The 57,671-nt window shown below is 42.9% G+C and carries 54 protein-coding genes, 10 tRNA genes, 3 rRNA genes and 1 riboswitch (2 of these 68 only partly in view); of the genes, 60 read left to right on the top strand and 7 right to left on the bottom strand.

Translation table 11 applies throughout. From position 1 onward, the window contains the following. The 19 genes from infA to QUF73_16820 all read left to right on the top strand — a co-directional run. A protein-coding gene (infA, locus tag QUF73_16910) for a translation initiation factor IF-1 (GenBank protein ID MDM5227832.1) crosses the window boundary here: on the top strand, positions 1–10 show its end. 209 nt of this gene lie to the left of the window's left edge; only the last 10 of its 219 coding nucleotides appear in the window; its start codon lies off the left edge, out of view; its stop codon occupies positions 8–10. A 35-nt stretch (positions 11–45) separates the two neighbouring features. Beyond that, positions 46–159 carry a 50S ribosomal protein L36 gene (gene rpmJ / locus QUF73_16905; GenBank protein MDM5227831.1) on the top strand — a complete coding sequence of 38 codons (114 nt, stop codon included), beginning with the start codon at positions 46–48 and terminating at the stop codon, positions 157–159. 23 nt (positions 160–182) lie between these two features. Beyond that, positions 183–548 (top strand): 30S ribosomal protein S13, encoded by a 366-nt coding sequence (gene rpsM / locus QUF73_16900; GenBank protein MDM5227830.1) that lies wholly within the window; start codon positions 183–185, stop codon positions 546–548. Between the two features lie 21 nt (positions 549–569). After that, the gene (gene rpsK, locus QUF73_16895) at positions 570–959 is read left to right on the top strand and encodes a 30S ribosomal protein S11 (GenBank protein MDM5227829.1); all 390 of its coding nucleotides are present in this window, start codon (positions 570–572) and stop codon (positions 957–959) included. 173 nt (positions 960–1,132) lie between these two features. Further along, a complete protein-coding gene (locus tag QUF73_16890; GenBank protein ID MDM5227828.1) occupies positions 1,133–2,077 on the top strand; it encodes a DNA-directed RNA polymerase subunit alpha in 945 nt (314 codons plus the stop codon). Between the two features lie 74 nt (positions 2,078–2,151). Beyond that, on the top strand, positions 2,152–2,514 hold the full coding sequence (rplQ, locus tag QUF73_16885; GenBank protein ID MDM5227827.1) for a 50S ribosomal protein L17: 363 nt from the start codon (positions 2,152–2,154) through the stop codon (positions 2,512–2,514). 593 nt (positions 2,515–3,107) lie between these two features. Continuing rightward, positions 3,108–3,947 carry an energy-coupling factor ABC transporter ATP-binding protein gene (locus QUF73_16880; protein MDM5227826.1) on the top strand — a complete coding sequence of 280 codons (840 nt, stop codon included), beginning with the start codon at positions 3,108–3,110 and terminating at the stop codon, positions 3,945–3,947. Further along, complete coding sequence (locus tag QUF73_16875) at positions 3,923–4,792, top strand: energy-coupling factor ABC transporter ATP-binding protein (protein ID MDM5227825.1); 870 nt, start codon at positions 3,923–3,925, stop codon at positions 4,790–4,792. Before QUF73_16880 ends, QUF73_16875 begins: the two co-directional genes overlap by 25 nt. Then, positions 4,789–5,586, top strand: coding sequence for an energy-coupling factor transporter transmembrane protein EcfT (locus QUF73_16870; protein ID MDM5227824.1), 798 nt, complete (start codon positions 4,789–4,791; stop codon positions 5,584–5,586). Before QUF73_16875 ends, QUF73_16870 begins: the two co-directional genes overlap by 4 nt. 12 nt (positions 5,587–5,598) lie before the next feature. Then, entirely contained in the window at positions 5,599–6,336 is a 738-nt protein-coding gene (gene truA, locus QUF73_16865) for a tRNA pseudouridine(38-40) synthase TruA (protein MDM5227823.1), read from the top strand. Between the two features lie 233 nt (positions 6,337–6,569). Continuing rightward, complete coding sequence (rplM, locus tag QUF73_16860) at positions 6,570–7,007, top strand: 50S ribosomal protein L13 (protein ID MDM5227822.1); 438 nt, start codon at positions 6,570–6,572, stop codon at positions 7,005–7,007. A gap of 20 nt (positions 7,008–7,027) precedes the next feature. After that, positions 7,028–7,420, top strand: a complete 393-nt coding sequence (gene rpsI / locus QUF73_16855; GenBank protein MDM5227821.1) for a 30S ribosomal protein S9 — start codon at positions 7,028–7,030, stop codon at positions 7,418–7,420. Between the two features lie 482 nt (positions 7,421–7,902). Then, on the top strand, positions 7,903–8,358 hold the full coding sequence (locus QUF73_16850; protein ID MDM5227820.1) for a hypothetical protein: 456 nt from the start codon (positions 7,903–7,905) through the stop codon (positions 8,356–8,358). Positions 8,359–8,754: 396 nt separating this feature from the next. Next, positions 8,755–9,597 (top strand): pyrroline-5-carboxylate reductase, encoded by an 843-nt coding sequence (gene proC, locus QUF73_16845; protein ID MDM5227819.1) that lies wholly within the window; start codon positions 8,755–8,757, stop codon positions 9,595–9,597. A 36-nt stretch (positions 9,598–9,633) separates the two neighbouring features. Beyond that, positions 9,634–10,752, top strand: coding sequence for a glutamate 5-kinase (proB, locus tag QUF73_16840; protein ID MDM5227818.1), 1,119 nt, complete (start codon positions 9,634–9,636; stop codon positions 10,750–10,752). An 18-nt stretch (positions 10,753–10,770) separates the two neighbouring features. Next, entirely contained in the window at positions 10,771–12,039 is a 1,269-nt protein-coding gene (locus tag QUF73_16835) for a glutamate-5-semialdehyde dehydrogenase (GenBank protein MDM5227817.1), read from the top strand. Positions 12,040–12,322: 283 nt separating this feature from the next. Further along, on the top strand, positions 12,323–12,766 hold the full coding sequence (locus tag QUF73_16830) for a YbaK family protein (protein MDM5227816.1): 444 nt from the start codon (positions 12,323–12,325) through the stop codon (positions 12,764–12,766). A 100-nt stretch (positions 12,767–12,866) separates the two neighbouring features. Beyond that, entirely contained in the window at positions 12,867–13,589 is a 723-nt protein-coding gene (gene cwlD, locus QUF73_16825) for an N-acetylmuramoyl-L-alanine amidase CwlD (GenBank protein MDM5227815.1), read from the top strand. A gap of 140 nt (positions 13,590–13,729) precedes the next feature. Continuing rightward, entirely contained in the window at positions 13,730–14,788 is a 1,059-nt protein-coding gene (locus QUF73_16820; GenBank protein ID MDM5227814.1) for an Mrp/NBP35 family ATP-binding protein, read from the top strand. Between the two features lie 47 nt (positions 14,789–14,835). Here QUF73_16820 and gerD read toward each other — a convergent pair whose 3' ends face one another. Beyond that, positions 14,836–15,477, bottom strand: coding sequence for a spore germination lipoprotein GerD (gene gerD, locus QUF73_16815; GenBank protein ID MDM5227813.1), 642 nt, complete (start codon positions 15,475–15,477; stop codon positions 14,836–14,838). A gap of 147 nt (positions 15,478–15,624) precedes the next feature. Here gerD and QUF73_16810 point away from each other — a divergent pair, with 147 nt between their 5' ends. After that, positions 15,625–16,257 (top strand): KinB-signaling pathway activation protein, encoded by a 633-nt coding sequence (locus QUF73_16810; GenBank protein ID MDM5227812.1) that lies wholly within the window; start codon positions 15,625–15,627, stop codon positions 16,255–16,257. A 170-nt stretch (positions 16,258–16,427) separates the two neighbouring features. On the opposite strand, the gene pdaB is transcribed toward QUF73_16810, so the two are convergent. Continuing rightward, positions 16,428–17,180 (bottom strand): polysaccharide deacetylase family sporulation protein PdaB, encoded by a 753-nt coding sequence (pdaB, locus tag QUF73_16805; protein MDM5227811.1) that lies wholly within the window; start codon positions 17,178–17,180, stop codon positions 16,428–16,430. Positions 17,181–17,324: 144 nt separating this feature from the next. Between pdaB and QUF73_16800 the strand changes: the two genes are divergently transcribed. The 15 genes from QUF73_16800 (at position 17,325) to rocF (ending at position 25,109) form a co-directional block, all read left to right on the top strand. Next, positions 17,325–17,555, top strand: coding sequence for a hypothetical protein (locus tag QUF73_16800; protein ID MDM5227810.1), 231 nt, complete (start codon positions 17,325–17,327; stop codon positions 17,553–17,555). A gap of 256 nt (positions 17,556–17,811) precedes the next feature. Continuing rightward, a 16S ribosomal RNA gene (locus QUF73_16795) occupies positions 17,812–19,361 on the top strand. 308 nt (positions 19,362–19,669) lie between these two features. Next, a 23S ribosomal RNA gene (locus QUF73_16790) occupies positions 19,670–22,605 on the top strand. Positions 22,606–22,732: 127 nt separating this feature from the next. After that, positions 22,733–22,849: ribosomal RNA gene (gene rrf, locus QUF73_16785) — 5S ribosomal RNA — on the top strand. The 16S, 23S and 5S rRNA genes sit together here with 10 tRNA genes alongside, the layout of an rRNA operon. Positions 22,850–22,870: 21 nt before the next feature. After that, positions 22,871–22,945 (top strand) — tRNA-Asn (locus QUF73_16780). Positions 22,946–22,981: 36 nt separating this feature from the next. Continuing rightward, positions 22,982–23,054 (top strand) — tRNA-Thr (locus QUF73_16775). A gap of 27 nt (positions 23,055–23,081) precedes the next feature. Beyond that, positions 23,082–23,156: transfer RNA gene (locus tag QUF73_16770), tRNA-Glu, on the top strand. Between the two features lie 4 nt (positions 23,157–23,160). Beyond that, a tRNA-Val gene (locus tag QUF73_16765) sits at positions 23,161–23,236 on the top strand. Between the two features lie 5 nt (positions 23,237–23,241). Next, positions 23,242–23,317 (top strand) — tRNA-Thr (locus QUF73_16760). A gap of 12 nt (positions 23,318–23,329) precedes the next feature. Then, positions 23,330–23,413, top strand: a tRNA-Tyr gene (locus QUF73_16755). Between the two features lie 65 nt (positions 23,414–23,478). Then, a tRNA-Gln gene (locus QUF73_16750) sits at positions 23,479–23,553 on the top strand. Between the two features lie 143 nt (positions 23,554–23,696). Beyond that, a tRNA-Lys gene (locus QUF73_16745) sits at positions 23,697–23,769 on the top strand. A 69-nt stretch (positions 23,770–23,838) separates the two neighbouring features. Continuing rightward, positions 23,839–23,913: transfer RNA gene (locus QUF73_16740), tRNA-Gly, on the top strand. A 3-nt stretch (positions 23,914–23,916) separates the two neighbouring features. Continuing rightward, a tRNA-Ala gene (locus QUF73_16735) sits at positions 23,917–23,989 on the top strand. Between the two features lie 214 nt (positions 23,990–24,203). Further along, a complete protein-coding gene (gene rocF, locus QUF73_16730; GenBank protein MDM5227809.1) occupies positions 24,204–25,109 on the top strand; it encodes an arginase in 906 nt (301 codons plus the stop codon). A gap of 41 nt (positions 25,110–25,150) precedes the next feature. Here the strand turns inward: rocF and QUF73_16725 are convergent, their stop codons facing one another. Beyond that, entirely contained in the window at positions 25,151–25,309 is a 159-nt protein-coding gene (locus tag QUF73_16725; protein ID MDM5227808.1) for an aspartyl-phosphate phosphatase Spo0E family protein, read from the bottom strand. Positions 25,310–25,483: 174 nt separating this feature from the next. Between QUF73_16725 and sigW the strand changes: the two genes are divergently transcribed. The 15 genes from sigW to QUF73_16650 all read left to right on the top strand — a co-directional run bounded on the left by sigW (position 25,484) and on the right by QUF73_16650 (position 42,322). Further along, a complete protein-coding gene (sigW, locus tag QUF73_16720; protein ID MDM5227807.1) occupies positions 25,484–26,047 on the top strand; it encodes an RNA polymerase sigma factor SigW in 564 nt (187 codons plus the stop codon). A 17-nt stretch (positions 26,048–26,064) separates the two neighbouring features. Further along, positions 26,065–26,715 (top strand): anti-sigma factor, encoded by a 651-nt coding sequence (locus tag QUF73_16715; GenBank protein ID MDM5227806.1) that lies wholly within the window; start codon positions 26,065–26,067, stop codon positions 26,713–26,715. Positions 26,716–26,891: 176 nt separating this feature from the next. Continuing rightward, positions 26,892–27,719: a diadenylate cyclase CdaA gene (gene cdaA / locus QUF73_16710; protein ID MDM5227805.1), complete on the top strand. Its 828-nt coding sequence runs from the start codon at positions 26,892–26,894 to the stop codon at positions 27,717–27,719. Then, complete coding sequence (locus QUF73_16705; protein MDM5227804.1) at positions 27,712–29,022, top strand: CdaR family protein; 1,311 nt, start codon at positions 27,712–27,714, stop codon at positions 29,020–29,022. The genes cdaA and QUF73_16705 overlap by 8 nt, the downstream gene beginning before the upstream one ends. Before the next feature lie 39 nt (positions 29,023–29,061). After that, positions 29,062–30,411, top strand: coding sequence for a phosphoglucosamine mutase (gene glmM, locus QUF73_16700; GenBank protein MDM5227803.1), 1,350 nt, complete (start codon positions 29,062–29,064; stop codon positions 30,409–30,411). 516 nt (positions 30,412–30,927) lie between these two features. Next, positions 30,928–32,730: a glutamine--fructose-6-phosphate transaminase (isomerizing) gene (gene glmS / locus QUF73_16695; protein MDM5227802.1), complete on the top strand. Its 1,803-nt coding sequence runs from the start codon at positions 30,928–30,930 to the stop codon at positions 32,728–32,730. A gap of 145 nt (positions 32,731–32,875) precedes the next feature. After that, a protein-coding gene (locus QUF73_16690) for an IS3 family transposase (protein MDM5227801.1) occupies positions 32,876–34,071 on the top strand; the annotation gives its coding sequence in 2 pieces (ribosomal slippage) (positions 32,876–33,182 and positions 33,182–34,071; 1,197 coding nt in all). Positions 34,072–34,297: 226 nt separating this feature from the next. Next, on the top strand, positions 34,298–34,687 hold the full coding sequence (locus QUF73_16685) for a ribbon-helix-helix protein, CopG family (protein ID MDM5227800.1): 390 nt from the start codon (positions 34,298–34,300) through the stop codon (positions 34,685–34,687). Positions 34,688–35,024: 337 nt separating this feature from the next. After that, positions 35,025–35,978 carry an ABC transporter permease gene (locus QUF73_16680; GenBank protein MDM5227799.1) on the top strand — a complete coding sequence of 318 codons (954 nt, stop codon included), beginning with the start codon at positions 35,025–35,027 and terminating at the stop codon, positions 35,976–35,978. Next, positions 35,968–36,921, top strand: coding sequence for an iron chelate uptake ABC transporter family permease subunit (locus tag QUF73_16675; protein MDM5227798.1), 954 nt, complete (start codon positions 35,968–35,970; stop codon positions 36,919–36,921). The genes QUF73_16680 and QUF73_16675 overlap by 11 nt, the downstream gene beginning before the upstream one ends. Next, positions 36,918–37,685 (top strand): ABC transporter ATP-binding protein, encoded by a 768-nt coding sequence (locus QUF73_16670; GenBank protein MDM5227797.1) that lies wholly within the window; start codon positions 36,918–36,920, stop codon positions 37,683–37,685. The genes QUF73_16675 and QUF73_16670 overlap by 4 nt, the downstream gene beginning before the upstream one ends. 208 nt (positions 37,686–37,893) lie before the next feature. Next, entirely contained in the window at positions 37,894–38,922 is a 1,029-nt protein-coding gene (locus QUF73_16665) for a siderophore ABC transporter substrate-binding protein (GenBank protein MDM5227796.1), read from the top strand. Between the two features lie 138 nt (positions 38,923–39,060). Then, positions 39,061–39,402, top strand: a complete 342-nt coding sequence (locus QUF73_16660) for a hypothetical protein (GenBank protein MDM5227795.1) — start codon at positions 39,061–39,063, stop codon at positions 39,400–39,402. A 15-nt stretch (positions 39,403–39,417) separates the two neighbouring features. Beyond that, the gene (locus QUF73_16655) at positions 39,418–40,065 is read left to right on the top strand and encodes an O-methyltransferase (GenBank protein ID MDM5227794.1); all 648 of its coding nucleotides are present in this window, start codon (positions 39,418–39,420) and stop codon (positions 40,063–40,065) included. A gap of 548 nt (positions 40,066–40,613) precedes the next feature. Next, a riboswitch (glycine riboswitch) is annotated at positions 40,614–40,712 on the top strand. A 242-nt stretch (positions 40,713–40,954) separates the two neighbouring features. Next, complete coding sequence (locus QUF73_16650) at positions 40,955–42,322, top strand: amino acid permease (protein MDM5227793.1); 1,368 nt, start codon at positions 40,955–40,957, stop codon at positions 42,320–42,322. A 238-nt stretch (positions 42,323–42,560) separates the two neighbouring features. Here QUF73_16650 and QUF73_16645 read toward each other — a convergent pair whose 3' ends face one another. After that, positions 42,561–43,397, bottom strand: a complete 837-nt coding sequence (locus QUF73_16645; GenBank protein MDM5227792.1) for a TetR/AcrR family transcriptional regulator — start codon at positions 43,395–43,397, stop codon at positions 42,561–42,563. Between the two features lie 94 nt (positions 43,398–43,491). Between QUF73_16645 and QUF73_16640 the strand changes: the two genes are divergently transcribed. Continuing rightward, complete coding sequence (locus QUF73_16640) at positions 43,492–46,575, top strand: efflux RND transporter permease subunit (protein MDM5227791.1); 3,084 nt, start codon at positions 43,492–43,494, stop codon at positions 46,573–46,575. A gap of 338 nt (positions 46,576–46,913) precedes the next feature. Here the strand turns inward: QUF73_16640 and QUF73_16635 are convergent, their stop codons facing one another. Further along, positions 46,914–48,137 carry an MFS transporter gene (locus QUF73_16635; GenBank protein ID MDM5227790.1) on the bottom strand — a complete coding sequence of 408 codons (1,224 nt, stop codon included), beginning with the start codon at positions 48,135–48,137 and terminating at the stop codon, positions 46,914–46,916. A 188-nt stretch (positions 48,138–48,325) separates the two neighbouring features. On the opposite strand from QUF73_16635, the gene QUF73_16630 reads away from it, so the two are divergent. Beyond that, positions 48,326–48,892 (top strand): hypothetical protein, encoded by a 567-nt coding sequence (locus QUF73_16630; GenBank protein MDM5227789.1) that lies wholly within the window; start codon positions 48,326–48,328, stop codon positions 48,890–48,892. A gap of 65 nt (positions 48,893–48,957) precedes the next feature. Next, positions 48,958–49,092: a BA3454 family stress response protein gene (locus QUF73_16625; protein ID MDM5227788.1), complete on the top strand. Its 135-nt coding sequence runs from the start codon at positions 48,958–48,960 to the stop codon at positions 49,090–49,092. 48 nt (positions 49,093–49,140) lie between these two features. Here the strand turns inward: QUF73_16625 and QUF73_16620 are convergent, their stop codons facing one another. Beyond that, positions 49,141–49,629: a hypothetical protein gene (locus QUF73_16620; GenBank protein ID MDM5227787.1), complete on the bottom strand. Its 489-nt coding sequence runs from the start codon at positions 49,627–49,629 to the stop codon at positions 49,141–49,143. Between the two features lie 399 nt (positions 49,630–50,028). Further along, complete coding sequence (locus QUF73_16615) at positions 50,029–50,802, bottom strand: general stress protein (protein ID MDM5227786.1); 774 nt, start codon at positions 50,800–50,802, stop codon at positions 50,029–50,031. Positions 50,803–50,982: 180 nt separating this feature from the next. Between QUF73_16615 and QUF73_16610 the strand changes: the two genes are divergently transcribed. From QUF73_16610 to QUF73_16580, 7 genes are all read left to right on the top strand, one after another. Next, the gene (locus QUF73_16610) at positions 50,983–52,185 is read left to right on the top strand and encodes a DHHA1 domain-containing protein (protein ID MDM5227785.1); all 1,203 of its coding nucleotides are present in this window, start codon (positions 50,983–50,985) and stop codon (positions 52,183–52,185) included. A gap of 180 nt (positions 52,186–52,365) precedes the next feature. After that, positions 52,366–52,683: a DUF3870 domain-containing protein gene (locus QUF73_16605; GenBank protein MDM5227784.1), complete on the top strand. Its 318-nt coding sequence runs from the start codon at positions 52,366–52,368 to the stop codon at positions 52,681–52,683. Positions 52,684–52,865: 182 nt separating this feature from the next. Beyond that, positions 52,866–53,690 (top strand): M55 family metallopeptidase, encoded by an 825-nt coding sequence (locus QUF73_16600; protein ID MDM5227783.1) that lies wholly within the window; start codon positions 52,866–52,868, stop codon positions 53,688–53,690. Between the two features lie 13 nt (positions 53,691–53,703). After that, positions 53,704–54,636: an ABC transporter permease gene (locus QUF73_16595; GenBank protein MDM5227782.1), complete on the top strand. Its 933-nt coding sequence runs from the start codon at positions 53,704–53,706 to the stop codon at positions 54,634–54,636. Beyond that, complete coding sequence (locus QUF73_16590) at positions 54,636–55,592, top strand: ABC transporter permease (GenBank protein MDM5227781.1); 957 nt, start codon at positions 54,636–54,638, stop codon at positions 55,590–55,592. Before QUF73_16595 ends, QUF73_16590 begins: the two co-directional genes overlap by 1 nt. 4 nt (positions 55,593–55,596) lie before the next feature. Beyond that, positions 55,597–56,595 carry an ABC transporter ATP-binding protein gene (locus tag QUF73_16585; GenBank protein MDM5227780.1) on the top strand — a complete coding sequence of 333 codons (999 nt, stop codon included), beginning with the start codon at positions 55,597–55,599 and terminating at the stop codon, positions 56,593–56,595. Between the two features lie 108 nt (positions 56,596–56,703). Then, positions 56,704–57,671 carry the 5' portion of a peptide ABC transporter substrate-binding protein gene (locus tag QUF73_16580; protein ID MDM5227779.1) on the top strand. 661 nt of this gene lie beyond the right edge of the window, so the window shows 968 of its 1,629 coding nt (coding positions 1–968); the start codon lies at positions 56,704–56,706; its stop codon lies beyond the right edge, outside the window.

Here is a 57,671-nt window from a genome sequence, read left to right as displayed (position 1 = left end):
TTTTAAATAATCATTGCACTCCGTACTATTAAGGAGGTTAGGATAATGAAAGTAAGACCATCAGTTAAACCAATCTGCGAAAAGTGTAAAGTTATCCGCAGACGTGGAAAAGTAATGGTTATCTGTGAAAACCCTAAACATAAACAAAAACAAGGTTAATTTGAAGGAGGTGCGCTTATACAATGGCACGTATTGCTGGTGTAGATGTTCCACGTGAAAAACGTGTAGTAATCTCATTAACTTATATCTTTGGTATTGGTAAATCTACAGCTCAAAAAGTTTTGGCTGAAGCTGGTGTTTCTGAAGACACTCGTGTTCGTGATCTTACGGAAGATGAACTTAACAAAATCCGTGACATCATCGACAAATTAAAAGTTGAAGGTGACCTTCGCCGTGAGGTTTCACTTAACATCAAACGTCTAATGGAGATCGGAAGCTATCGCGGTCTACGTCATCGCCGTGGTTTACCGGTTCGCGGACAAAACACAAAAAACAACGCTCGTACTCGCAAAGGTCCTCGTAAGACTGTAGCGAACAAGAAGAAATAATCGGTAAAGGAGGTACTTTAAATGGCTCGTAAAACTAATACACGTAAGCGTCGTGTGAAAAAGAATATTGAACAAGGTATTGCACATATCCGTTCTACTTTCAATAACACAATCGTAACTATCACTGATGTTCATGGAAATGCTGTTTCCTGGTCAAGTGCTGGAGCTCTTGGATTCAAAGGTTCTCGTAAATCTACTCCATTCGCAGCGCAAATGGCAGCTGAAACTGCAGCTAAAACTTCTCAGGAACACGGTATGAAATCCCTTGAAGTAACTGTTAAAGGACCTGGTGCAGGACGTGAAGCTGCTATCCGTGCTCTTCAAGCTGCTGGTCTAGAAGTTACCGCTATCAGAGACGTAACTCCAGTTCCACATAACGGATGTCGTCCACCAAAACGCCGCCGTGTATAATTTTTCTGTATAGAATTTGTATCCTTGTCTATAATGGGATATGATACTAATTTTTTAGTTATACAGAACAATTATTCCAGTTGTTGTGCACAAAACGGGAACGTATACATGGGGGAATTTCGGTTAGAGATTGCTAGCCGGGGTTTCGACGTTTTGAAGGAGGGTATATTTTGATGATCGAAATAGAAAAACCAAAAATCGAAACGGTTGAGATCAGCGATGATGCCAAGTACGGCAAGTTCGTCGTCGAGCCACTTGAGCGTGGATATGGTACAACTTTGGGTAACTCCTTACGTCGTATCCTTTTATCCTCACTCCCAGGTGCCGCTGTCACATCGATCCAAATTGATGGGGTACTTCATGAGTTCTCAACAATTGAAGGCGTCGTAGAAGATGTAACATCTATCATTTTAAACATTAAAAAACTAGCACTTAAAATCTACTCTGATGAAGAAAAAACATTGGAAATCGATGTTCAGGGTGAAGGTGTAGTGAAGGCAGCTGACGTAACTCATGACAGCGATGTTGAAATCCTTAATCCGGATCTTCATATTGCTACTCTAGGTTCGAATGCCCACCTGCGCATGCGTTTAACTGCAAGACGCGGACGAGGCTATACACCAGCTGACCAAAACAAGAGAGAAGATCAGCCAATCGGTGTGATTCCTATCGATTCCATCTACACTCCAGTATCTCGCATTTCTTATCAGGTAGAGAATACACGTGTGGGTCAAATGACTAACTATGATAAGTTAACATTCGATGTTTGGACTGACGGAAGTACAGGTCCTCAAGATGCGGTTGCACTTGGAGCGAAGATCTTAACTGAGCATTTGAATATCTTTGTCGGTTTAACTGATGAAGCTCAAAATGCCGAAATCATGGTTGAAAAAGAAGAAGACCAAAAAGAGAAAGTACTTGAGATGACAATTGAAGAACTTGACTTATCTGTACGTTCTTACAACTGCTTAAAGCGTGCTGGCATCAATACTGTTCAGGAATTAGCCAATAAGACTGAAGAGGATATGATGAAGGTCCGTAACCTGGGCAGAAAGTCACTTGAGGAAGTAAAACATAAATTAGAAGATCTTGGACTGGGCTTACGCAAAGACGATTGATGTGAATTGATTCATCATCTTTATATGTTAGCTTTCAGCAGATTGAATGACTTCAACAAAGGAGGGAAACTTTCATGGGATACAGAAAGTTAGGACGCACTAGCTCACAACGTAAAGCTATGCTGCGTGACTTAGCAACAGATCTAATCATCAATGAGCGCATCGAAACAACTGAAGCTCGTGCAAAAGAACTTCGTTCAGTTGTTGAGAAAATGATCACTCTTGGAAAGCGCGGCGATTTGCATGCACGCCGTCAAGCAGCTGCTTTTGTTCGCAATGAGGTAGCTAACGCTGAAACTGACCAGGATGCAGTTCAAAAATTATTCAGCGACATCGCAACTCGTTATGAAGAGCGCCAAGGCGGATACACTCGTATTATGAAACTTGGACCTCGTCGTGGAGACGGTGCGCCAATGGTAATCATCGAGTTAGTATAATTTTTTAAGGAAAGGGCGCGGGACGGTTTCATTGAACTTGTTCTTTGCCCTTTTTCTATAAAAGCGGCTGTTTCCTTAATATGTTAGGAACACCCACTTCAGGCCAAAAACGAGCGTTACGATGAGCATGTACAGCTATTAAACAGGGATGGTTGAGTAATAGATTCCCCATCACCTGGTACACTGTCTTGTCTAGCTCATGCACCTCTTCCGGAAAGAAGATTTGCGCCCGGCAGTTTACTGCCTGACGGAAAGAGGTGCAGGCTTTTTTAAATTTCGTTTGTTCATAAACCATAAGGAAATCGAGGTCTCTGAACAGTCATACATTAGCAAGAACCAACCACCATACTGCGTCAGTATGAGCTTTTAATAGGGAGGCATAATAGGCATCCAATAAGCTTAGATAGCAGAAATCCAGATTTTCTTGTGTATTACAAGTGTGGGAGAATGGTATCATTCAGCGCTTGCTATCCGGTAACATAACCTATTATCGAACTATTTAAAGCTCGCCAAAAATGGCGGGTTTTTTCATTAGGATAAAAATATTAGAGCAGAGCTGAAATAGAGAAGCAGAGCTGAGAGGAGGACTTCACATGAACGAGCCGCTGGTAGAATTGAAAAATGTTTCGTTTAAGTACGATGCAGAAGGTGGATATGCGCTGCACAACGTCTCTTTCAATATAGTTAAAGGGGAATGGCTCGCAATTGTAGGCCATAATGGTTCCGGGAAATCAACACTTGCCAAACTGCTGAATGGTCTGCACTTTCCGTTGGAAGGAAGCATTACAGTAGGCGGAATTTCATTGAGTGAAGAGACCGTCTGGGAAACCAGAAAGAAGATCGGCATGGTTTTTCAGAATCCGGATAACCAGTTTGTCGGAACGACCGTACAGGATGATGTGGCTTTTGGTTTAGAAAACCATGGAATTGAAAGAAATGACATGGTTCAGCGTGTTACGCAATCACTGGAGAAAGTCAAAATGGCACAATTTCTTAATCAAGAGCCGCACCATCTTTCTGGCGGCCAGAAACAGAGAGTGGCCATTGCCGGTGTCATCGCCCTAAGGCCGGACATTATTATTCTGGACGAGTCAACCTCCATGCTTGATCCAAGAGGTCGTGAAGAGGTGCTTGAAACCGTCAGAGAGCTTAAGCAGGACTATCATATGACAGTCATCTCCATCACACATGATTTGGAAGAGGCTGCAAAGGCTGACCGCATCGTGGTTATGAACAAAGGACAGTTATATCGGGAAGGCACACCTGAGGAAATCTTTCAAATGGATGAAGAGCTTGTAAAGCTGGGCCTGGATATTCCTTTTCCTGTGAAGCTAAGCAAGATATTAAGAGAAAAAGGATTGCCGTTATCAAGGCATTATTTATCTGAAGAAGAGTTGGTGGAAGAATTATGGACATCTCACTCCAAAATGTAGAATACCGGTATCAGGTCAATACGCCATTTGAACGCCTCGCAATAAAAGATGTTACCATTGATATTCCATCAGGCACGTTTCTGGCAATCATCGGGCATACCGGATCAGGCAAATCGACTGTCCTCCAGCATTTAAATGCCCTGCTTAAGCCGACAGAAGGCCAGGTAGTGATTGGAGAGCGGCTGATCACTTCGCAAAAGAAACAGAAAAACCTGAAGGAAATCCGTCAAAGGGTCGGCATCGTGTTTCAATTTCCTGAGCATCAGCTGTTTGAAGAAACGGTCGAGAAAGATATATGCTTTGGCCCGATGAACTTCGGAGTGTCAGAAGAGGAAGCCAAAAAAAGAGCAAGAGCGGCCATTAGCCAGGTTGGCCTGCCGGAAGAAATTCTGCGCAAGTCCCCATTTGACCTGTCAGGGGGCCAAATGAGACGGGTGGCGATAGCCGGAGTGCTGGCAATGGAGCCTGATGTCATTGTCCTGGATGAGCCTACTGCAGGGCTTGACCCGCGGGGCAGAAAAGAAATCATGGATATGTTCTACAGCCTGCATGGAACAAGAGGGCTATCGACGGTGCTCGTTACACATAGCATGGAGGACGCCTCCCGCTATGCTGATCAGATTGTCATCATGCATAACGGGGAAGTGTACAAAAAGGGCACGCCTAAAGAAATCTTTTCTTCACCGGAAGGCTTGCTTAAGCTTGGCCTCGATGTTCCGGAGGTTGTCCGTTTTCAGCTGAAAATGGAAAAATCACTTAACATCCGTTTCTCTAAGACATGTCTGACAATGGATGAGCTGACGGATGAGATTGCTGCTGCGATGAAAAGGGGGGCAGCTAAATGATGGATAAAATGATTTTTGGGCGCTATGTTCCGGCCGAGTCTGTCCTGCACAGGATGGATCCCCGTTCTAAGCTAGTCCTTATTTTCTTATTCGTGTGCATTGTCTTCCTGGCAAATAATATGCTGACATACGGCTTACTGACGGTTTACACCTTTTTGATGATCGCTTTATCGAAGGTGCCGATCCGGTTTATCTATACAGGGTTAAAGCCGGTCCTTCTGCTTGTTATTTTTACATTATTCCTGCACTTGTTTTTGACAAAAGAGGGTGAAGTTCTCTTCCGGTTTGGATGGATTACAATCTATGAGGAAGGCTTGAGACAGGGGATTTTCATATCATTGCGCTTCTTCCTGCTCATTCTGATGACTTCCATTCTGACTTTGACCACGACCCCGATTGAAATTACGGATGGTCTGGAAAGCCTGCTGGCTCCATTGAATAAAATCAAGTTTCCTGTGCATGAACTGGCTTTAATGATGTCGATTTCTCTTCGCTTTATCCCGACACTCATGCAGGAAACGGATAAAATCATGAAAGCTCAGACAGCCAGGGGAGTTGATTTTACAAGCGGTCCGATTAAAGACCGTATTAAAGCCATTATTCCTCTGCTGATTCCTTTGTTCGTCAGTTCGTTTAAACGGGCTGAAGAGCTTGCTGTAGCGATGGAGTCACGCGGCTATAGAGGCGGGGAAGGCAGAACGAAATACAGGCAGCTTAACTGGGGTCTAAAGGATACGGCAATGCTGGCAATGCTTGCAGCCCTGACCCTGGTGTTAATCCTGCTAAGGACGTAATGGGGTGACCTTATGCAAAGATTTAAATGTAATGTGACGTATGACGGCACCCATTTTGCAGGCTATCAGGTGCAGCCTGGCAAGCGGACTGTACAGGGAGAGCTGGAAAGGGCCTTAAAGAAGCTTCATAAAGGAGAAGACATCAAGGTTACTGCCTCAGGCAGAACCGATGCGGGTGTCCATGCAAGGGGCCAGGTGATCCATTTCGATTCCCCTTTGAATATTCCTATTGAAAAATGGGAAATCGCCCTTAATTCACTGCTGCCGGATGATGTGGCCATCATAGGGACGGAGACAGTGTCTGATGACTTTCATGTCCGTTTTGATGCGAAAGGGAAGGAATACCGGTACTTCGTGCATCGAACATCCAGGAGAGACCCTTTTAAACGCCATTATGCCTGTCAGTACCCGTATCACTTAAATACGGATGCTATCAAACAAGCGGCAGCAGATTTAATAGGGACACATGATTTTACAAGCTTCTGCTCCGCCAAGACGGAAGTGGAAGATAAGGTCAGGGAACTTCAGGAAATCCAAGTGGCTGAAGAAGGGGATATGCTCATCTTCTGCTTTAGAGGCACCGGATTCTTATATAATATGGTCCGCATCCTGGCCGGCACACTTCTTGAAGTTGGCACAGGGGAAAGAGACCCCGATTCCATGCCATCTGTTCTTATGGGAAAAAACAGATCAGCTGCAGGAAAAACAGCGCCTCCCCAAGGTTTATATTTGTGGAAAGTTTTTTATTAAAATTTTGGAAAAAACAAATGAGGAACCGCGAGGGCGCGTTGTAAAGCCAAACTCATATAAAAAAAGATTTTAAAACAACTAAACCAGGTGTAACATTCGCTTGACATTGGACTGTCAAAGTTATATTATAGCATATGGTATTATTATTAAAACCACGATAAGCCCCGGAACTTATTGTGTCGAATAGATAAACCAAAAAATGATTATGAATGGAATTATTAGGAGGGAAACTGATGCGTACAACGTTTATGGCGAATTCAAACAATATCGAGCGTAAATGGTACGTGATTGATGCTGAAGGCAAAACTCTTGGTCGTCTTGCTAGTGAAGTTGCATCAATTCTACGTGGTAAACATAAACCAACTTATACACCACATGTTGATACTGGTGATCATGTAATTCTTATCAATGCTTCAAAAATCGAACTTACTGGGAAAAAGCTTACTGACAAGATCTACTACCGTCACAGCATGCACCCAGGCGGTCTAAAAACAAGAACTGCTCTTGAAATGCGTACAAACTACCCTGAGAGAATGCTTGAGCTTGCAATTAAAGGCATGCTTCCAAAGAACTCTCTTGGTCGTCAAATGTTCAAGAAATTACACGTATATGCTGGTAGCGAACATAAGCACCAAGCACAACAACCTGAAGTTTACGAACTTCGTGGATAATTTTTAGGGAGGTTATTAACTTGGCACAGGTTCAATATATTGGTACTGGTCGTCGTAAGAGCTCCGTTGCACGTGTTCGTTTAGTTCCAGGCGACGGTAAAATCATCATCAATGGTCGTGAAATCACAGATTACATTCCTTTTGCAGCTTTACGTGAAGTTGTAAAACAGCCGCTTGTAGCTACTGAAACTGTTAACAGCTACGACATTCTTGTAAATGTAAACGGCGGTGGATACACTGGTCAAGCTGGCGCAATCCGCCACGGCATCGCTCGTGCATTGCTTCAAGCAGATCCAGAATTCCGTCCAACATTAAAGCGCGCAGGACTATTAACTCGTGACGCACGTATGAAAGAGCGTAAGAAATACGGTCTTAAAGGTGCTCGTCGTGCTCCTCAGTTCTCAAAGCGTTAATTTTCGATGTTACAAAGACTCTCAACTTTTTGGTTGGGGGTTTTTTTTATTGTTTAAAAAGTATTAGTCTGACCTGCTCCACACTTTTTTCCATAAATAAAGGGTTTTGCTGAACTCATTGGCTATGGATCTCAGGGGAAAGTATACAAATTGTCTCCTGATAGATGCATTTAAAAGAAAAGCATGCCAAGAATCGAAGTGGCCAATAAATTTGAATCAGAACTCTGCATGAGATGGAGGAAAGTAAATTCTTAGCCGTGCTCTTCAGTTCGTAAAGCATTAATCCTCGTTACAAAGACTCTCAACTTTTGTGGGGTCTTATTTATTGTTATCCCCTATTCCGCCTGCTTAATGACTTTCATCTTCACCATCAGACTCAAGGAATAGCAGAGCAATTAGATTCACATTTTGGCTGATAATCTCCAAATAGCTTTGTGTTGCATATACTTTAACTAGGTCCATATGTTAAAGGAGAGATTGCTTTGAATGCCGCTCAAAATACTTCGTTAAGTTTGCCCATTCCGTCGCGATGGGGACTTAGCACCAATATTGCAGGAAGACCCATGGTAATGGGTGTTCTTACACTTGATTCGATCTCAGGCAATAGGATAACGGGTACAGCCAATTTCAGAGGTACACCGCTTCAAATCACTGGAGCTTGGGATGAAAACACACAAAGGGTTAGTTTTGATACCCCTTTTGCTTCATTTTCTGGTTTATTGCAAAACTTTGATGATCCAGCCATTAGGATCCGTCATTTAATAGTAAGTGGAAGATTTCTCATGAAGGCTCCTTCTTTACAGGCAGGGGAGAGTGGAGAATGGGTAGCTGCTACAGATATTCCTCTTACCGGACCCCCAACCAACACAGGCGGGCTGCCGCCAGTAGGAGCTTTTCTAACATCTGATTTGCTTTATAATAATCAGCGGTTATATTAAGCACCTAGTTTGAAGTTCATGGCACAAGACTCTTAGCCAATAGCTGGGGTCTTTTTTATTACATAAAAGTCCTCTTATTTAAGTGAGCATTATCCAGCCGGTGTTAAGCATAATAAAGGTGCTCGTCTTTTCACTGCCACTTTTGCTTGAGCAAGATATATAATAAATGGAAAATTTTATTTCAGCAAATATCGTCTTCAGAAGGGATTATTCACGCTGAGAGAGCCTTACCGAATCTTAGGCAGCTGATGTTAACGTTTTCATTCACTATCTCGCCCATATCCTCCCGTCTTTCCCTCATACCCTTGAATATGTATTTGAGCATGTTACGATAGATAACGTTGATAAAATACGAACGGTTATACGAACAGGTTGTTCATCTTAAGGAGGATGTCCATGTTAGCCAATAAAACAATTGCTTTTTTAGGAGCAGGATCAATGGCGGAATCAATGATTTCGGGAGTCATTACAGCAGAAAAAATGTCACCCGATCGAGTATTTGTAACGAATAGGAGCAATGGAGACAGACTGGAAGAGATTCATGATAAGTACGGTGTGAGTGTGATGCCGCAAAGCGAGCTTCCATTTGAGAAGATCGATTTATTCATTTTAGCCATGAAACCAAAAGGTGCAGAGGAAGCCCTTTGTTCGATTAAAGATAAATTACATCCCGGCCAGGTGATTCTTTCTGTTTTGGCAGGCATTACAACTGAGTTCATGGAAGACCATTTAAATCCGGGACAGCAGGTTGTGCGTGTGATGCCGAATACTTCGAGCATGATTCAGGAATCTGCGACGGCTGTCGTGGCAGGCAAGAAAACCAGCATGGCCAATGTCGAATTGGTTAAGGAATTGCTGGAATGCATGGGGGAAGTCTATCTTATCGATGAAGACCAAATGGATGTTTTTACGGGTTTAGCTGGAAGCGGCCCTGCATACTTCTATTATTTGATGGAAAATATGGAGCGGGTAGGGGTACAAAAAGGTATGGATGAAGAGACCGTACGAAAAATTGTCGCCCAGACGATTTTTGGAGCAGCTAAGATGGTGCTTGAAAAGGAAGAAGCTCCAACTTCTCTTAGAGAGAAAGTGACTTCTCCAAATGGCACGACCGCTTCAGGACTTGAAGCCTTAAGGAAATACAATGGAGGCGAAGCCATCACACAGGCAGTGGAGCATGCCGCCAAACGTTCAAAGGAGATCAGCAAAGAATTGGAAGGCGCCCTTGTCACTTCCTAAGGGAGATGGGAATTATAAGTTCACAGGAGGTATTGGATGTTGATTAAAGAAAAGCAGATAAAAAGAGTTGTTATTAAGATCGGAAGCAGCTCACTAACAAGCATGCATGGGGAGATCAGCCGCAGAAAGCTTGAAAAATTTGCGGAGCAAATTGTCGAGCTGAAGGATGCTGGCTATGAAACAGCTGTTGTGTCATCAGGTGCTGTAGCAGCAGGCTATCGGAAGCTAGGCTGCCTTGACCGTCCTTCTTCCCTTCCGGAAAAACAGGCTGCAGCTTCAATTGGCCAGGGCTTATTAATGGAATCTTACTCAGAACTCTTTTTATCTCACGGATATGTAGCTTCACAAATCTTGATTACAAGAAGCGATTTCTCTGATGAAAAGCGTTATGGCAACATGCATAACACCATGAATGTGCTGCTTGAGCGCGGTATCATCCCGATTATAAATGAAAATGACACGGTTACGGTTGACCGTTTGCGCTTCGGGGACAATGATACCCTGGCGGCAAAAGTGGCCGGTCTGATCGATGCTGATTTACTTATTATTTTATCAGACATTGACGGCCTCTACGACAGCAACCCCAATGACAATCCCGATGCAAACCTTCTGGAGAGGGTGCACAGCATTACACCTGAAATTGAAGCTGCTGCAGGAGGATCTGGAAGTGCTGTAGGAACAGGCGGCATGAAGTCAAAAATCCAGGCGGTGAAAATTGCGATGGCTGCGGGAATTGACTCCTTTTTAGGTAAAGCAGGTAGGGAACATATCTTAATGGAAGCTGTGGAAGGCAGGGCAAAAGGAACCTGCTTTAAGCCGGAACCGGATGCGTTCAATCTGGATAATCAGAAACAGTGGATTGCATTCCACTCAGGCCCTGAAGGCAAGGTGACTATCAGTTCCCATGGGATAGAGGCCATTGTGGAACATCAAGAAAACCTGTATCGCTCTGATATTCAGGAAGTAAAAGGGCGATTTAAGGATGGCGCAGTTGTCCGCATTCTGGATGAAGAGGGAAAAGAAATCGGCCTCGGCCGCATTAATTATTCAAACGAACAGTTAAGTGACCATACAGCAGATGAAGAGCTTGAACCGGCCATTGCTCAGGAAACGTTTGTATGTTCCCGCGACTTTAAACTGCCGGCACTTGTTTAAACTATTAGGAGGGATTCAATGACTACTGCATCAGCAGTAAGGATAAATAATATAGAAGAACAGGCAAAAAAGGCCAGGAAGGCTGCCAGAACTTTAGGTATTTTAACAACGGAAGAAAAGAACGAAGCACTCCATACAGTTGCAGATGCTTTGGAAACTGGATATGAATCAATTCTTGCAGCCAATATGGCCGATCTAAATAACGGCAAGGAAAAAGGATTCGAAGAGGCATATATAGATCGGCTGTCATTATCTAAAGAGCGGGTTTTTGAATTTGCAGCTGGCCTTCGCCGGGTAGCTGAACTTCCCGATCCGATTGGAGACGTCATGTCTGGCTGGACTTTGGATAATGGGCTGAAGGTGGAAGAGGTCCGTGTTCCGCTTGGTGTCATCGGAATGATATATGAAGCAAGACCCAATGTAACAGCCGATGCGGCAGGTCTTGCTTTGAAATCAGGAAATGCCATTGTCCTAAAAGGCGGATCATCAGCCCTGAATTCGAATCAGGCTATAGTTGAGATCATTCATGATGCTCTTGAAAAAACTAAGATACCTAAAGAAGCTGTTCAATTCATTGCCGCAGCAGACAGAGAAGCGACAAAGCAGCTGTTCACAATGAAAGAGCATATTGATGTCTTAATTCCGAGAGGCGGCGCATCCCTTATTAAAGCAGTGGTTGAGAATGCGACGGTGCCTGTACTCGAAACAGGAGTTGGAAACTGCCATATCTATGTGGATAAGGAAGCGGAGGCTGAAAAAGCGATCAATATCCTGATTAATGCCAAAACAGACCGTCCGGCAGTCTGTAATGCAGCAGAAACGATGATTGTTCATGAAGGATGGCTTAACCTGCATAAAGAATTGCTTGCAGAAGTTCTGAAGAAGCACGGGATAACCGTACATGGTGATGAGCCTGCAGCTGCTGCACTGCCTGATGTGGTGCCAGCTGGTGATAGCGATTGGGAAAATGAATATTTAAGCCTTGATTTGGCGGTAAAAACCGTTAATTGTCTTGAACAGGCCATCGATCATATTGACCAATATGGAACAAAGCATTCTGAGGCGATTATTACGGAAAATGGGGAAACAGCCAAAAAGTTCATGCAGCTGACAGATGCTGCGGCATTGTATCATAATGCTTCGACCAGATTCACAGATGGAGGCGCTCTTGGCTTTGGTGCTGAAATTGGCATATCCACACAGAAGCTCCATGCGAGAGGACCAATGGGGCTGCCGGCATTAACAACCCGCAAATATCTCATGACCGGAAATGGACAGATTCGATAAAAGTGTTTTTAAAGCATCAGCTCCGGCTGGTGCTTTTCTAAAAAAATAAGAATTAATCCTGAAGTTAGATAACTGTCTAGCTTCAGGCGCCATCGGCTCTCGGGTCTAAGCCAATCCGTCCAAAAGGTAAAGAACAACCTTTCAGCCGGCTTTTCTTATGCTTGTCGCCGATAAGCGGGCGCCTTCCGCTTTTCTGATAAAAAATTGGCAGCCCGATTCGCGGCTGCTTTTTGCATTTCTCTCCCGCTGCAGATAAAGACTATCTTCAAGGGGTGAGAAAGCAGTGACTGTCATAACAACGTTCAAAGAGAAAAAAAGAGAAAAGCAAATCAAATATGAAAAATCAGTCCTTCGGGAAATTTCGATAAAAGCGTTAAAAGAGAAAGTACAGCAATTTTTTGGCTCTTCCAGATTTGTCTCCGGTCTGATGATGAATACCGGAATTGAGGAGGCCTGCTATGATGTTGCGATTGAAGCCTATTTGCTTGGGGCCAACTACAGCCGTTTTGGGCGCTATGGCGAATCGCTGGATCAAGTCCGCCATAGATGTGAAAAAGAGTATAAGCATTTAGTGGATACACTATATAACTTTTTCCTTTATTGGGGTCATGGTTCAGAAGCGGTAATGAGCGAATCCCTTTATTATATGTGTGAGCAATATGTAAGCAGCTGGTGGTCGGAAGGATTCAATAAAGGGGAGAGAAGGCATAAATTGCGTCTCCACTGAAAAGTGAATTGATGAAAAGGCTGTCCTGATCGAAGTTCTAGATCTCCATCTTGTCCCATATATTGAAATGAGGATAAGCAGGAGGGACTGATTAGGACATATGAAGAAAAAATTAAAAATAGGCGGGTTTGCGATCGGGCTTATCGTCCTTTTTCTAATTTTGCAATATGACTTTACGGATGATGATTCCTGGGAATCGTGGAATCTGCCTTTAACAGGAAAGATCATCTTGCTTGATCCCGGCCATGGCGGCCCGGATGGCGGGGCAGGGGATGAAGGTGCTCTCGAAAAAGATATCGCACTGGATGTATCATTAAAAGTAAGGGATTACCTCCAGGAGCAGGGAGCACTTGTGCTGATGACGAGGGAGGAAGACAGAGACCTCGCACCAGAGGGAACCAGAGGTTACAGCCGGAGAAAAGTAGAAGACCTGAAGAAACGGCTTGAAATGATAAATACTTCTAATTCTGATTTTTATGTCAGCATTCATTTAAATTCAATTCCTTCCCCCAGGTGGAGCGGAGCACAGACTTTCTATGCTCCGGGGATTAAGGAAAATGCCAAAGCCGCAAAATTCATTCAGGACGAACTCCGCCGCAACCTGGAGAATACCAAGCGGAACTCGAAGCCTTTAAACAATGTATTCATTTTAAAATACGCCAAAAAGCCAGGTGTCCTAGTAGAAGTGGGATTCTTATCAAATCCGGGGGAACGGGCCAATCTGAAAACTGATGAATATCAGGATAAAATCGCTGCCTCCATTTACAATGGAATCATGCGCTACTATACCAATGAAAAAGAACTGACCGAAACATGGGAATGAAAAGGTGCTGAGAAAGTGCCTTTTCTTTTTATTGATGCAGGGAAATAGTGAATGTATTTCTGGTGTGATAGAATTAACTGTATAGAATATTCAATATGTTATACTAAAATGGAAACGAATTCAGAAGGCGGGTGCAATGTATGTTAACTGAACAGAAAGTCAAAGAAGCTTTAAGCGGCTTGCAGGAACCATTTATACATAGAACATTGGGCGAACTTAACGCCATTGAAGAAATTAAAATCAAGGAAGAAAAGAACCATGTCAGCGTCAAGATTCAAATCGCCAAGACAGGTACAGCTGAACAGCTTCAGCTTCAGACTCAAGTCGTCAATCTTTTAAAAGAAGCAGGAGCCGCAACCGTTGGCATACGCTTCAGCGATCTTCCTGATGAAGTGCTTTCACAATATAGAGAGGCAGCGTCTGAGGAAGACAAAGGCCTGCTTTCTCCTGGAAATAAAACTGAGTTTATTGCCATTGCCAGCGGAAAAGGAGGGGTCGGCAAATCCACGGTATCTGTAAACCTGGCTGTATCCCTGGCAAGGTTAGGGAAAAAGGTCGGCCTGATCGATGCCGATATTTATGGATTCAGCGTTCCGGATATGATGGGCATTACAAAGCGCCCCGTGGTCAGAGGAGAACGAATTCTGCCGGTTGAACGTTTTGGAGTAAAAGTGATCTCAATGGGATTCTTTGTAGAAGATAATGCACCAATTATCTGGAGGGGCCCAATGCTTGGCAAAATGCTGAACAGCTTCTTCAATGAAGTAGAATGGGGCGATTTGGATTACCTTCTTCTTGATTTGCCTCCGGGTACGGGGGATGTTGCCCTGGATGTGCACACAATGCTCCCATCCTGCAAGGAGATCGTTGTGACAACTCCGCATCCTACAGCCGCATTTGTTGCTGCGAGAGCTGGTGCTATGGCACTTCGCACTGAGCATGAAATCCTGGGTGTTATTGAGAACATGGCCTACTTCGAGAGCCAATTGACTGGTGAAAGAGAGCATGTATTTGGTCAAGGCGGCGGTGAAAAGCTTGCTGAGGAACTGCGGACAGAAGTGCTTGGCCAGCTGCCTCTTCAGCAGCCTGATTGGAATGAAGAAGACTTCGCTCCGTCCATTTATGATAAAGACCATAAGCTTGGACAAATTTATACGGATATCGCCCGCAAAGTTATCCAAACAATTGAAAGCAAGTAATAAAAGAAACCTCTTCCGAAATGGAAGAGGTTTTCACTTTAAAGGAGTTATGCTCCGCCTCCCTGGCCGCCACCGCCGCCTCCTTGGTCTGCTCCCTGGCCGCCGCCTTCACCGCCGCTTTCGCCGCCTTGCTGACCGCCGCTCTTCGTTTCCTCTGCTGCTTTCAGAAGAATGTCCTGAATTTTCGCTTTAAAAAGCGGGCTTTCAAATGTCTCGGTCATAACTTTCTGTATATGCTCCCGATATTCCTTGCTTTTAAGGACATCTGTAACTTCTTTTTCGAGTTCGGGATCTTTAAGTACCTCTATCATCATTCCCCGGTATTCAGGGTCTTTCATAAGATCTTTTAAGAGCTGCTCATTTTCTTTCTGCATACTTTTTGCCATGCTTTCGGCAAACTTTGGATCATCAAAGGACTTCTTCCAAAACTCTGTACCTTTATCAGAGGTTAGGGTTTTTTCAATGGTATCAGCCACAACCTTCTGGTCCATGACCATCTTTTGCTGCATTTTTTCATCAGTCATCAATTCTTCGAGTGCCTTTTTTCCTTCATCGGTCTTTAATATATCTACAACCATTTTTTTGGTTTGCTCATAATCCATTTGGCCGTTGCCCGTTTCACCTTGGCCGCAGCCTGATATGAAAAACACTAGCGCTAATGGAAGGAGCAAACGGAATTTTTTTATCATAATGAAGCTCCTTTCAGAGGTGTCCTTACCCTTAGAATGAAGAAATTCAGCAAATATTATGCGCTGGAAATACAATGCCTAGATTTTTCAAACTTTGGTTGGTACAATCATAAAGAATGAATTTATTTATTATGGGGGAAAAATAAATTGACTAGCCGTAATTGGGTAAAGCTTTTTATATCAACTCTTTTAGTTGGAGGATTAACTACTGGAGTTGTCGGATTTATTGTGCGCTGGGATGAATTTGCGCCTATTTTTACTGACTTCGATTTCCTTGAGATTCTGTCGGTATTCTTCTGGCTTATAGGTGTAGGATTAATATTCAGTATCATTAGCCAAATGGGCTTTTTTGCTTATTTGACAGTACACCGCTTCGGGCTGGGAATTTTTAAAGGATTGTGGAACCCTATTCAGATTGTCCTTATTTTATTTGCTTTGTTTGACTTGGTTTACTTCCGCTATAAGGCTTTTGCGGGCGGGGGAGACAGCATGCTTCCGTATATTGGCTTAGCGGCTTTTCTTCTTATTGTCGCGCTTACGGTTGCAGCAATTAAAGCAAAGCAGACCAATCAGCATGCGTTTATTCCTGCAGTATTCTTTATGGTGGTTGTAACCGCCATTGAGTGGGTGCCGGTTTTAAGGGTAAATGAGGAAAGCTGGCTATATCTAATGCTGTTCCCATTACTAGTCTGCAACACCTATCAGCTGCTTATCCTTCATAAACTAAATGAAGATTCTCAAAAACAAAGAAGCAATATAGCTAAAAAGCCATCCAAGTAACGGATGGCTTTTGTTTATAAATAAGTATAGAATTTTGAATGTCGATAACTGTCTAGCTCCAGCGCCTACCCCCTCGAGGTCACAAGCCAAACCTCCCAAAAAGGTAAAGGACACCTTTCCGGGAGGTTCGTCTTGTGCTTGTCGGGGGTGGGCAAGGCGCTTCCGCTTTTCTATTTTATTTCACTTGTCTTCGTCTCCGCATTAGCAATCATTTCAGAAACGGAAACGAAATTGAGCCCCTTGGATTTTACATCATTTAAAATGAGCGGAAGAGCTTTGGCTGTTTGTTTTGCAGAATCGGATGCATGCAGAAGTACAATATCTCCTTTTTTAGCTTTTGATACATTCTCTGCAATCCTCTCTGCACCCGGATTGGTCCAATCCTTTGAATCAACGCTCCAATGGACAACGGTATAGCCCATCCTTTCAGCAACCTTTAACGTTTTCTGGTCAAAGTGTCCTGTTGGGGCGCGCACAAGCTTAATGTCTTTAATATTCAGCTTTCTAAATGCTTCCTGCGCCTTTGCAAGGTCTCTCCTGATCTTATCTTCTTCAAGCTCTGTATAATCTTCATAGCCATAGCCCAAAATTCCAACTTCATAACCTTCTTTCACGATTCTTGAAACTAAATCCGGATGGCGTTCGGCCCAGGAGCCAGCAAGAAAAAAAGTCGCAGATTTAACATTCTCTTTTTTGAGAATATCCAGTATGGGCTCTGCTTTTAAATCCCCCCAGCCTATATTAAAGGTGAGGGCTAAATCCTTTTCCCCTTTGTATATCGCTTTAGGCCCGTCTTTGGTCGAAAAAGCAGGCAAGTGCACAATGCTCTGCATATAGAGGAACCAAGCCGTGAAAAATGCTGCAATGACAACCAGCGAAATTTGTTTTAATGACTTACCATTCAATACATAAAAAAAGTTCATAACAATTCACCTCGTCCGATACCTTCCTAATCCATACCTATGCTGAACTTGTCTCTTCCATGAATAAAAAATTTACTCATAATAAATCCTATATGGAAAAATACTACAGAAAACAAATTGAATAATTCATTGGAGGCCACCAAAATGATTGGAATGCTATTAAATCAGAAAGAGCTAAAAGAAATGGAGTATCTCATTAAGCGGGAAATGGACGAAATATTATTCGATTTAAAAGATGACAGGATCGACTACATTGTCAAAAGAGCCATGGAAGAACGATATAAAATTCTATTTTCCTTATTTCAGCGTATGGCATCTCCAGCAGATTGCCTTAAATACATGCGTTCCCGCCAGCATCATGAAAAGAAGGGTTAATGTATTTTTGTGCTGAAGAAAAAATACAAAAAAGCTGTTGACTTGTTAATGGTATCTTGGTATATTAATAAACGTCGCTGATGACGGAAAGCAAAAACAACTTAAAAAAAGTTGTTGACATCAAAGTTGACACATGATATATTAATAAAGTCGCTTCTGAGCGACGGATTGATCTTTGAAAACTGAACGAACAAAAACGTCAACGTTAATTCTTTAGTCTTTTTTAAAAAGACAACTTATGAGCTTAATCAACTCTTATATGGAGAGTTTGATCCTGGCTCAGGACGAACGCTGGCGGCGTGCCTAATACATGCAAGTCAAGCGGACAGATGGGAGCTTGCTCCCTGAAGTCAGCGGCGGACGGGTGAGTAACACGTGGGCAACCTGCCTGTAAGACTGGGATAACTCCGGGAAACCGGGGCTAATACCGGATAATTCTTTCCCTTACATGAGGGAAAGCTGAAAGATGGTTTCGGCTATCACTTACAGATGGGCCCGCGGCGCATTAGCTAGTTGGTGAGGTAACGGCTCACCAAGGCGACGATGCGTAGCCGACCTGAGAGGGTGATCGGCCACACTGGGACTGAGACACGGCCCAGACTCCTACGGGAGGCAGCAGTAGGGAATCTTCCGCAATGGACGAAAGTCTGACGGAGCAACGCCGCGTGAGTGATGAAGGTTTTCGGATCGTAAAACTCTGTTGTTAGGGAAGAACAAGTACCGGAGTAACTGCCGGTACCTTGACGGTACCTAACCAGAAAGCCACGGCTAACTACGTGCCAGCAGCCGCGGTAATACGTAGGTGGCAAGCGTTGTCCGGAATTATTGGGCGTAAAGCGCGCGCAGGCGGTTCCTTAAGTCTGATGTGAAAGCCCCCGGCTCAACCGGGGAGGGTCATTGGAAACTGGGGAACTTGAGTGCAGAAGAGAAGAGTGGAATTCCACGTGTAGCGGTGAAATGCGTAGAGATGTGGAGGAACACCAGTGGCGAAGGCGACTCTTTGGTCTGTAACTGACGCTGAGGCGCGAAAGCGTGGGGAGCAAACAGGATTAGATACCCTGGTAGTCCACGCCGTAAACGATGAGTGCTAAGTGTTAGAGGGTTTCCGCCCTTTAGTGCTGCAGCAAACGCATTAAGCACTCCGCCTGGGGAGTACGGCCGCAAGGCTGAAACTCAAAGGAATTGACGGGGGCCCGCACAAGCGGTGGAGCATGTGGTTTAATTCGAAGCAACGCGAAGAACCTTACCAGGTCTTGACATCTCCTGACAACCCTAGAGATAGGGCGTTCCCCTTCGGGGGACAGGATGACAGGTGGTGCATGGTTGTCGTCAGCTCGTGTCGTGAGATGTTGGGTTAAGTCCCGCAACGAGCGCAACCCTTGATCTTAGTTGCCAGCATTCAGTTGGGCACTCTAAGGTGACTGCCGGTGACAAACCGGAGGAAGGTGGGGATGACGTCAAATCATCATGCCCCTTATGACCTGGGCTACACACGTGCTACAATGGATGGTACAAAGGGCTGCGAGACCGCGAGGTTAAGCGAATCCCATAAAACCATTCTCAGTTCGGATTGCAGGCTGCAACTCGCCTGCATGAAGCCGGAATCGCTAGTAATCGCGGATCAGCATGCCGCGGTGAATACGTTCCCGGGCCTTGTACACACCGCCCGTCACACCACGAGAGTTTGTAACACCCGAAGTCGGTGGGGTAACCATTTGGAGCCAGCCGCCTAAGGTGGGACAGATGATTGGGGTGAAGTCGTAACAAGGTAGCCGTATCGGAAGGTGCGGCTGGATCACCTCCTTTCTAAGGATATTTACATGAAACGTGACGCGTTTTGTTCGTTCAGTTTTGAGAGTTCAATCTCTCATTGAAAGATTCGTTCTTTGAAAACTAGATAATGTTAATGAAGAAGCAATAACCGAGTAATCGCCATCTTAGTTTTTTTTCTCTTATTATTGTTTTAAAACAACGTAAGAGCACAAACCATGAGGACGATGAGCGGCAAGGAGATCAAGGAAGCGACCGAGTGAGCACCGGAGCGTACTTCAGTACGTGAGGAGCGGAGCGAGAGAGCTGACGCAGAGATCCGCAGTCGATCAGCGGCCGAAGTAGGTTAAGTTAGAAAGGGCGCACGGTGAATGCCTTGGCACTAGGAGCCGATGAAGGACGGTACTAACACCGATATGCTTCGGGGAGCTGTAAGTAAGCTTTGATCCGGAGATTTCCGAATGGGGGAACCCCCTATCCGTAATGGGATAGGATCTTTACCTGAATACATAGGGTATTGAAGGCAGACCCGGGGAACTGAAACATCTAAGTACCCGGAGGAAGAGAAAGCAAACGCGATTCCCTGAGTAGCGGCGAGCGAAACGGGATTAGCCCAAACCAGGAGGCTTGCCTCCTGGGGTTGTAGGACACTCTACACGGAGTTACAAAGGAACGAGGTAAATGAACAGGTCTGGAAAGGCCGGCCAGAGAAGGTAAAAGCCCTGTAGTTGAAACTTCGTTCCCTCCAGAGTGGATCCTGAGTACGGCGGGACACGAGAAATCCCGTCGGAAGCAGGGAGGACCATCTCCCAAGGCTAAATACTCCCTAGTGACCGATAGTGAACCAGTACCGTGAGGGAAAGGTGAAAAGCACCCCGGAAGGGGAGTGAAAGAGATCCTGAAACCGTGTGCCTACAAGTAGTTAGAGCCCGTTAATGGGTGATAGCGTGCCTTTTGTAGAATGAACCGGCGAGTTACGATTACATGCGAGGTTAAGTTGAAGAGACGGAGCCGCAGCGAAAGCGAGTCTGAATAGGGCGAATGAGTATGTGGTCGTAGACCCGAAACCAGGTGATCTACCCATGTCCAGGGTGAAGTCCAGGTAACACTGGATGGAGGCCCGAACCCACGCACGTTGAAAAGTGCGGGGATGAGGTGTGGGTAGCGGAGAAATTCCAATCGAACTTGGAGATAGCTGGTTCTCTCCGAAATAGCTTTAGGGCTAGCCTCATGTAGTAAGAGTCTTGGAGGTAGAGCACTGTTTGGACTAGGGGCCCCCATCGGGTTACCGAATTCAGACAAACTCCGAATGCCAAAGACTTATCCATGGGAGTCAGACTGCGAGTGATAAGATCCGTAGTCAAGAGGGAAACAGCCCAGACCACCAGCTAAGGTCCCAAAGTATACGTTAAGTGGAAAAGGATGTGGAGTTGCTTAGACAACCAGGATGTTGGCTTAGAAGCAGCCACCATTTAAAGAGTGCGTAATAGCTCACTGGTCGAGTGACTCCGCGCCGAAAATGTACCGGGGCTAAACGTATCACCGAAGCTGTGGATTGACATCTTCCGATGTCAGTGGTAGGAGAGCGTTCTAAGGGCGTTGAAGCCAGACCGCAAGGACTGGTGGAGCGCTTAGAAGTGAGAATGCCGGTATGAGTAGCGAAAGATGGGTGAGAATCCCATCCACCGAATGCCTAAGGTTTCCTGAGGAAGGCTCGTCCGCTCAGGGTTAGTCGGGACCTAAGCCGAGGCTGAAAAGCGTAGGCGATGGACAACAGGTTGATATTCCTGTACCACCTCTTTACCGTTTGAGCAATGGGGGGACGCAGGAGGATAGGGTAAGCGCGCTGCTGGATTAGCGCGTCCAAGCAGTTAGGCCGGTAACGAGGCAAATCCCGTTACCACACAGGCTGAGCTGTGACGGCGAGGGAAATTTAGTACCGAAGTTCCTGATTCCACACTGCCAAGAAAAGCCTCTAGCGAGGGAAAAGGTGCCCGTACCGCAAACCGACACAGGTAGGCGAGGAGAGAATCCTAAGGTGAGCGAGAGAACTCTCGTTAAGGAACTCGGCAAAATGACCCCGTAACTTCGGGAGAAGGGGTGCTCATTAGGGTGCATAGCCCTGATGAGCCGCAGTGAATAGGCCCAGGCGACTGTTTAGCAAAAACACAGGTCTCTGCGAAGCCGCAAGGCGAAGTATAGGGGCTGACGCCTGCCCGGTGCTGGAAGGTTAAGAGGAGAGGTTAGCGCAAGCGAAGCTTTGAATCGAAGCCCCAGTAAACGGCGGCCGTAACTATAACGGTCCTAAGGTAGCGAAATTCCTTGTCGGGTAAGTTCCGACCCGCACGAAAGGCGTAACGATCTGGGCACTGTCTCAACGAGAGACTCGGTGAAATTATAGTACCTGTGAAGATGCAGGTTACCCGCGACAGGACGGAAAGACCCCGTGGAGCTTTACTGTAGCCTGATATTGAATTTTGGTACAGCTTGTACAGGATAGGTAGGAGCCTGAGAAGCCGGAGCGCCAGCTTCGGTGGAGGCGTCGGTGGGATACTACCCTGGCTGTATTGAAATTCTAACCCGCGCCCCTGATCGGGGCGGGAGACAGTGTCAGGTGGGCAGTTTGACTGGGGCGGTCGCCTCCTAAAAAGTAACGGAGGCGCCCAAAGGTTCCCTCAGAATGGTTGGAAATCATTCGCAGAGTGTAAAGGCACAAGGGAGCTTGACTGCGAGACCTACAAGTCGAGCAGGGACGAAAGTCGGGCTTAGTGATCCGGTGGTTCCGCATGGAAGGGCCATCGCTCAACGGATAAAAGCTACCCCGGGGATAACAGGCTTATCTCCCCCAAGAGTCCACATCGACGGGGAGGTTTGGCACCTCGATGTCGGCTCATCGCATCCTGGGGCTGTAGTCGGTCCCAAGGGTTGGGCTGTTCGCCCATTAAAGCGGTACGCGAGCTGGGTTCAGAACGTCGTGAGACAGTTCGGTCCCTATCCGTCGTGGGCGCAGGAAATTTGAGAGGAGCTGTCCTTAGTACGAGAGGACCGGGATGGACGCACCGCTGGTGTACCAGTTGTCTTGCCAAAGGCATCGCTGGGTAGCTATGTGCGGAAGGGATAAGTGCTGAAAGCATCTAAGCATGAAGCCCCCCTCGAGATGAGATTTCCCATAGCGTCAAGCTAGTAAGATCCCTGAAAGATGATCAGGTTGATAGGTCAGAGGTGGAAGCGTGGCGACATGTGGAGCTGACTGATACTAATCGATCGAGGACTTAACCAAGTCATTGGTGAATACTCGGCAAATGCTTCTTCATGCATTATCTAGTTTTGAGGGAACGAAAAAATGAAATTTCCTCTTGAAAAAAACATCAAAAGAAAGTATAATCATACTTGTCTTTTGAAAATAGTCTGGTGGCGATAGCGAGAAGGTCACACCCGTTCCCATACCGAACACGGAAGTTAAGCTTCTCAGCGCCGATGGTAGTTAGGGGCTGTCCCCTTGTGAGAGTAGGACGCTGCCGGGCTGTTTACTAAAATACCACTTTTCCGCAGTAGCTCAGTGGTAGAGCATTCGGCTGTTAACCGAACGGTCGCAGGTTCGAATCCTGCCTGCGGAGCCATTTTCATAAAGCCCCTTTTGGGAATTATGAGCTGTTGCTTCCATAGCTCAGCAGGTAGAGCACTTCCATGGTAAGGAAGAGGTCACCGGTTCGAGCCCGGTTGGAAGCTCTCTTAATGTAGACAACTAGAGTACTAGGCCCCTTGGTCAAGCGGTTAAGACACCGCCCTTTCACGGCGGTAACACGGGTTCGAATCCCGTAGGGGTCACCATTTTGGAGGATTAGCTCAGCTGGGAGAGCATCTGCCTTACAAGCAGAGGGTCGGCGGTTCGATCCCGTCATCCTCCACCATATTTGCCGGTGTAGCTCAATTGGTAGAGCAACTGACTTGTAATCAGTAGGTTGGGGGTTCAAGTCCTCTCGCCGGCACCATCTTTTTTAGATGGAGGGGTAGCGAAGTGGCTAAACGCGGCGGACTGTAAATCCGCTCCTTCGGGTTCGGCAGTTCGAATCTGCCCCCCTCCACCATTTATTCTTAATAAAAACACAAAAAACTGGACAAGCTATGAATGTCCTTTTTATTTTGTAATTATTGGGCTATAGCCAAGCGGTAAGGCACCGGACTTTGACTCCGTCACTCGCAGGTTCGAATCCTGCTAGCCCAGCCATTCTTATGAGCCATTTGCTCAGTCGGTAGAGCAGATTGCATCATCTAAGCCATTCCTCACCGAATGGAAATCTGTGACAAAGCGCGCAGCGCTTTGGAACATCTGACTTAGCAGAATCAGGTTTTAGGAAATAATACTATTATGAGCCATTAGCTCAGTCGGTAGAGCATCTGACTTTTAATCAGAGGGTCGAAGGTTCGAGTCCTTCATGGCTCACTTTATAGAAAAACGCAGACCTTGGGAATCGAGTCCTGAAGGTCTTATTTGTAAATATAAATATTTATTGCGGAAGTAGTTCAGTGGTAGAACATCACCTTGCCAAGGTGGGGGTCGCGGGTTCGAACCCCGTCTTCCGCTCCAAATGGGGCCTTAGCTCAGCTGGGAGAGCGCCTGCTTTGCACGCAGGAGGTCAGCGGTTCGATCCCGCTAGTCTCCACCTTTATACATAATACAACAATCCTTAGACCAGCATGGTTTAGGGATTTTTTTATTTCATAAACAATAATTGGGAATAATCCGGAGGTTAACATAGTATATTTAGAAGCCTCTTTCCTTGGGAGCCGCATATATATACACGATTTTGTCGAGTTGAGTCATGTGTTTGAAAGCGGTTAAAATATGAGTATGAAGGGAAAGGGAGGATTTGTACTATGAAAAGACAGAAATTATCGATAATTGGAATGCCGATGGATCTTGGCCAGATGAGACGCGGTGTGGACATGGGGCCAAGTGCGATCCGATATGCAGGTGTGAATGAGCGATTAAAGTGTTTATTCCAAGAAATCCATGATCAGGGCGATATTGCCATCGGCCGTCCGGAAGTTCAAATCGATCCAAATTCAAATCTTAGAAACTTGAACCTTATTGCTGAAAAGACAGAAAAACTAGGAGAAGAAGTTGATAAAGCAATAGAAAGTGGCTCTTTTCCATTAGTACTTGGCGGCGATCACAGCATTGCTATTGGAACATTGGCCGGTGTTTCAAAGCACTACAAAAATCTTGGGGTAATCTGGTATGATGCCCACGGGGATCTAAATACAGCTGAAACTTCACCTTCTGGGAACATTCATGGCATGCCTCTTGCAGTAAGCCTGGGAATTGGGCACCCGCTTTTAACCAATGTAGGAGGATATGCTCCAAAGGTTAAGCCGGAGAATATTGTCATTATTGGGGCAAGATCTTTGGATGAAGGAGAGCGGGAGCTTATTAAGGAAAAAGGCATTAAAGTATACACCATGCACGAAATTGACCGTCTTGGGATGACAAAGGTTATGGAGGAGTCTATTACATATTTAAAAGAAAGAAATACAGATGGTGTTCATCTGTCATTGGATCTGGATGGGCTGGATCCGCATGATGCACCGGGTGTTGGAACTCCAGTTATTGGCGGCATCAGCTACCGTGAAAGCCACTTGGCCATGGAGATGCTTGCAGAAGCTCAGATCATTACATCGGCTGAATTTGTAGAGGTTAACCCAATCCTGGATGACAAAAACAAAACAGCTACCGTTGCAGTCGCGCTTATGGGTTCATTATTTGGCGAGAAGCTTCTATAATAATAAAAAATAAAAATGAGCAGAACGTAAACAAGTTCTGCTCATTTTTTTGCTGTGAGGGTATAATATTTATTTAGAAGCTGATCGAGTTTCGTGCTCGTATCAACTACCGAGTGGTCTGTAAAAGAAGCGGAAGCTGTTAACTGGATCATTCTTGACCGGCAATCCTCAATATCTCTCAATAATTCCTTAATACACACCGTAACCAACCCTTTTCAATTAATTTAGTACTTTTATACCCTAAAAGGAAAAAAATAAACCAGAATAAGTAAAAATTTGCTAATATAGAAATTGAATGTTTTTTAATTAAAATGAAACCTTTTCCGCTATCGATTCGTATTATCGATTAGCCGCACTGGAGCGGAGGTAAAAAAATGGAGACAATCGTAAAGAAGAGGATAAAGCAAGTATTAAAAGGCGACCAGGATGCTTATGCTGAAGTTGTTGAAATATACAAAGATAAAGTTTTTCAGATTTGCTACAGAATGCTGGGAAACAGGCATGAGGCAGAGGATATCGCTCAGGAGGCTTTCTTAAGAGCCTATATAAACATTGCCAGCTTTAATATTGACTTGAAATTTTCCACGTGGCTCTATCGGATTGCCACTAACCTTTGTATAGACAGAATCAGAAAAAAGAAGCCTGATTATTATCTGGATGCAGAGGTCGCAGGAACGGATGGGCTGAACATGTATTCTCAAATTGCTTCCGATGCGAGGCTGCCGGAGGAAGAAGTAGAAAGTCTGGAACTGCAGGAAACAATCCAAAGGGAGATATCGAAGCTTCCGGAGAAATATCGTTCGGTTATTGTTTTAAAATATATTGAAGAATTATCGCTGAACGAGATCAGTGAAACGCTCGACCTTCCTCTGGGAACGGTTAAAACCAGGATTCACCGGGGCCGGGAAGCACTAAGGAATCAATTAAGATACGTTTAAAAAAGAGGGTGAGAACTTTGAAATGTCCAGCAGAAATGGTTGTTTATATGCATGAGTACCTAGATGAAGAGATCTCAGCCGAACATGAGAAGGAATTAAGGGCACATTTGCAGACCTGTGAAGAATGCCAAATTCATTTCCATGAATTAAAGAAGACGATCGCTTTAGTCCAAAGCACTTCACATATACAGGCACCTGAAAATTTTACGGCAAACGTTATGGCGAAATTGCCCAAAGAAAAGCGGAAAGTCGGGGTCCAGCGCTGGTTCAGGCATCATCCGCTTTTAACTGCGGCGTCCCTCTTTCTTGTTCTGATGATGGGAAGCGTCGTTTCTTCCTGGGATCAGGATCACCAATTATCGGTTTCTAAGCAGCCAAACCTTGTGGTGCAAAACGATAAGGTGATCGTACCGGAAGGTGAAGTGGTAAAAGGCGATGTTGTGGTTAAGAACGGCGACTTGGAAATTCAGGGCGAAATAGAAGGAAATGTTACGGTCATCAATGGCACGGTCATCAAGGGCGAGCAGTACATGGCTTCAGCAGGTAAGGTCTCCGGAGAAATCGAAGAGGTTGATGCCATTTTCGAATGGCTGTGGTATCACATCAAAAAGGCAGCCAAGGATGCCGTATATGTATTTGAAAGCGGAGAAACAGACAAAGAGAAATAGACATAACCATAGTAAGAATCCCTGCTTTAAGGCAGGGATTCTTAGTGTACTTATTTTTCCAGGTGATGTCTGTTGTCTCAAAATTGGAATTAGCGTTTAATATGATATAATATGAAAGTTACATAAAGGAACTTTAAGCATTTTTGCTTTTGAAATATATATTTGGAGGAAGGATAATGTCATTTGCAGATTTCTCTATTTTGAAATTGTTGGCTAATACAATAGACATTCTCCTTGTCTGGTACGTCATCTATAAGCTCATAATGATTGTTAAAGGAACAAAGGCTGTCCAATTGCTGAAGGGGATTTTTGTCATTATCCTGGTTAAAGTAGCAAGCGACAAGTTTCACCTGCAAACATTAGGATGGATGATGGAACAAGTGCTGCTTTGGGGATTTCTGGCCATCATAATCATTTTCCAGCCGGAGCTGCGAAGAGCACTGGAGCAATTGGGAAGAGGAAGATTCTTCTCAAGGACGGCAAATCAGGAGGAGGAAAATCAGGAGAAACTGGTCGAATCCATTGCTAAGGCTGTGGATTATATGGCTAAACGCCGCATTGGGGCGCTTATTTCAGTGGAGCGGGAAACAGGGATGAATGACTATATTGAAACCGGTATTCAGCTTGATTCCAAAATTTCATCTGAGCTTCTGATTAATATATTTATTCCGAATACACCGCTGCATGACGGAGCCGTCATCATTCAAAGGAATTGTGTGGCAGCAGCAGCCTGTTATCTGCCGCTGTCAGAAAGTCCATTCATCTCAAAAGAGCTGGGCACCAGACATAGGGCTGCTTTAGGTATAAGTGAAGTAACTGACAGTATTACTATTATAGTTTCTGAGGAAACAGGAAGTGTTTCCTTAACCAAAAACGGTGAACTGCACCGTGATTTAAAAGCTGAAGCTTTTAAAGATATGCTTTCAAGTGAATTGCTTGTTCAGCAGAAGATAAAACAGACTTCTTCAGGTCTTTGGAACTGGAGGGGGAAAAAGAATGGATAAGTTAATTGACAAATTGGTAGATACCCGCTGGTTCATGAAAATTGTCGCCTTGATCCTGGCACTTTTTCTGTTTGATTCGGTATATGATGCAGATAAGGAATTAAAGAATATAAACGTTCCCGGCCAGCAGGATTCAGACATTATCGAAGATGTCCCTGTCAAAAGCTACTATGATACAGAAAATCTGGTCGTTACCGGTATTCCTGATACAGTTGATTTGAGTATAGAGGGTCCAAAAAGCCACCTGGAGCCAGCGAAAAAACAGCAGAACTTCGAAGTATATGTAGATTTAACAAATGCAGAAACTGGCTCTCAAAGAGTGGAAATTAAGATTCGCGATATCTCAGATAAACTTGATGTAACAATCAATCCGCAATATGCAGATGTGACAGTCCACGAAAAAGTAACTCAGGAATTTAAAGTGGATGCAGAATTTAATAATGGCCTGCTTGGTGAGGGGTATTCAGCCGAAGCGGCATCTGCAGAACCAAAGACAGTAAAGATCACGGGAGCAAAAGAAGTGATCGAGCGGATCAGCTTTGTAAAGGCAACCCTGGATGTAAAGGGGCCAATAACTGAGACAATCACTGATGAAGCAACTGTCAGGGTGTTGGACCGTGAGATGAATAAGCTTGATGTAATTGTGGAACCGCAAGTGATTCAAGTTACAGTGCCGGTTAAACAGTTAAGCAAGACGGTTCCCATAACAATCGTCCGGAATGGAGACCCTCAAGATGGGGTTACCATTAATTCGATTGAACTTGATGTGAACGAGGCTTCCATAACGGGCCGTGAAGAAGTACTAAATGAAACTGAAAGTGTCAGGGTAGAGGTGGATGTCAGCAAGATTGAGAAAGACTCCGTGCTCACTCTGCCGGTTATTATCCCAAATGGCATTACAGGAGTGGATCCTAAAACAGTGAAGGCGTCTGTTGACATCAGCACTGAGGAGAATGTGAATGAAGAGGAAACTGCAGAAGAGCCTGCTGAAGAAACAGAGGCACAGGAAAAAGAGGAAACCAAAACCTTTTCAAGTCTCCCCATCAACTTAGCTGGTTTAGCTGAAGAATATGAAGCGGTCCTTAAAAACCCAGCTTCCGGAAGGACAAGTATTACGGTTACCGGTAAAAGCAGCACGGTTCAGGATCTCCAAGCGGAAGATTTTAATTTATATTTGAGCCTGGCAGACCTTGGTGAAGGTGACCATGAGGTGCCAATAAATGTCGATGGCCCTTCAGGGTTGGATATAAAACCTGCAGCAGGTAAAGCGACTATATCAATTACACAAAAAGAAGAAGCTTAATATAGAGTTTTTCTTAAAGTAAGAAGGAGCGATTATAAAATGGGTAAATATTTCGGTACAGATGGAGTACGCGGAGTTGCAAATAGTGAATTGACACCGGAGCTGGCCTTTAAACTGGGCCGTTTTGGAGGTTATGTATTAACGAAAGATCATGATCGTCCGAAAGTATTAATCGGCCGTGATACCCGTATTTCGGGCCATATGCTGGAAGGCGCACTTGTAGCGGGACTATTATCGATTGGAGCAGAGGTTATGCGCCTCGGAGTCATTTCAACGCCTGGCGTCGCTTATTTAACAAAAGCACTGGGTGCAGAAGCTGGCGTCATGATTTCTGCTTCCCATAATCCGGTTGAGGATAACGGAATAAAGTTTTTTGGTCCTGATGGCTTTAAGCTTTCCGATGATCAGGAAGCTGAGATTGAGGAATTAATGGATATGGCAGAAGATCAGCTTCCAAGACCAGTTGGAGGCAGCCTGGGACAGGTGAATGATTACTTTGAAGGCGGACAGAAGTATCTTCAATACCTAAAGCAGACGGTTGATGAAGATTTCTCTGGCATTCACATTGCGCTCGATTGTGCACATGGTGCTACTTCACCGCTGGCAACACACCTATTTGCTGATCTTGATGCCGATCTTTCCATGATGGGAGCATCTCCTAACGGACTCAATATTAATGCAGGAGTCGGATCAACTCATCCTGAAGCGTTATCTGCATTTGTTAAGGAAAAAGAAGCAGATGTTGGACTGGCATTTGATGGAGACGGAGACCGCTTGATTGCAATTGACGAAAATGGAGATATTGTGGATGGCGACCAGATCATGTATATCTGCGGAAAATACATGAAAGAGCAGGGAAGGCTTAAGCAAAGCACAGTAGTTTCCACTGTAATGAGCAACCTGGGCTTCTATAAAGGGCTGGAAGCTAACGGGGTCGAAAGTGTTCAGACAGCTGTAGGCGACCGCTATGTTGTGGAGGAAATGAAGAAGAATGGCTACAACCTTGGCGGAGAACAGTCAGGTCATATCATTTTCCTGGACTACATCACAACTGGAGATGGGCTTTTGACAGGCCTTCAGCTTGTTAACATCATGAAAGTAACCAAGAAGCCGCTATCTGAGCTTGCGAACGAAATGCAGAAATTCCCGCAGAAGCTTGTAAACATTCGTGTAACGGATAAGCATCATGTGACAGACAATGAAAAAGTGAAAGAAGTCATTGCACAGGTTGAAGAAGAAATGAACGGAAACGGCCGGATTCTGGTACGTCCTTCCGGTACAGAGCCGCTTGTCCGCGTAATGGCAGAAGCCCCAACGGGTGAACTTTGCGCATCCTATGTAGAGCGCATCGCTGCTGTTGTTGAAAGTGAAATGGGACTAAAAGAATAAATAGCGCAAATCATATGCATAAGGGAACTCCTGAACTCCCTTATGCATATTTTTATATATGGAGTTTACAGCCGCACGAAAAGGGAATACCGAAATGGCTGGCTGGCAGCTGCCTTAATTTATCTGTTGACGGAAGTCTGACTTTGATGTATGATAATCCTGTTTTTGTATTTAAGAATACAGAACATCTTTATTCAAGAAGAGAAAGGTGGATCGTGAGAAATTATTTAAATCTAAAGCGCCTGAACTGATCCTGGACGTAAGGATTAGTTGACGAGGAGGAGGTTTATCGAATGTTCGGCGGATGCCTCCCGGTTGAAAGCACAACCGATGATTTCTTCTATAAAACATTCGGGCAACTGAATGCACAAAGAGAAGGGAATGCTAAAACTAAGAAACGCTCCCCCAAGAGGCTTTAATGCCCCTTAGAGCAGCGAATATCAAAAAAACAGAGATAAGGGGCAGGACTGCCCCGAAAAGGCTTCTTGCCCCTTCATTATTAGGAGGAAAAGAAGTATGTGTGGTATCGTTGGATATATTGGAAACTTAGATTCAAAGGAAATTTTATTAAAGGGCTTGGAAAAGCTTGAATATAGAGGCTATGATTCAGCTGGCATCGCGGTTATGAATGATAACGGCGTTCAGGTTTTCAAGGAAAAAGGCCGTATTGCGGACCTTCGCAATATTGTTGATGAAGATGTAATGGCAAACACAGGGATTGGCCACACCCGCTGGGCGACTCATGGTGTTCCAAGCACAGTAAATGCTCATCCTCATCAAAGTAATTCCGGCCGTTTTACACTTGTTCACAATGGCGTAATTGAGAACTATGACATCTTAAAACGCGAATATTTGCAGGGAGTTGCCCTTAAAAGTGATACAGATACAGAGATCATCGTTCAGCTGATTGAATTATTCGTGAACGAAGGTTCTAATACTGAAGAAGCGTTCCGCAAAACGCTGACACTTTTAAAAGGCTCTTATGCAATCGCCCTTTTGGATGCAGAAAACGATGAAACGATTTTTGTTGCGAAAAACAAGAGCCCTCTTCTGGTTGGATTAGGTGAAACATTCAATGTAGTCGCTTCTGACGCAATGGCGATGCTGCAAGTTACAGATCAATATGTTGAACTAATGGACAAAGAAATCGTTATTGTCACAAAAGATGCTGTTAAAATCCAGACGCTGAATGGCGAGGAAATCAGCCGTGATCCGTATACGGCCGAATTGGATGCAAGCGATATTGAAAAAGGAACATATCCTCACTACATGCTGAAAGAAATCGATGAGCAGCCTTTAGTGATGCGCAAAATCATCCAGAAGTATCAAGATGATAATGGCGAGCTGACAATCGACCAGGAAATCGTTGAAGCAATGAACGATGCAGACCGCATTTATATCATTGCAGCCGGGACGTCATATCATGCAGGTCTTGTTGGAAAGCAGTTCATTGAAAAAATCGCAAAAATTCCAGTTGAAGTTCATATTTCAAGTGAGTTTGGCTACAATATTCCGCTGCTTTCAGAGAAGCCGCTATTTATCTTTATCTCTCAAAGCGGTGAGACAGCAGATAGCCGTGCCGTACTCGTAAATGTGAAGGAAATGGGCCATAAGGCATTAACCATTACAAATGTTCCAGGTTCAACACTATCACGTGAAGCAGATTACACGTTATTGCTTCATGCCGGTCCTGAAATTGCGGTTGCTTCTACAAAGGCTTATACAGCCCAGATTGCTGTTTTATCCATTCTTGCAGAAGTTACAGCGAAGAGCCGCGGATTGGAACTGGACTTCAACCTTGTTCAGGAGCTGGGCATTGTTGCTAATGCCATGGAAGTCCTTTGCGATGCGAAGGAAGAGTTCGAAGATATAGCACGCAAATTCCTTTCCACTACACGCAATGCGTTCTTTATTGGCCGTGGGATCGACTATTATGTTGGCCTTGAAGGTGCACTTAAGCTGAAGGAAATTTCATATATTCAAGCTGAAGGCTTTGCAGGCGGAGAATTAAAGCATGGAACCATCGCTTTAATCGAGAACGGTACGCCAATCATTGCCCTGGCAACTCAAGAAAGTGTTAACTTAAGCATTCGCGGCAACGTCAAAGAGGTTGTTGCCCGTGGAGCAAACCCTTGCATCATTTCCATGAAAGGGCTGGAAACAGAAGAAGACAGCTTTATCATTCCGGAAGTGAACGAGCTATTAACACCTCTTATCTCTGTAATACCTTTACAATTAATCTCTTATTTTGCTGCGCTGCACCGCGAGTGTGACGTAGATAAGCCGCGTAACCTGGCTAAGTCGGTTACTGTGGAGTAAGGAAAGTCTGTACTGAAAAATTCATAAAAATTTGATCAAGTAAGACTCAATCCAATTGCAGGATTGATATTATCCCCTCTAAGTAGACAGTGTAAAAAGACCATCATAAAAAATGGTGATACACTTAACTTGGAGGGGATTTTTCATGGGAAAAACAGGAAGAACGTATCAAAAATATACAGAAGATTTTAAAATAAGAGCAGTAAACCTATACAAAGAAGGAAACAAAAGTTACCGAACAGTATCGGAAGAGCTAGGTCTTCGAAGTCCAACCCAATTAAAGAAATGGGTTATGAAATTTAATCAGGGAGAGTCCTTTGAAGATTTAAGGGGACGTGCAGGCGGTAACACAGACAGTAATCCACTTAAAGGGCGCCCCAGAACGAACTTTAAAAGTATCCAAGAGGAAAGGGATTATTATAAAGCTCAGGTTGAATACCTAAAAAAGCGGTATCCAAATCTACACGAGGAGGGATCATCCCAAAAGCAGAACGATTCGAAATCATAAACGAACTAAGTGGTATTTACCCTATCGCTTGGTTAGCTGAGATTGCGCAAGTCTCAAGATCAGGTTATTATAAGTGGCTTAAAACGACCTCCCTTAGGGAGGACAGGCAGACCAAAGAATATCTAATAAAATCACATATTATGGCTATTCATCATACATACCCTTTTTATGGTTACCCTCGTATGAAAATAGCTCTTAAAGACGAAGGATTTCATATTAATCATAAGAAGGTATATCGATTAATGACTGATATGAATATTCGAGCTGAAATTAGGAAGAAGCGAAACTTCTTCGGAAGGAAGCCTTCCGTTATTTACTCAAACTTATTAAACCGTAACTTTAAGGCTCTAAAACCAGATGAGAAATACGTAACAGACATTACGTATATTCAAGTTGGAGATTCATTTTATTACCTTTCCGTTATACTCGATCTTTATAACAATGAGGTTTTAGCCTGGAATATTTCAAAGAGAAATGACTTAGAATTGGTCCTTAATACAATCGATCTATTAACACAAAAAAGAAACGTGTATGGTGCGATCCTGCATTCAGATCAAGGCTTCCAATACACGTCTAATCAATACCACAAAAAGTTAAAGAAAATAGGCATTCAAGGCAGCCATTCTCGCAAAGGAAACTGCCTCGATAATGCCTGTATTGAGTCTTTCTTCTCTCATCTAAAGACAGAGAAGCTATATCGATCACAGTTTAAAACAGAAAAAGAATTAATTCAAATACTTGAAGAATACATGTATCTCTATAACTATAAAAGATTCCAGAAAAAACTAAACCAGTGTGCTCCGGTTGAATACCGACTCACACTGGCTGCTTAGTCTTTTTTAAGGTTGTCTACTTGACAGGGGTAAGACCAGATTGGGTCTTTTTTAGAATGAGAATTGCAGATAAGGCCGGCAGCATTTAGCAATCATTTAAGCTGTGAAAATTTAGCAGTCTAGCGTAATAGAAATGAAGGAAGTTACGGATTCAGGCAGGATTTACAACTGTTTTCTTAAAGGGTATGATTTTTATAGGCAGATAATAGATTATGGGAGCGGAATAATGAAAGAATTAACATTCAAATCTTACGACCAATTTCTCCAATTTAACGAACATAAGGCGATGGAAAAAGCGGTCATGAAGGGACTTCAAGGAGATGAACTAGTAAAATTCAAACTTGATTTCCTGCAAAGAGCCAAAACAATGTGGAAAGAGTATGATTGTGATCTTTGGATTCAAAAACACGGATATGTCATCATAAATGTATGGAAAGACGGCAGCGGCAAAAGGAAGGTTACCAGAGGAAGACCAAAAAAACTGGATTCTGAAAAATATGTACATACCGTTCATGTGAGGTTAGATGAGGAAACGTATCGAAAGCTCACGAATCACTGCCAGGAAAATCAAATCGATGTATCTGAAGCTATTCGGGTTCTTATTAAAACACTATAGAGGCAACATATGGGAGATTCAACTTTTCTGTTTGAATCTCCTTTTTATTTGAGCTTCCTTATTTTAAAGTGAGAATAAATTTAGACAATTGCCGGAATTTACAATCTGCCTCTTTTCTTTTATTATTTTTTGTGATACATTAATTGTGTTGGCAAGTTGATAATCATTTTCAATAAACAAAAAATCTATACATATCAAGGTTCTTTTTTTTGTCATCCGATGATAATGATTATCATTATTTTAAAAATAGTTTTATAGATTTACTGCTATTCCTTAACTTGGAATAAAGATTTTTTCAATTGCTGAATAGATAATAAACATGTTATGAGGGTTATTAATGAGATTATGGATGTTAGGAATTGCAGCCATCGTTCTGTCTTTTATCTCGCTATTTATCGGAGCAATAGATATAACGCCTAAGGATCTGCTTAATTGGGAATCAGATGAAACACATATTTTCCTTATTAGCCGCATCCCACGGTTATTGGCGATTATATTAGCGGGGGCAGGGATGAGTATTGCCGGTTTAATTATGCAGTCTTTAAGCCGAAATAAGTTTGTATCACCAACTACTGCTGGAACATTGGATGCAGCAAAGCTGGGTATTTTAATTTCTATGCTGTTTTTTACGAATGTAACCTATACACAGCAAGTTATTTTTAGTTTTGCCTTTGCTTTAGCAGGTACATTTCTCTTTATGCAGATTTTAGATCGTATAAAATTTAAAGATGTTATTTTTGTTCCATTAGTTGGAATTATGTATGGAAATATTTTATCTTCCATTACAACGTTCTTTGGATATGAAGCAGATCTCCTGCAAAATATATCTTCCTGGCTTATGGGGAGTTTCACTTTGATTATTGCTGGCCGTTATGAGCTTTTATATGTTAGTATTCCAGCTATTATTCTAGCGTATCTTTATGCGAATAAATTTACAGTTGCGGGAATGGGCGAAGATTTTGCGAGAAATCTCGGTTTAAGTTATAAGCTGGTACTAAATATTGGTCTGATACTTGTTGCGGTTATATCGACAACAGTTGTCCTAACTGTCGGGGTTATTCCATTTTTAGGGCTGATTGTGCCGAATATTGTCTCTCTTTATTTAGGTGATAACCTGCGCAAAACGATTCCGCATACAGCGGTGTTGGGAATTGTTTTTCTATTAATATGCGACATTTTAGGGCGCATCATCATTCATCCTTATGAAATTCCAGTTAATGTAACAGTGGCAGTGATAGGCAGTGCAATCTTCTTAACGATGCTGCTTAGGGGGAGAGCATATGCGAAATAGTACAAAACTGATGATTTTAGCAGCTATTGCCATTGTGTTTATTTTGTTATATGGCTTTTATGATATTAAAGGCGGCTTTGATTATGCCTTTCCTAAGCGCATGCTCCGAGTTACAGCGATGGTTATAACAGGAATCGCAATTGCTTATTCTACAGTTGTGTTTCAGACAATTACACATAATCGCATTTTAACACCTTCTGTTATGGGTCTTGATTCTATGTATCAAGTAGTACAAACATTAATCTACTTCTTTGCAGGGTCGATGTCAGTGTGGGTGTTAAATAAATACTTAAACTTTGGTGCAGCCATTTTTGCCATGGTCGTCTTTGCCTTGATTTTATATCGGTTTTTGTTCAGGGCGGATAAGCATCCCATTTATTTTCTTCTATTAATAGGGATGATTATAGGGACACTCCTGGGAAGCTTTGTCACATTCCTGCAAGTATTGATAGATCCAGTCGAATATTTAAGTCTTCAAAGCCGATTGTTTGCTACGTTTACAAACGTAAAGGCGGAGTTATTATTTATATCTATGGGCATCCTATTCCTCGCATTTCTATATGGTTACTTTATTATGGGTAAACTGGATGTTATGTCGCTTGGCCGCGAAAATGCAATAAATCTTGGTATTAACTATGACGGTATGGTTATGAGAATTTTAATTTTATCGTCTGTTTTAATTGCCACATCTACAGCACTTGTTGGCCCAATTACTTTTTTTGGACTAATCGTAGCCAATCTCTCTTATCAATATCTGGTGACATATAAACACTCTATACATATATTAGGGGCGAGTTTAATCAGTATCATTGCATTGGTTGGCGGTAATTTCCTTGTGGAACATATATTTGAATTACGTACGACATTAAGTGTCATTATTAACTTCATCGGCGGAATTTACTTTATTTATTTATTACTTAAGGAAAGTAGGGCAGCAGGATGATTGAAATCAAAGGATTAACAAAACAATTTGGTAAAAAGCCTGTTGTAGAGGATGTTACAGTCACAATCGAGCCGGGGACCATAACCTCTTTCATTGGACCGAATGGTGCTGGTAAATCAACACTTCTTTCTATGGTAAGCCGTTTATTAGAAGCAGATACAGGTGAAGTATTACTCGATCAGAATAATGTGAAAAAGTGGAAGTCTTCAGATTTTGCAAAGAGAGTATCCATTTTGAAACAAGCCAATTACCTTAATGTAAGATTAACGGTACGTGAGCTTGTCTCATTTGGGCGTTATCCCTATTCTAGGGGACGCTTAACGGCTGAAGACGAAAAGTTTGTTGATCAGGCAATTGAATACATGAATTTATCCGATATGGAAGACAAATATTTAGATGAATTATCAGGTGGTCAAAAGCAGCGGGCATTCATTGCAATGGTCATTGCACAGGATACGGATTATATCCTGCTGGATGAGCCTTTAAATAACCTGGATATGAAGCATTCAGTTCAAATTATGAAAATCTTGCGCAAACTGGTTGATGAACTTGGAAAGACAGTTGTCATTGTTTTGCATGACATAAATTTTGCATCTGTTTATTCTGATCGCATTGTAGCGCTGAAAAATGGCCGGCTGATGAAAAATGGGCCAACCCATGAAATCATAAATTCTGATGTGCTTCGTGAAATTTATGATATGGATATTCCAATTCAAGAACAGAATGGCTGCAGAATTTGTGTCTATTTTAATTCACATACGTAAACATTGAAGTACTAAATATACCTGGAGAAATCTATTGTATTTCTTCAGGATGAGCTTATTTTGTGTCAGATTCTTGAAATATTGGAAGATAATTTAAAAAAATATCAAAAAGTTATTGACTTATAAAGATTATTCAATAATAATTATCATCATGATTGATAATGATAATCAATATCAAATAACAAATAAAAAGGGAGAGTTAAGAAAGATGAAAAAACTTTTTTATGCATTGTTAGCAGCTATGGTATTATTGCTTGCCGCATGTGGTCCTAACGAAGAAGCTTCAAAAGAAGAATCAGCTGATAAAGCTGCAGATGAAGAAACAAGTGCAGCTGGAACAGAAGGAAGCTCTGCTTATCCAATGACCGTATCTCCGACAGTTGCCTCAACAGAAGGCAATGAGGGTGGTACAACTAATTTTGAAGATGTGAAATTTGAAAAGATGCCAGAAAAAATTGCCGTATTCGATTATGGTTTCTTAGATACATTAGATGCTCTAGGTGTTGAAGGAATTGTTGGGGTTGCAAAAGATTCTACTCTGCCTGCTCACCTTGAAAAATACGCTTCTGATGAGTATAAAAGCGTTGGTGGATTAAAGGAACCTTTACTTGAAGATATCGCTGAAATGGATCCGGATGTAATTTTTATCTCCGGGCGTCAGTCAGCATTCTATGAAGAATTAAAAGAAATCGCTCCTGTCGTGTTTGTTGGTACTTCTGAGGCTGACTACTGGAACACATTCCAATCTTCTGTAGATCTAGCGGCGAAAATGTTTGGTAAAGAAGCAGAAGCTGAAGAATACATGGCAAAATATGATTCAGCTTTAGAAGAAATCAAAGCTTTAGCTGGAAACTACGAAACCTCTCTAGTTACAATGTATAATGAAGGTAAATTATCAGGTTTTGCAACAAATTCCCGTTTCGGCTACATTTATGACATTTATGGATTCAAGCCGGTAACAGAAGATATCGAGTCTTCTTCTCACGGTTCTAACTTCGGTTTTGAAGCGATCTTGGAATTTAACCCACAAGTGCTATTTGTAATTGACCGTACAGCAGCTACTGGTGGCGATTCTAATATTGATGCTGATATGGAAAATGATATCATTAAGAAAACAGATGCCTTTAAAAATGATAGAATCGTTTACTTAGATGGACCACTATGGTACCTAAGTGGAGGCGGTTTACAATCCGAGCTTGCTAAAATTGAAGAAGTCTTAGCTGAGTTGAAAAAATAATTTGTGTAAGGGGCTGTACAGAATGTCGGTGAAAACTGACTCTCTGGCAGTCCCTTTTCATTGACTTGTCGTATGCATTTGTATACAAGTTAAAGTAATATATCGTATACAAATGTATACAAAGAAAGGCGGATTACTATGAATAACGAAAGACATAGAGTTCGTGGTGAAGACAGACATCAGAAAGATGGTCATAAACGAAGGGAACGCGGTGCAAAAACATTTCGCAGAGGAAGAGCCCTTACTTTTTTAGAGAGAATGAGCCTAAAACGTTCTGCACTAAAGAAACAATTAGAAACGCCAGAGCTGCAATCTATTAATCCGATACTAGTCGGGGAACTTAAAGCAATTGATATGGTAATCAGCGAATTCGTACAGCTATTTGAACTTTACGAATTTGAAGAAGGGGAAACAGCAAATAGCAAAACGGAAGATAAGGAAGATTTAATGTTAGATTCCAATGAAGAGAAAGAAAAATAAAAAGGGGCGGGAGTAATGAGACAAATTAACAGATATATCGATTCAGTTTTTTACAGCCAAGATGATATTTTAGAGGAAGTTCTTAATTCCATAAAAGAGAATGGTATGCGATCCATCTCAGTATCTCCTTCTACTGGTAAGCTTCTTACGCTGCTAGTGTCTATGTCAGGGGCAAAAAAAGTTCTAGAGATCGGAGCACTTGGGGGGTATAGCGGGATTTGCTTAGCCAGGGGATTCGATCGGTCAGGAACATTAACTTCCCTTGAACTTATGGAGAGCTACGCAGAATTAGCAAGTACTAATCTATCTAAAGCTGGTTTTGGCGGCCAAGTATCGTATTTAATCGGACCAGCTTTGCAAAGTCTCGAACAGCTTGTTAGCGATAATAGACAATTTGATTTTTTCTTTATCGATGCAGATAAAGAAAATTACGAAAACTATCTGAATTATTGCATCAGACTAGCGGAAAATGGAGCCTTAATTGTTTGTGATAATGTACTGGCCAGAGGCAGTGTAGCAGACGAGAATGCTGAACCTGAACGTCATACTGAATTCATGAAAAAATTTAATGAAACAGTTGCTAACCATCCTCAATTGGAATCTGTGCTTATTCCTATTGGTGATGGGCTGACTATTTCAAAAGTAAAAAATAAAAAACATTAGGTGCAAATCCAATAAGGTAAAAAAGTACAATCGGAAATTTTAAAGCTTATAAGTGAGAGATTGTAAATTAATCGGTAACCAGGGCTGATACTCTGGAAAGATCAATGATTAAGTAATCAATATGCATAGACAAAAGGCTGGATGCTTGGTATAGCATTCTGCCTTATATTTTTAAACCTCATAGTAATTAAAAGTAAATAAGCAAACCATCTGCAATGAGTAATTGGCTGTAGTGAAGCGTCTTAATACCGAAAAATAAACTAACCATTAAGAAGTCACCGATAAGTCTAGAAAAAAGGCTAAAGGCGGCTTTTTTTGGAGCATTAATTCACAGTTAAGCAGGAACAGAGGATATAAAGCGAGGAATTAATATGCCTGAAGAAAGCAAAAGAATTTTGATTAACGAGCGACATTGCCCTCTTCTGCTCACTGCTTCCATAGTTCTATTATTATTTTAGGAAAATATCCTGCGTTTAGCCTATTTCTCAATATAAAATTGACATCAATATTTTTGTTGATTATTATGAATGTTAAATAAAAATTAGCGGATGATTATTGTGGGAGAGACTAAACGAATTTAGCACCGAAGGAGCAAGTCCCAAATAATTGGGTATTAATCTCTCAGGTAAAAGGACCACAATAGGACGCACCTCTGGAGAGAGCCGCGAGCCACCCAAGGAGTTACACTTTCAGGTAAAAGGACAGAGGAAAGATAGGAAGACACCTTTCTTTCCCCTGTCCTTTTATGTTGGGAAGATAGCATAAAAAGACAGGAGGAATTTAATAAGAATCTATCAAGATATAATGCTCTCTTTTCCATTTAAAAAAACGAAATTTTCAATCGGAATATTAAATTTCATTTATCTAACATTATGGAGTGAGAAATCATATGCAGGAAGAAAAATTAGAAAGAGGTCTAAAAAATAGGCATGTACAGCTGATCGCAATTGGCGGGGCAATTGGAACGGGATTATTTCTTGGTGCAGGGAAATCCATTCATTTAGCAGGGCCATCGATTTTATTTGCATACTTAATTACAGGCATCATTTGCTTTTTAATCATGCGGTCACTTGGAGAACTACTGTTATCAAATTTAAATTATCATTCTTTTGTTGACTTTGTACAAGAATATTTAGGTAATATGGCTGCATTTATTACTGGCTGGACCTACTGGTTTTGCTGGATTTCAATCGCAATGGCCGATTTAACAGCAGTTGGCCTGTATACCCAGTACTGGTTTCCTGATGTCCCGCAGTGGATGCCAGGATTAATCGCACTTGTGATTTTGCTATTTATGAACCTTGCCACCGTAAAATTGTTTGGTGAAATGGAGTTCTGGTTTGCATTAATTAAGGTCATCGCTATTCTGGCATTAATTGTTATCGGTATGTTCATGATTATTAAAGGCTTTTCAACCAATTCGGGTCCTTCCAGTTTCTCGAATCTATGGAGCCACGGAGGAATGTTTCCAAATGGCATGAATGGATTTATTCTCTCATTCCAGATGGTAGTGTTTGCGTTTGTTGGAATTGAACTTGTAGGACTTACAGCAGGTGAAACAAAGAACCCGGAAAAAGTGATTCCAAAGGCGATTAATAATATCCCTATTCGAATCATTATTTTCTATATTGGCGCACTTCTTGTTATTATGAGCATTTATCCGTGGAGCGCAATCAAACCTGAGGAAAGTCCATTCGTCCAAGTCTTTGTGGCGGTTGGGATTGCCGCAGCAGCTGGTATTGTTAATTTTGTTGTCCTGACATCCGCAGCATCGGCTTGTAATAGTGCCATCTTTAGTACAAGCAGGATGATATACTCGCTTGCCAAGGATGAGAATGCACCTGCACCATTAGCAAAGCTTAATGGCCGTAAAGTCCCTTCAAATGCATTGTTCTTTTCAACTGTCGTAATTCTAATTGCCGTTGTTCTGAACTATGTGATGCCAGAAGGTGTATTTACCCTGATTACAAGTATCTCTACAGTTTGTTTTATCTATATTTGGGGTATTACGGTCATCTCCCATTTAAAATACCGCAAAACAAGGCCGGATTTAGCAAAGGTGAACAAATTTAAATTGCCGCTATATCCATTTTCGAATTACTTGATCCTTGCTTTTCTTGCATTTGTCCTTGTTGTCCTTGCACTTGCGGAAGATACGCGTGTTGCCTTGTTCGTCACACCTGTTTGGTTTATAATGCTGATTGCCATTTATAAGATACAAAAAATAAGGATAAACCAGTTGGTCAGTAACAAATAATGTGTGAATTCAAGACGGTGGTTTCTAAGATAGGAAGTTCGGGTTCTCGAATTCATTTAAAGTCAATAAAATTTTATGTTTAAGCATTTGTGCAGATAGACAAATGCTATAAAGGAAAAACATCCGTTCGTTGGAATTAATATAACAAACGGATGTTTTTATTTTATATGTTTATAGTTACGAATCCGTAAATGAAAAGCCGAATGCGATCAGAAGCATTCGGCCATTTTGCAATAGTTTACAGTTTATAACAATTCTCGAGTAAATATACAATCCACCTGCAGTGTGGAAGGCTCCGGAGATTAGCAATCAACCCTTTTCTTATTGCAGGACTCAAGCTGCGCTCCAGGACATCCTGCTTAAGCAGGACCAGGGATTCTCTTTCAATCGACTCTTCTAATTCCTCTATTTTTTGCTCCATGATTTCAATTATTTGCCTGTGAGTCATCTCTTCATGCCCCGTCTTCCTGAACTTTTCGTAGAGCTCATCGGTTATAAACGGGATGGTTGAGTGCTTAGCCAGCAGGTTCGTCTTTTCGGTGAGTGATCTGCACAGAACGTCCAGATCCAAAGGCACATTGAAAAATAAAAATAAATGAGAGTATACATGCATAAAGCCTTTGATGCAATAGATTAAATCGTATTTTGTATGCTGGACAGTTTCTCCATATAACTGATCAAGCATGGATAGGGTGATATCATCGATTAATTGGTCAAAGTGACGCCCTTTTGATATAAGCTCTTCGTTAAATGTATGTGCCTGTTCTTTAATAAAAATTTTGGCAAAGTCTGAATGCTTTTGAAAGGAGTGGAACGTGGTGTAAAAAAACTTCCTTAAAAGCTCTTCTCCAGTGTTATTCGGGTCTTTGACTATGTGGTCAATATCTGAAACGAATTGCTCCATAAACTGATCAATTAAAGCCATGATCAATTCATCCTTTGATTTAAATGATAAGTAGAAAGCTCCTTTGGAAATACCGGAGTGCTCTGTGATCTGCTGTACAGAGGTGGCTTCAAACCCTTGCTTCGCAAAGAGTTCTAAAGCGCTTTCCATAATTAATTGCCTTTTGCCCATGTAATGGTGTCACTCCTTTTTGATTGACAAATGACCGACCAGTCATTATTATATGTAATTGAGTCTAACAAGTCAATTAAGGGTAGGTGCACAAGTGAAAGGTTTAGTGAATTTTGTCCTGCAGAATAAACTTGCAGTCTGGCTGTTAACAATTATTATCACGGTATCTGGCATCTATTCAGGTACGCGGATGAATATGGAGACCATTCCGGATGTCTCAATTCCATACTTAATGGTAATGGACGTATATCCGGGGGCGACTCCTGAAAAAGTGATGGAAGACGTGTCCATCCCAATTGAAAAAGCCGTAGAAGGCCTTGAAGATGTTAAATCAGTTTACTCAAATTCATATTCTAACATGTCAAATATCCAAGTGGAATATGAATATGGTATTGATATGGACGAAGCCAAGCGGGCTCTCCAATCAGCTCTTGATACAGTGGAGCTGCCGGAAGGAGCACAGGAACCTTCCATCACTGCCATCAGCATGAATATGATGCCGGTTGCTGCACTGAGTATTAGCAGTAAATCAGAGGATATTGTTGAGTTAACCTCAACTGTAGAAGATATCATACTGCCAAAAATTGAAAAAATCGATGGTGTGGCGTCTGCAACCATCACTGGGCAGCATGTGGAAGAGGTGCAGCTCACATACAACGAAGAAAAACTGGCTGAGCTGGAGCTGACTGAAGATAAAGTAAAGGAAATGATCCAGGCAAGCAACATGGCTGTATCATTGGGGCTTTACGAGTTTGAGGAAGGAGAACAGGCTGTCGCAGTAGACGGCAAGTTCATGACCGAGGATGAATTAAAGAACATGCTCATCCCGGTAACGCCAACCGCACAAAACCAGTCACCTTTTGTGAAGCTGAGTGACATTGCCGAGATTGATACCGTCGGCAGAGTGCAGTCCGTTTCCCGTACCAATGGTGATGATGCCATTGCGATCCAAATTGTGAAAGAACAGCAGGCAAACACCGTTGAAGTGGTCAACAGTGTCAAGGATTTAATCAAGGAAGAAAAAGAAAAGGTCGAGGGTCTTGTTATAGATCTTTCACTTGACCAGGGTAAGCCAATTGAAGAATCTGTTTCAACCATGATTGAAAAAGCCGTGTTTGGCGGGCTGATCGCAGTCTTGATTATTTTGCTGTTCCTGCGTGATTTTAAATCCACGATTATCTCAATCGTATCTATTCCAGTTTCGATTTTCATGGCTTTGCTGCTGCTGAACTGGATGAATATTACCTTGAATATTATGACACTTGGAGCTATTACGGTTGCCATCGGCCGTGTAATTGATGACTCTATCGTTGTGGTTGAAAATATTTACCGCCGCCTGCATTTAAAAGAAGAAAAACTAACAGGGCGGGCACTTATTCGAGAAGCTACGATCGAGATGTTCAAGCCAATCCTTTCCTCGACATTAGTAACGGTTGCTGTATTCGCACCGCTCATTTTTGTAGGAGGCATGGTCGGTGAGCTGTTTATGCCATTCGCTTTGACGATGACATTTGCGCTTGGCGCTTCACTCCTTGTGGCCATTACAATCGTTCCAGCTCTGTCTCACTTCTTGTTTAAAAAGAAACTGTACAGTGAAAAAACGGAAGGAAGCCATAAAGAAGCTGGAAAGCTATCAAAATGGTATAAAGGCATTCTTGAGAAATCTCTTAATCATAAGATTATTACATCCATCATTGCGGTAGTATTGCTGGCGGGCAGCTTAGCTCTGACACCAATGATCGGATTCAGCTTTATGGGCAGTGAAGAAGAGAAAGTGATGTATCTAACATACACGCCTGAAGCTGGAGAACTTAAAGATGAAACACTAAAGAACGTTGAAGCAGTAGAAGAAGAGATGCTAAAGCGTGATGATATTGACATCGTTCAAATATCTGTAACCGAAGAAGCGGATCAAATGGCTGCCATGATGGGCGGAGGAGCAGGCGGAGCCTTAATGTACCTGATCTTTGACCCTGAAATGGATAACTTCCCTGAAGTCCGTGAAGAAATAGAAGATTATGTGTTTAATATCGGGCAATCAGGTGAATGGAAGAGCCAGAACTTCTCATCTATGTCCGGTTCAACCAATGAAGTCAGCTACACATTCTATAGTGAAGATTTAGATAAACTGAATGACTCTGTCAAAATGGTAGAAGACGTAATGAAGGAAAATGAAGAATTGGAGGATGTTTCTTCAAGTGCAGAAGACGCATTTGTTGAATATACCTTCAATGTTGAGCAGGATGAACTGCTGCAGTACGGTCTGACAGCCGGACAAATTGTCATGATGCTGAATCCGTCAAACACCAAGGATGTTCTGACAACGATTGAAAAAGACGGTGAGACGCTTGAAGTCATTGTCCAGCAGGAGCAAGCGGAACAGCCGAAATCCATTGATGATATCCTGGCAACACAGGTACCGACAGCGATGGGTACAACTATGCATCTTTCCGAGCTTGTCACAGTGAAAGAAGGTATAACGCATAATACGCTTGCCCGCAGTAAAGGCGAGTACTACGCAACCGTGTCAGGTACGGTGAAAGGCGATGACATCTCAAAGGCTACTTCTAAAACAGATGAAGCGATTGATGAATTGGATCTGCCTAAGGGTGTAACAGTCGGAGTTGCGGGCGTTCAGGCAGATATGACTGAGACGTTCACACAGCTTGGCGCTGCGATGCTTGCAGCCATCGCGATTGTGTACTTCATTCTGGTCGTTACATTCCGTGAAGGAGTGGCGCCGTTTGCGATTCTCTTCTCCCTTCCATTTGCCGTGATTGGTTCTTTCGTTGGCTTATTAATTGCTGGCGAAACCATTTCTGTATCGGTCATGATGGGACTATTAATGCTAATTGGTATTGTAGTAACCAATGCCATCGTTCTGGTGGACCGGATCATCCATATGGAACGTGACGGGCTGGTCATGAGGGAAGCGGTGCTGGAAGCAGGAGCAACCCGACTTCGCCCAATCCTGATGACAGCCATTGCGACAATTGGTGCCTTAATTCCATTGGCCATCGGCTCTGGCGGCGGAGGGCTTATCTCCAAAGGCCTTGCGATTACCGTTATCGGCGGTCTGACAAGTTCGACGCTATTGACCCTTATCATTGTGCCAATCGTGTATGAAGTATTATCTAAAATGTTTAAGAAAAACCGCAGAGAAATCGAAGAAAACTAAAAAGAAGCCCTGCAGGATTAAAAAGCCTGCAGGGCTTTTCCGTTTTTTAAGCAGCTATAATTATTAATTCTTCTGCGATTTTCGTTGGAATTAAATTTTTCATTAAATTTGCGGTGTCTTTCAGTGCCAATATCTAATATTTTTAGAGCCTGTGCGAGGATATCGGTCAAATTTCCTTTTTATCGGTCGCATCACCATGGGAATCGGTCAGATTTTTGTTTTATCGGTCACCTCACCATATTTATCGGTCAAATTCTTACTATATCGGTCACTTCGCGTCACATCAGCTTTCCAGCCGGATCATAGTGCAAACATTACTCAAGCTCTGCACAAAAATTTTAAATACCCCTAGTAAACTCCCTCTTTTCTTTTACAAGATCCACTCTTGAAAACAGAAGCGCATATATTATGGTAAAAACAAGATATGCCAGGCCAATGATCAGACTAAGAGTTCTTGGTGCAAATATCTCCAGCAGGAATCCCGCTGTACCCATGGAGATAGCCAGGGAAAGGTTTGAAACCATCTGCATTAAACCAAAAAAGGTTCCCTGTTTGGATCGGGGGATAAATTTCATCATGACCGTGTCCAGGCAGATGTTGCCAAGGCCGCCCGCTAAGGTGATCAGTACAACGGTGAAAAGTGCTGAATAAAAGCTTGGTGCGAGGCTTAATAAAATATGGCCAGTACCTTCTAAAGCAATAAAGATGATCGCGAGTAGCAGGAGGCCCTTCTTGATGATATGAGAAAAAAATGAACTTAGAATGAGTCCAATCCCCAATGCGCCATACATAAACCCAACGCCCAATTCTCCCATATTAAAAACTTCCAGCCCATAAATGCTTACAAGAATATTGTCAATTCCATTGGCGAGCGGCATGGTCAGCATCATAATAAAAAAGGCAATCAGTGCAGACGAGCCAAGAATAAGTCTCGCTGGTGAAACCGAACCGGATGTTTCTGTTTTTTTCCTATTTTCCTCAGAAACAGCTGGGAAAACCATCCTTGAGATTAGATATGCTGATAACAAGAAGGTAAGGCCGTTAATCATGAAAGCAGCATTGTTTCCCAGAAAGTAGGCAAGTATTCCTCCGGTGCTTGAACCAATAATGAGGACGGCTCCGATCATGATTTGTTCAATCGCGTTCACATATATGAGTCTATCTGATTTTACAAGAGCAGGTATCGCAGACATCCTGGCCGGAGAGTAGATCGCTTCTCCCATTGAGATGAGTAATGCACTTGCGTAAACAATCCATAAATCCCCTGCTTCCCTTACGAAAAGCAGCCCCAGGACCGCAGGCACTCTCAACAAGTCTACTGTCACCAGAATGGCCTTTTTGGAAAAGCGGTCTGCGAGCATTCCTCCTAATGGAGCAATGAAGAAAAAAGGTGCCATGCGGATGGCAAATAAGAGGCCAATCGCTACTCCGGAACCTGTTACGTGGTATAGCAGGGCAAGCAGCGCAACCTGTGTGAATCGATTACCGATTCCATTAATGACGCCAGCCCAAAAGAGCTTTTGATAATTTTTTTCCTGTTTCCATACAGTCCAATTCGTCATTTTTTCCGCACCTCAGCGAGTGTTAATTCGATATATATCTAATTTGCCGATAGAAATAATTAATTAGATAAATATCTAATTAGATTATATTCGAATTAGTTTGTTTTCACAATCATAAATTTTACATTTTTTTGTAGAGATGAAACTTTATCCTATGCCTAATCGTAATAATTAGTAAGGAGGCGGGTATGATGAAATTAATTTTTGAGGCACTATTTCTGTTAATTGTTATCTATTACAGCTATTATTACATCATTTTAATAACGAAAATGAAGAAAACTGCTCTCGTCCCTTTTGGCAAGAATGACCTGAAAACAGTAAGGAAATTCCCCCAGAAATCTGCGGATGCCCCTGTTATCTCAAAGAATAAGCTGGGACTAACGATGTATGCTGTCATGCTGGTTTTTCTAATCGCTATGTTTATATTCGGAAAATATAATATGAAATTCAGCTGGACGTATCTCTATCTTCTGTTTATCCCTTTAATCAATGCCAGGGATCTGCTGAATGTATTTGCTGTCTATGATGACGGCTTTATTAGCGGAAGCAAATTTGTCCCATGGAAAAAGCTGCAATCCTTTCATTTCAAAAAAATCGATCTGAATCATAAATACTATGGATATTCTCAAGAAGTAAATGACGGCTATGAACTTATCCTTAAAACAAAAATGGGCAGCCATAGCCTTGTTGTAACGGAAGAGGAAATGAAAGAAAGGCTGGCCAGTATTTTTGAAGAGCATGTGAAAACGGCATAGAAAAGTTTTAAATCGTCCTTTTGTTGGTATTTATATAGTAAAACATCAGGAAAGGATCAAGAGAGATGAAAGAAATTACAGTAACTGTTGACTATGAAGGTTTAAAATATCAAACGAATATCCTTACAAATAAAGAAGCCGGCGACGAGGAAATTTTAAAGCAGGCAGAAGACCAGATCAGAAAACAGCTGAATAATTGAGAATAAAAATTACCCCCTTAATCAGAAGATAAGGGGGTTAATTGTGGGTCAATGCAATTTTTGATTTAGTTTTTGCTGCAGCAATTCAATTTTATTCGGCAGGACAAATAAGTACTCTATTAGACTCTCTAAGAGCTCCATCAGCAAAGACGCCATCTCCTGATCAATATCTTTTTCAAGATCAAGCATCTGGTAAAAGGCACTGCCTGGCTGTGCCAGCTGGCTTAAAGATTGCAGAGGCCTTGCTAAATCAACATGCTCCGGCAGCTGTTCAAACTGCTTGGAAAGGTTTTGCCCCTTTACCTCTTCACCGAGAAAGTTTTTTAGTATGCTTTCAAGTACCCGTTTGGACATCACGGCAGTAGCTACTGTATCTTTTGAATAGCTGACATTTAAAGCCGATCGGTAGGCTCTTGTCAGGTCTCCAGGCACTTCCTTTATTTTCTCAAGCTGAGTCAGGAGCTCTTTTGCTGAATTGGGATCATAGATATAGAGAATAGTCTCGTCGCTGGATTGTTCAGCTTGATTAAGAATCATGATAAAAACCGATTCCTTTTTGCAGGCAGAACAACTCCCGTGGGAAAGTATGCTGGACTTGCTTGTATGATTATAATTTGCCTTTATCGTAAAAAGGCTCGGTTTACTGCATTTAGGGCACTCGCATTGGACACTTGATGGTATCTTTTTATAACCAAATTGACTATGAGAAATAATTTGTGCTGGCAACACTCTTCTCATTATCATTTCCCCCCGCTAGATTTCTGTTTTTCCATTCCATTACATTTAAGTATAACTTTGAAAAATTATATGGACAAACCTGAAAAATATGGAATTTTTTCAATGCGTATCCAGTATGGATATGTGAGAGCTGCTGCCATTATCTATATAGGCGCAAAAAAGGAGCTCATCCCATTCTTGGGAAAAGCTCCTTTTTCTTTATCCTTTATAAGGGTTATTGCGGTTCTCCCTTACGTTATTAAAATCATAAGCATCTCTGTAGCGGGTATCCACATCATCGTTGTAGGCCGAAACAGTACGGTCTGTATAGTCATCTGTTTTCGTGTCGTCAAGCTTTTCGCTTAGCGGACGGTTTGAGTCCAGATTCTCATCTGTCCAAACACTGCTGCTGTTTCTGGTGTTATCCTTAAAAGCATTCGTTCCGCGGTCAAGCTCCCCGGGATTTAAAGGGTCAGCGTTTGTATAGGTTGTCCGGTCTCCTTCCAGAACAGAACGGTTTGTATCTGTATAGCCGTCAGTAAAATCGCCGGAATTAGTCTCAGGATCGACTAACACAAGGATTTTCCCTGATTTGACATCAGCTTCATAACGGTGTGCTTCCTCTTCAGGAATGCCCATGCCGATAAGTGCTCCTGCAATACCGCCGGCACCTGCGCCAACAGCAGCTCCTGTTAATGTAGCAGCGATTGGTCCGGCTGCCACAATCGGCCCGATTCCGGGAATTGCCAATGCGCCTACACCGGCCAGAAGACCTGTTAATCCACCCAAAATTCCGCCTGTAGCCGCTCCGGCAGCTAATCCTTCTTCAGTTTTTGTGCCTGTTTCTTCTGTAACGGCATCCACATCATCTTTATTTTTGCTGATTACGGAAATGTCTTCAGGGCGGTATCCCTCCGCTCTTAACTTTTCAACCGCTTGTATAGCTTCCTGTTCTGTATCATATGCACCTACAATATGCTTGTTTGTTGCCATGTTCATCATCCTCCTTATAATTTATTGCTTATCTATAGGTGTACATACCTTTTTCATCACAGCCATAAACCGCGTGGATAAAATTACTAATAATTTCCCCTTGACTAATAAGTGGCTTGACCTGTAACTGCATAATCGGTAGTTTAAAAATAGAATAGGCACAAGGAAGGTTGGTTCGCTTTGAAAAAACTTTTTTATAAAGACCCATATATCCAAACATTTGAAACGGAACTTGTATACCAGGCAGCAGATGATATGGAAAAGGTATATGCCGTCCTGAAAGAAACGGCCTTTTATCCAACTGGCGGAGGACAGCCGCATGATGAGGGAACACTCAATGGCGTTAAAGTGGTGGATGTCGAAGAAGTGGAAGGGGAAATCCGTCATTATTTAGAAAGGGAATTGGACCCGTCCATTTCCAGGGTATCAGGAGAAATCGATTGGAACAGACGGTTTGACCATATGCAGCAGCATGCAGGACAGCATATTTTATCGGCTGCCTTTGAAGAGCTTTATGGCTATAAAACGGTCAGCTTTCATTTGGGCAAAGAAACATTAACTATTGACCTGGAAATCAGTGAATTGCCAGTCCGGCATGCAGAGGAAGCGGAGAGGCTGGCAAATAGCATCATTCTTGAGAACCGTCCAATTGAAGCCAGGTGGGTGAGTGCGGAAGAAGCTTCCCAATTCCCGCTTCGCAAGCAGCTGTCTGTCAGTGAAGATATTCGGCTTGTGATGATTCCGGAATTTGATTATAACGGTTGCGGCGGAACCCATCCATCTTCAACCGGCCAGGTTGCAGGCATTAAAGTATTAGACTGGGAACGCCAAAAAAAGAAAATCCGTGTGCAGTTTATCTGTGGGAGCCGGATCCTTGCGCAGCTTCAGACCAAACATGAGATTACAAAAAATCTTAGTCAGCTTCTTAATGCACCAGAACAGGACTTGCCTTCAGCAGCCAGCCGTTTGATTGAGAATGGAAAGGACCTGGAGAAACAACTGGAAGCAGCAAAGGAAGCACTGTTAGCTTATGAAGCTAAAGAAATGTTCACAGCAGGGAACGGAGAGTGGATCAGCAAAGTCTTTGAGGGACGCTCCATTCAGGAGATGCAGAAACTGGCCCGTCTAATCGCCTCCCAATCTGAAAATGCTGTTGTTATCCTAATCAATGAAACCACCGATAAACTCCAATTTGTTTGCGCCAGGGGATCAGATTCTGAGTCTGATATGAAGGGCCTTGCTGCAGAACTTCTGCAGAAGATTAACGGCAAAGGCGGGGGGAACCCTCAATTTGCACAGGGTGGGGGAGACAAGCTCATGAGCGGGGAGGACCTGCTGCAGTATGCACTAAGACTTGCCGGGAAAAGCAGCACTGAAAACTAATTATGTAATATTTAAAAGGAACAGCTGTAATTGATAAAATATTTAGAAAAGTATTGAAAAGTGATTGTAATAGAGCCTCTGTTGTATTACAATTTTGGTACGGGCCATGCATTATAATGAATGTTTATGATAACCTCATAAACGCCTCATATAATATCCGGTTCTGCAGGAGGCAAGTTCATGTACAGACAAAATACCGTCTATATTATCGGAGACAGCAAAACATCATTGAACAATCCGATTATGCAAAAATACAATGGCTTCTTTATAGGTCTTGTAATTGACAGGGAAACAGATGAAATTGTAGATGCAGAATGCTCATCTACCATTAACTTAACCTCATTATTTATTAAATCTATATTTGTCGGCAAATCCATACTGGAAGCAGACAAGGTAATGGAAGAAATCGAAAGCCGCTACTTCGGCTCCTCGCAAAAGGCACTAATGGTTGCCTTTAAAAATGCCCATATAAAATATACACAAATTATGAATAAGTAGTGCTGCTTTTTCTGTTTTCCGCAGATGAAATCCAGCTATCAGAGAAAAGCATTATTTTCTCCGATAGCTGGATTTTTTGCATTCTGCCTGTATAAAAAGGTAGATTACAGGTGAATTTTACAGAAAATATCAAATAATCTATAATATAAAACTATAATAATATAATATTTGGGGGATTCTTAATGAAGCTTTATCTATCGGTTGATATGGAAGGAATAACAGGTCTGGCTGATCACACTCATGTAGACTCAACGAAGCACAATTATGAACGCAGCAGGGTGATTATGACTGATGAAGCAAATCATGTGGTAACAGCTGCCTTTGAAGAGGGCTGCAGCGAGGTTATTGTAAATGACAGCCACTCGAAAATGAATAACCTGCTGATTGAAAGGATGCACCCTGAAACACAGCTGATTACTGGCGATGTAAAGCCATACTCAATGGTTCAGGGTCTTGATTCAACCTTTAGCGGTGCCATGTTTGTTGGTTATCATGCACGTGCTTCCATGAAAGGAGTTATGTCCCACTCCATGATATTCGGTGTAAGGCATATGTACATCAATGACCATGCCATTGGGGAAATGGGCTTTAATGCCTATGTGGCAGGTTATCATGGCGTACCGGTTCTCATGGTGGCCGGAGATGACCAGGCGGCTCTGGAAGCGGAAAAATTAATCCCGAATGTCACTACTGCGGTTGTAAAGGAAACGATTTCCCGCTCAAGCGTGAAATCGCTGACACCTGCAAAAGCCGGACAGCTTTTAAGAGAAAAAGCAGCAGAGGCTCTTAGCAGGAAGGATCTTGTAGAGCCGCTTGTTCCGCCTGAAAACCCTTTATTGAAAATTGAGTTTGCCAACTATGGCCAGGCTGAGTGGGCTGCTTTAATGCCTGGTGCAGAGATAGAAGAGAATACAACCATTGTCCGCTATCAGGCTAAAGATATTCTAGAAGCATACCAGGCAATGCTGGTGATGACTGAGCTGGCCATGAGAACTACATTCTGTTAGGAAGTGTTAATGAATGACTGGATACATAATGAAACGCCTTATCGCAATGGTCGTCACACTTTGGTTCATTATCACTCTGACTTTTTTCTTAATGCATTCCATACCTGGGTCGCCTTTTAATGAAGAAAGAAATACAAGTGAAGCGGTCCAGCGGAATCTGGAGAAATTCTATCATTTGGATGAACCGCTCTATGTCCAATATGGGATGTACTTGAAGTCCGTTGTGACATTCGACTTTGGGCCATCTATTAAAAAATCTTCCCAGACGGTAAATGAAATGCTCGGACGGGGTTTTCCAGTGTCTTTCGAACTGGGAATCGTCACATTGATCGTGGCGGTTTTTTCGGGAATTGCTCTCGGAATCATAGCTGCCCTCCGGCACAATGGCTTTATTGATTATTTAGCGATGACCATTGCTGTTCTGGGAATATCTGTGCCAAACTTTGTGCTTGCCACACTGTTAATTCAGCAGCTTGCTGTCAACCTGGCAATCCTGCCGGTGGCTACCTGGTCAAGTCCGAAGCATATGATTATGCCGACTCTGGCGCTTGCGACCGGGCCCATGGCGATTATCGCCCGTCTGACACGTTCAAGCATGCTGGAAGTGCTGACGCAGGATTACATAAAAACAGCCAAAGCAAAAGGCTTATCACCAGTGAAAATAGTGTTTAAGCATGCACTGAGGAATGCCCTTCTGCCTGTCGTAACTGTATTGGGGTCCCTGGCAGCGAGCATTTTGACAGGTACGTTTGTCATTGAAAAAATCTTTGCCATTCCTGGAATGGGAAAGTATTTTGTAGAAAGCATCAATACACGTGATTATCCCGTCATAATGGGGACCACCGTTTTTTACAGTTCTATATTGATTATTATGCTGTTCCTTGTGGACATTGCATACGGAATTTTAGACCCGAGAATTAAGCTTCACAAAAAGGAGGCGAGCTAATGGAACTGCGCAAACAGCATGATAACCGCAACCTTGCACCCGATATTCCGGATGACTGGTTTGTGCCTAAGGCCAAGGACCAGGATGCAGCGGAAGCAGTTGTAAGGCCGAGCCTATCCTATTGGCAGGATGCATGGCGCCGGCTTTTGAAAAATAAGCTGGCAATGGCAGGGCTATTCTTTCTTATTGCTTTAGCCTTTATGTCTATTTTTGGACCGATGATTTCCCCGCATAGTGTATCTGAGCAGTCTCTGACTAATCAGAACCTGCCGCCATCATCGAAATATTGGTTCGGCACTGACGAGCTGGGCAGAGATGTATTCGCCAGAACATGGTATGGGGCAAGAATTTCCTTATTCGTGGGGATCGTTGCTGCTATGATTGATTTTGCAATCGGAGTCATCTATGGCGGTATTGCCGGCTATAAAGGCGGCAGAACAGATAATGCCATGATGAGAGTTGTGGAAATTCTTTATGGACTTCCTTATTTGCTTGTTGTTATTTTAATCAGCGTCGTAATGGGACCTGGTTTGTTCACGATTATTTTTGCCCTTTCTGTGACGGGATGGGTCGGGATGGCCCGAATTGTCCGCGGTCAGGTTCTGCAGATTAAGAACTATGAATTTGTACTGGCATCAAAGACTTTTGGGACAAAAACTTCAAGGATTATTAAGAAAAACCTGCTTCCGAACACGATGGGCCCTATTATTGTACAGATGACACTTACCGTTCCTTCAGCCATCTTTGCAGAGGCGTTCCTGAGCTTTCTGGGATTAGGCATTCAGCCTCCTTTTGCCAGCTGGGGATCCATGGCCAATGATGGGCTGTCTACAATTCTATCAGGTCACTGGTGGCGCCTGTTCTTCCCTGCCTTTTTCATCTCCCTGACCATGTTTTCGTTTAATGTTCTGGGAGACGGATTGCAGGATGCCCTCGATCCGAAGTTAAGGAGGTAGCAGCATGGAGAAAGTACTGGAAGTAAAAGACCTGCATGTCACATTTACCACTTATGGCGGAGAAGTCCAGGCTGTAAGGGGTGTAACATTTGATCTGTATAAGGGGGAAACCCTTGCGATTGTCGGTGAATCCGGCTGCGGAAAAAGCGTGACTTCCCAGAGCATCATGCGGCTGATTCCCTCCCCGCCCGGAAGAATAGCTGATGGCGCTATCCTTTTTAAAGGGAAGGATCTGACCAAATTAAAAGAGTCCGAAATGCGGGATATTCGCGGTGCAGACATTTCGATGATCTTTCAGGATCCAATGACGGCTTTGAACCCTACGATTACCATTGGAGAGCAAATTATAGAAGGAATTATGCAGCATGAAACCATTTCCCGGCAGGATGCCCGTAAAAAGGCCCTGGAAATGCTTAATTTAGTTGGGATTCCGAATCCGTCCGAAAGATTGAAGCATTATCCGCACCAGTTCAGCGGAGGGATGAGGCAGCGGATTGTGATTGCCATGGCGCTTGTCTGTGAGCCCGAAGTGCTGATTGCCGATGAACCTACAACCGCACTTGATGTGACCATACAAGCACAAATATTGGATTTGTTTAAAGATATCCAGAAGAAGACTGGAGTATCCATTATCATCATTACCCATGACCTTGGCGTTGTCGCTCAAGTAGCGGACCGCATTGCCGTCATGTACGCAGGGAAAATAGTGGAAGCCGGAGAACGAAGGGAAATCTTCTACAATCCACAGCATCCCTATACGAAAGGCCTGCTGAATTCAGTTCCGCGTCTTGATCTTGACGGAGCCGATCTTGTTCCCATTGGCGGATCGCCGCCGGATTTATTCGCTCCGCCGGCTGGCTGCCCATTTGCTGCCCGATGCGGCTTCGCAATGGAAGTATGTGACCGGGTCTATCCATATAAAACTCATTTAAGCCGGGATCATCATGTAGATTGCTGGCTCCAGGATGAGCGGGCACAGAAAATGCTTGCATCCGTAAAATAGGTTTTTCCTTTCACAGTGCCAGACCGGTACAGTGAAAGTTATGATTCTATCAGCTGTCAAACAGGCAGCTGATAGGTAAAGAAATATATTTTAAGAGGGGGAAAAAGAATGAAAAAGTTTTTATCACTGCTGCTGGCAGGCGTATTGCTATTTGTTATGGCAGCCTGTACGGCAAATGAAGATGCCGGCAAAGAAACAGACAGCAAGGATGATGGCAAGAAAGAAGAAGAAAGTGCTGAAAAAGTGCTTTATTTGAACAATGGCCAGGAGCCGACTTCGTTTGACCCTCCTATCGGGTTTGACTCTGTTTCCTGGAGCGCACTGAACAACTTGATGGAAGGTTTGACCCGTCTTGGGCAAGATCATGAACCAGAAGCAGCAATTGCTGAAAAATGGGATATTTCAGAAGATGGAAAGACTTACACCTTTCATATCCGTGAGGATGCAAAATGGTCAAATGGCGATGCTGTAACTGCTGGTGACTTTGAATTTGCATGGAAGCGCCTTTTAAATCCTGATACAGGTTCTTCAGCAGCTTTCCTTGGCTACTTCATTGAAGGCGGAGAAGCTTATAACAATGGGGAAGGATCAGCTGATGATGTAAAAGTAAAAGCAGTTGATGATAAAACGTTTGAAGTCACTTTAGTTAGTCCGCAAGCTTACTTCTTAAGTGTGATCACAAACCCGGCGTTTTTCCCAATTAACGAAAAAGTTGCAACAGAAAACCCGAAGTGGTTTGCTGAGGCTGAATCTTTTGTCGGAAATGGTCCTTTCAACTTAACGGAATGGGAGCATGACAGCCATTTTGTGATGGAGAAAAACGATCAGTATTGGGATGCTGAGACTGTAAAGCTTGATAAAATTCACTGGGCAATCATTGATGATACAAATACAGAATATCAAATGTATCAATCGGGAGAACTGGATGTATCTGATGTACCTTCTGAGCTAAGTGAGCAGCTGCTGGGAGAAGCAAAAGTTGAAGACCAGGCTGGAGATTATTTCTATCGATTTAATGTAAACATGGAGCCATTCCAGAATCTAAACATCCGTAAAGCATTTGCGATGGCAGTTGA

The sequence above is a fragment of the Cytobacillus sp. NJ13 genome, assembly GCA_030348385.1.
Taxonomy (GTDB): Bacteria; Bacillota; Bacilli; order Bacillales; family Cytobacillaceae; genus Cytobacillus.
Note: the sequence above shows the minus strand (reverse complement) of the source record. Positions and strands in the feature narration are given on the sequence as shown.

Coding starts and splice junctions, on each gene's coding strand:
- rpmJ (MDM5227831.1), top strand. CDS start 46: ATGAAAGTAAGACCATCAGTTAAACCAATCTGCGAAAAGTGTAAAGTT.
- rpsM (MDM5227830.1), top strand. CDS start 183: ATGGCACGTATTGCTGGTGTAGATGTTCCACGTGAAAAACGTGTAGTA.
- rpsK (MDM5227829.1), top strand. CDS start 570: ATGGCTCGTAAAACTAATACACGTAAGCGTCGTGTGAAAAAGAATATT.
- QUF73_16890 (MDM5227828.1), top strand. CDS start 1,133: ATGATCGAAATAGAAAAACCAAAAATCGAAACGGTTGAGATCAGCGAT.
- rplQ (MDM5227827.1), top strand. CDS start 2,152: ATGGGATACAGAAAGTTAGGACGCACTAGCTCACAACGTAAAGCTATG.
- QUF73_16880 (MDM5227826.1), top strand. CDS start 3,108: ATGAACGAGCCGCTGGTAGAATTGAAAAATGTTTCGTTTAAGTACGAT.
- QUF73_16875 (MDM5227825.1), top strand. CDS start 3,923: ATGGACATCTCACTCCAAAATGTAGAATACCGGTATCAGGTCAATACG.
- QUF73_16870 (MDM5227824.1), top strand. CDS start 4,789: ATGATGGATAAAATGATTTTTGGGCGCTATGTTCCGGCCGAGTCTGTC.
- truA (MDM5227823.1), top strand. CDS start 5,599: ATGCAAAGATTTAAATGTAATGTGACGTATGACGGCACCCATTTTGCA.
- rplM (MDM5227822.1), top strand. CDS start 6,570: ATGCGTACAACGTTTATGGCGAATTCAAACAATATCGAGCGTAAATGG.
- proC (MDM5227819.1), top strand. CDS start 8,755: ATGTTAGCCAATAAAACAATTGCTTTTTTAGGAGCAGGATCAATGGCG.
- proB (MDM5227818.1), top strand. CDS start 9,634: ATGTTGATTAAAGAAAAGCAGATAAAAAGAGTTGTTATTAAGATCGGA.
- QUF73_16835 (MDM5227817.1), top strand. CDS start 10,771: ATGACTACTGCATCAGCAGTAAGGATAAATAATATAGAAGAACAGGCA.
- cwlD (MDM5227815.1), top strand. CDS start 12,867: ATGAAGAAAAAATTAAAAATAGGCGGGTTTGCGATCGGGCTTATCGTC.
- QUF73_16820 (MDM5227814.1), top strand. CDS start 13,730: ATGTTAACTGAACAGAAAGTCAAAGAAGCTTTAAGCGGCTTGCAGGAA.
- gerD (MDM5227813.1), bottom strand. CDS start 15,477: ATGATAAAAAAATTCCGTTTGCTCCTTCCATTAGCGCTAGTGTTTTTC.
- pdaB (MDM5227811.1), bottom strand. CDS start 17,180: ATGAACTTTTTTTATGTATTGAATGGTAAGTCATTAAAACAAATTTCG.
- QUF73_16800 (MDM5227810.1), top strand. CDS start 17,325: ATGATTGGAATGCTATTAAATCAGAAAGAGCTAAAAGAAATGGAGTAT.
- rocF (MDM5227809.1), top strand. CDS start 24,204: ATGAAAAGACAGAAATTATCGATAATTGGAATGCCGATGGATCTTGGC.
- sigW (MDM5227807.1), top strand. CDS start 25,484: ATGGAGACAATCGTAAAGAAGAGGATAAAGCAAGTATTAAAAGGCGAC.
- cdaA (MDM5227805.1), top strand. CDS start 26,892: ATGTCATTTGCAGATTTCTCTATTTTGAAATTGTTGGCTAATACAATA.
- QUF73_16705 (MDM5227804.1), top strand. CDS start 27,712: ATGGATAAGTTAATTGACAAATTGGTAGATACCCGCTGGTTCATGAAA.
- glmM (MDM5227803.1), top strand. CDS start 29,062: ATGGGTAAATATTTCGGTACAGATGGAGTACGCGGAGTTGCAAATAGT.
- glmS (MDM5227802.1), top strand. CDS start 30,928: ATGTGTGGTATCGTTGGATATATTGGAAACTTAGATTCAAAGGAAATT.
- QUF73_16685 (MDM5227800.1), top strand. CDS start 34,298: ATGAAAGAATTAACATTCAAATCTTACGACCAATTTCTCCAATTTAAC.
- QUF73_16680 (MDM5227799.1), top strand. CDS start 35,025: ATGAGATTATGGATGTTAGGAATTGCAGCCATCGTTCTGTCTTTTATC.
- QUF73_16675 (MDM5227798.1), top strand. CDS start 35,968: ATGCGAAATAGTACAAAACTGATGATTTTAGCAGCTATTGCCATTGTG.
- QUF73_16670 (MDM5227797.1), top strand. CDS start 36,918: ATGATTGAAATCAAAGGATTAACAAAACAATTTGGTAAAAAGCCTGTT.
- QUF73_16665 (MDM5227796.1), top strand. CDS start 37,894: ATGAAAAAACTTTTTTATGCATTGTTAGCAGCTATGGTATTATTGCTT.
- QUF73_16660 (MDM5227795.1), top strand. CDS start 39,061: ATGAATAACGAAAGACATAGAGTTCGTGGTGAAGACAGACATCAGAAA.
- QUF73_16655 (MDM5227794.1), top strand. CDS start 39,418: ATGAGACAAATTAACAGATATATCGATTCAGTTTTTTACAGCCAAGAT.
- QUF73_16650 (MDM5227793.1), top strand. CDS start 40,955: ATGCAGGAAGAAAAATTAGAAAGAGGTCTAAAAAATAGGCATGTACAG.
- QUF73_16645 (MDM5227792.1), bottom strand. CDS start 43,397: ATGGGCAAAAGGCAATTAATTATGGAAAGCGCTTTAGAACTCTTTGCG.
- QUF73_16635 (MDM5227790.1), bottom strand. CDS start 48,137: ATGACGAATTGGACTGTATGGAAACAGGAAAAAAATTATCAAAAGCTC.
- QUF73_16630 (MDM5227789.1), top strand. CDS start 48,326: ATGATGAAATTAATTTTTGAGGCACTATTTCTGTTAATTGTTATCTAT.
- QUF73_16625 (MDM5227788.1), top strand. CDS start 48,958: ATGAAAGAAATTACAGTAACTGTTGACTATGAAGGTTTAAAATATCAA.
- QUF73_16620 (MDM5227787.1), bottom strand. CDS start 49,629: ATGATTCTTAATCAAGCTGAACAATCCAGCGACGAGACTATTCTCTAT.
- QUF73_16615 (MDM5227786.1), bottom strand. CDS start 50,802: ATGGCAACAAACAAGCATATTGTAGGTGCATATGATACAGAACAGGAA.
- QUF73_16605 (MDM5227784.1), top strand. CDS start 52,366: ATGTACAGACAAAATACCGTCTATATTATCGGAGACAGCAAAACATCA.
- QUF73_16600 (MDM5227783.1), top strand. CDS start 52,866: ATGAAGCTTTATCTATCGGTTGATATGGAAGGAATAACAGGTCTGGCT.
- QUF73_16595 (MDM5227782.1), top strand. CDS start 53,704: ATGACTGGATACATAATGAAACGCCTTATCGCAATGGTCGTCACACTT.
- QUF73_16590 (MDM5227781.1), top strand. CDS start 54,636: ATGGAACTGCGCAAACAGCATGATAACCGCAACCTTGCACCCGATATT.
- QUF73_16585 (MDM5227780.1), top strand. CDS start 55,597: ATGGAGAAAGTACTGGAAGTAAAAGACCTGCATGTCACATTTACCACT.